The 57,671-nt window shown below is 42.9% G+C and carries 51 protein-coding genes, 1 tRNA gene, 1 other RNA gene and 3 pseudogenes (1 of these 56 running past the window's edge); 47 read left to right on the forward strand and 9 right to left on the reverse strand.

Translation table 11 applies throughout. From position 1 onward, the window contains the following. Positions 1-5: 5 nt before the first annotated feature. A tRNA-Asn gene (locus tag HMPREF9380_RS08035) sits at positions 6-79 on the forward strand. Between the two features lie 351 nt (positions 80-430). On the opposite strand, the pseudogene HMPREF9380_RS11850 reads toward HMPREF9380_RS08035, so the two are convergent. The 3 genes and pseudogenes from HMPREF9380_RS11850 to HMPREF9380_RS08020 all read right to left on the reverse strand — a co-directional run. Then, a pseudogene (locus HMPREF9380_RS11850) lies at positions 431-610 on the reverse strand (ISL3 family transposase); the annotation flags it as partial. Between the two features lie 493 nt (positions 611-1,103). Continuing rightward, positions 1,104-1,391: a hypothetical protein gene (locus HMPREF9380_RS08025; RefSeq protein WP_002932507.1), complete on the reverse strand. Its 288-nt coding sequence runs from the start codon at positions 1,389-1,391 to the stop codon at positions 1,104-1,106. Between the two features lie 9 nt (positions 1,392-1,400). Continuing rightward, the gene (locus HMPREF9380_RS08020; protein WP_002932508.1) at positions 1,401-1,811 is read right to left on the reverse strand and encodes an HIT family protein; all 411 of its coding nucleotides are present in this window, start codon (positions 1,809-1,811) and stop codon (positions 1,401-1,403) included. Positions 1,812-1,879: 68 nt separating this feature from the next. On the opposite strand from HMPREF9380_RS08020, the gene HMPREF9380_RS08015 reads away from it, so the two are divergent. The 26 genes from HMPREF9380_RS08015 to HMPREF9380_RS07895 all read left to right on the forward strand — a co-directional run bounded on the left by HMPREF9380_RS08015 (position 1,880) and on the right by HMPREF9380_RS07895 (position 33,246). Beyond that, positions 1,880-2,611 (forward strand): ABC transporter ATP-binding protein, encoded by a 732-nt coding sequence (locus tag HMPREF9380_RS08015; RefSeq protein WP_032907217.1) that lies wholly within the window; start codon positions 1,880-1,882, stop codon positions 2,609-2,611. Then, positions 2,608-3,654 (forward strand): ABC transporter permease, encoded by a 1,047-nt coding sequence (locus tag HMPREF9380_RS08010; RefSeq protein ID WP_002932512.1) that lies wholly within the window; start codon positions 2,608-2,610, stop codon positions 3,652-3,654. The genes HMPREF9380_RS08015 and HMPREF9380_RS08010 overlap by 4 nt, the downstream gene beginning before the upstream one ends. 50 nt (positions 3,655-3,704) lie before the next feature. After that, complete coding sequence (gene ccrZ, locus HMPREF9380_RS08005; protein WP_002893562.1) at positions 3,705-4,499, forward strand: cell cycle regulator CcrZ; 795 nt, start codon at positions 3,705-3,707, stop codon at positions 4,497-4,499. Beyond that, positions 4,496-5,134 carry a tRNA (guanosine(46)-N7)-methyltransferase TrmB gene (gene trmB, locus HMPREF9380_RS08000; protein WP_002932514.1) on the forward strand — a complete coding sequence of 213 codons (639 nt, stop codon included), beginning with the start codon at positions 4,496-4,498 and terminating at the stop codon, positions 5,132-5,134. Before ccrZ ends, trmB begins: the two co-directional genes overlap by 4 nt. Positions 5,135-5,333: 199 nt before the next feature. After that, positions 5,334-5,822 carry a ribosome maturation factor RimP gene (gene rimP, locus HMPREF9380_RS07995; protein ID WP_032907220.1) on the forward strand — a complete coding sequence of 163 codons (489 nt, stop codon included), beginning with the start codon at positions 5,334-5,336 and terminating at the stop codon, positions 5,820-5,822. A 59-nt stretch (positions 5,823-5,881) separates the two neighbouring features. Next, positions 5,882-7,138 carry a transcription termination factor NusA gene (nusA, locus tag HMPREF9380_RS07990; protein WP_235787800.1) on the forward strand — a complete coding sequence of 419 codons (1,257 nt, stop codon included), beginning with the start codon at positions 5,882-5,884 and terminating at the stop codon, positions 7,136-7,138. Between the two features lie 10 nt (positions 7,139-7,148). Next, positions 7,149-7,445, forward strand: coding sequence for an RNase P modulator RnpM (gene rnpM / locus HMPREF9380_RS07985; RefSeq protein ID WP_002893558.1), 297 nt, complete (start codon positions 7,149-7,151; stop codon positions 7,443-7,445). Next, positions 7,438-7,734, forward strand: coding sequence for a YlxQ-related RNA-binding protein (locus HMPREF9380_RS07980; RefSeq protein WP_002932519.1), 297 nt, complete (start codon positions 7,438-7,440; stop codon positions 7,732-7,734). Before rnpM ends, HMPREF9380_RS07980 begins: the two co-directional genes overlap by 8 nt. 19 nt (positions 7,735-7,753) lie before the next feature. Continuing rightward, on the forward strand, positions 7,754-10,549 hold the full coding sequence (infB, locus tag HMPREF9380_RS07975) for a translation initiation factor IF-2 (protein WP_002932520.1): 2,796 nt from the start codon (positions 7,754-7,756) through the stop codon (positions 10,547-10,549). Between the two features lie 177 nt (positions 10,550-10,726). Next, on the forward strand, positions 10,727-11,077 hold the full coding sequence (gene rbfA, locus HMPREF9380_RS07970; protein ID WP_002893555.1) for a 30S ribosome-binding factor RbfA: 351 nt from the start codon (positions 10,727-10,729) through the stop codon (positions 11,075-11,077). A 240-nt stretch (positions 11,078-11,317) separates the two neighbouring features. Next, a complete protein-coding gene (gene nagA / locus HMPREF9380_RS07965) occupies positions 11,318-12,469 on the forward strand; it encodes an N-acetylglucosamine-6-phosphate deacetylase (protein ID WP_032907488.1) in 1,152 nt (383 codons plus the stop codon). A gap of 158 nt (positions 12,470-12,627) precedes the next feature. Continuing rightward, a complete protein-coding gene (locus HMPREF9380_RS0110970) occupies positions 12,628-12,885 on the forward strand; it encodes a hypothetical protein (protein ID WP_002932522.1) in 258 nt (85 codons plus the stop codon). A 12-nt stretch (positions 12,886-12,897) separates the two neighbouring features. Then, positions 12,898-13,743, forward strand: a complete 846-nt coding sequence (locus HMPREF9380_RS07960) for an aldo/keto reductase (protein WP_002932524.1) — start codon at positions 12,898-12,900, stop codon at positions 13,741-13,743. A gap of 204 nt (positions 13,744-13,947) precedes the next feature. Next, positions 13,948-17,019 carry a type I restriction endonuclease gene (locus HMPREF9380_RS07955; RefSeq protein ID WP_002932526.1) on the forward strand — a complete coding sequence of 1,024 codons (3,072 nt, stop codon included), beginning with the start codon at positions 13,948-13,950 and terminating at the stop codon, positions 17,017-17,019. Next, positions 17,019-18,623 (forward strand): HsdM family class I SAM-dependent methyltransferase, encoded by a 1,605-nt coding sequence (locus HMPREF9380_RS07950; RefSeq protein WP_002932527.1) that lies wholly within the window; start codon positions 17,019-17,021, stop codon positions 18,621-18,623. Before HMPREF9380_RS07955 ends, HMPREF9380_RS07950 begins: the two co-directional genes overlap by 1 nt. Then, the gene (locus HMPREF9380_RS07945) at positions 18,616-19,851 is read left to right on the forward strand and encodes a restriction endonuclease subunit S (RefSeq protein WP_002932529.1); all 1,236 of its coding nucleotides are present in this window, start codon (positions 18,616-18,618) and stop codon (positions 19,849-19,851) included. Before HMPREF9380_RS07950 ends, HMPREF9380_RS07945 begins: the two co-directional genes overlap by 8 nt. Positions 19,852-19,914: 63 nt before the next feature. Next, positions 19,915-20,412, forward strand: coding sequence for a DUF262 domain-containing protein (locus HMPREF9380_RS12105; protein WP_002932532.1), 498 nt, complete (start codon positions 19,915-19,917; stop codon positions 20,410-20,412). Positions 20,413-20,453: 41 nt separating this feature from the next. After that, positions 20,454-21,335, forward strand: coding sequence for a hypothetical protein (locus HMPREF9380_RS07935; protein WP_268869222.1), 882 nt, complete (start codon positions 20,454-20,456; stop codon positions 21,333-21,335). Next, positions 21,328-22,194, forward strand: coding sequence for a hypothetical protein (locus HMPREF9380_RS07930; RefSeq protein ID WP_002932536.1), 867 nt, complete (start codon positions 21,328-21,330; stop codon positions 22,192-22,194). Before HMPREF9380_RS07935 ends, HMPREF9380_RS07930 begins: the two co-directional genes overlap by 8 nt. 272 nt (positions 22,195-22,466) lie before the next feature. After that, positions 22,467-22,805 (forward strand): type II toxin-antitoxin system RelE/ParE family toxin, encoded by a 339-nt coding sequence (locus HMPREF9380_RS07925; RefSeq protein WP_002932538.1) that lies wholly within the window; start codon positions 22,467-22,469, stop codon positions 22,803-22,805. Further along, the gene (locus HMPREF9380_RS07920) at positions 22,798-23,883 is read left to right on the forward strand and encodes a HigA family addiction module antitoxin (protein WP_002932540.1); all 1,086 of its coding nucleotides are present in this window, start codon (positions 22,798-22,800) and stop codon (positions 23,881-23,883) included. Before HMPREF9380_RS07925 ends, HMPREF9380_RS07920 begins: the two co-directional genes overlap by 8 nt. A gap of 326 nt (positions 23,884-24,209) precedes the next feature. Then, a complete protein-coding gene (locus HMPREF9380_RS07915; protein ID WP_002932541.1) occupies positions 24,210-28,730 on the forward strand; it encodes a S8 family serine peptidase in 4,521 nt (1,506 codons plus the stop codon). A 314-nt stretch (positions 28,731-29,044) separates the two neighbouring features. After that, entirely contained in the window at positions 29,045-29,806 is a 762-nt protein-coding gene (locus tag HMPREF9380_RS07910; RefSeq protein WP_002932542.1) for a hypothetical protein, read from the forward strand. A 200-nt stretch (positions 29,807-30,006) separates the two neighbouring features. Next, positions 30,007-30,924 carry a glycine--tRNA ligase subunit alpha gene (gene glyQ / locus HMPREF9380_RS07905; RefSeq protein WP_002893545.1) on the forward strand — a complete coding sequence of 306 codons (918 nt, stop codon included), beginning with the start codon at positions 30,007-30,009 and terminating at the stop codon, positions 30,922-30,924. Positions 30,925-30,926: 2 nt separating this feature from the next. Then, positions 30,927-32,966 (forward strand): glycine--tRNA ligase subunit beta, encoded by a 2,040-nt coding sequence (gene glyS / locus HMPREF9380_RS07900; RefSeq protein WP_002932543.1) that lies wholly within the window; start codon positions 30,927-30,929, stop codon positions 32,964-32,966. Positions 32,967-32,988: 22 nt separating this feature from the next. Then, positions 32,989-33,246 carry a DUF896 family protein gene (locus tag HMPREF9380_RS07895; RefSeq protein ID WP_002914290.1) on the forward strand — a complete coding sequence of 86 codons (258 nt, stop codon included), beginning with the start codon at positions 32,989-32,991 and terminating at the stop codon, positions 33,244-33,246. 67 nt (positions 33,247-33,313) lie between these two features. Here HMPREF9380_RS07895 and HMPREF9380_RS11895 read toward each other — a convergent pair whose 3' ends face one another. The 3 genes from HMPREF9380_RS11895 to HMPREF9380_RS07880 are packed head-to-tail and all read right to left on the reverse strand — an operon-like array spanning position 33,314 to position 34,292. After that, positions 33,314-33,490 (reverse strand): hypothetical protein, encoded by a 177-nt coding sequence (locus tag HMPREF9380_RS11895; protein ID WP_002932544.1) that lies wholly within the window; start codon positions 33,488-33,490, stop codon positions 33,314-33,316. After that, a complete protein-coding gene (locus tag HMPREF9380_RS07885) occupies positions 33,487-34,029 on the reverse strand; it encodes a DUF3278 domain-containing protein (RefSeq protein ID WP_002932545.1) in 543 nt (180 codons plus the stop codon). Before HMPREF9380_RS07885 ends, HMPREF9380_RS11895 begins: the two co-directional genes overlap by 4 nt. Before the next feature lie 47 nt (positions 34,030-34,076). Next, complete coding sequence (locus tag HMPREF9380_RS07880; RefSeq protein WP_002896937.1) at positions 34,077-34,292, reverse strand: helix-turn-helix transcriptional regulator; 216 nt, start codon at positions 34,290-34,292, stop codon at positions 34,077-34,079. A 199-nt stretch (positions 34,293-34,491) separates the two neighbouring features. On the opposite strand from HMPREF9380_RS07880, the gene rsmH reads away from it, so the two are divergent. The 13 genes from rsmH to pepC all read left to right on the forward strand — a co-directional run bounded on the left by rsmH (position 34,492) and on the right by pepC (position 48,087). After that, positions 34,492-35,442, forward strand: coding sequence for a 16S rRNA (cytosine(1402)-N(4))-methyltransferase RsmH (gene rsmH / locus HMPREF9380_RS07875; RefSeq protein ID WP_002932546.1), 951 nt, complete (start codon positions 34,492-34,494; stop codon positions 35,440-35,442). 7 nt (positions 35,443-35,449) lie between these two features. Next, on the forward strand, positions 35,450-35,773 hold the full coding sequence (gene ftsL / locus HMPREF9380_RS07870) for a cell division protein FtsL (RefSeq protein WP_002893529.1): 324 nt from the start codon (positions 35,450-35,452) through the stop codon (positions 35,771-35,773). After that, positions 35,763-38,051 carry a penicillin-binding protein PBP2X gene (gene pbp2x / locus HMPREF9380_RS07865; RefSeq protein WP_002932547.1) on the forward strand — a complete coding sequence of 763 codons (2,289 nt, stop codon included), beginning with the start codon at positions 35,763-35,765 and terminating at the stop codon, positions 38,049-38,051. Before ftsL ends, pbp2x begins: the two co-directional genes overlap by 11 nt. Before the next feature lies 1 nt (position 38,052). Further along, entirely contained in the window at positions 38,053-39,036 is a 984-nt protein-coding gene (gene mraY / locus HMPREF9380_RS07860) for a phospho-N-acetylmuramoyl-pentapeptide-transferase (RefSeq protein ID WP_002908147.1), read from the forward strand. A 104-nt stretch (positions 39,037-39,140) separates the two neighbouring features. Continuing rightward, entirely contained in the window at positions 39,141-40,484 is a 1,344-nt protein-coding gene (locus HMPREF9380_RS07855) for a DEAD/DEAH box helicase (protein WP_002932549.1), read from the forward strand. 246 nt (positions 40,485-40,730) lie between these two features. Continuing rightward, complete coding sequence (locus tag HMPREF9380_RS07850) at positions 40,731-41,540, forward strand: amino acid ABC transporter permease (RefSeq protein WP_002893524.1); 810 nt, start codon at positions 40,731-40,733, stop codon at positions 41,538-41,540. Beyond that, positions 41,540-42,283, forward strand: coding sequence for an amino acid ABC transporter ATP-binding protein (locus HMPREF9380_RS07845; protein ID WP_002896944.1), 744 nt, complete (start codon positions 41,540-41,542; stop codon positions 42,281-42,283). The genes HMPREF9380_RS07850 and HMPREF9380_RS07845 overlap by 1 nt, the downstream gene beginning before the upstream one ends. Positions 42,284-42,454: 171 nt before the next feature. Next, positions 42,455-42,679 (forward strand): DUF4059 family protein, encoded by a 225-nt coding sequence (locus tag HMPREF9380_RS07840; protein WP_002893522.1) that lies wholly within the window; start codon positions 42,455-42,457, stop codon positions 42,677-42,679. 65 nt (positions 42,680-42,744) lie between these two features. Further along, complete coding sequence (trxB, locus tag HMPREF9380_RS07835; RefSeq protein WP_002932551.1) at positions 42,745-43,659, forward strand: thioredoxin-disulfide reductase; 915 nt, start codon at positions 42,745-42,747, stop codon at positions 43,657-43,659. Between the two features lie 107 nt (positions 43,660-43,766). After that, positions 43,767-45,227 carry a nicotinate phosphoribosyltransferase gene (locus HMPREF9380_RS07830; protein WP_002932554.1) on the forward strand — a complete coding sequence of 487 codons (1,461 nt, stop codon included), beginning with the start codon at positions 43,767-43,769 and terminating at the stop codon, positions 45,225-45,227. Next, positions 45,224-46,048 carry an ammonia-dependent NAD(+) synthetase gene (gene nadE / locus HMPREF9380_RS07825; protein WP_002932556.1) on the forward strand — a complete coding sequence of 275 codons (825 nt, stop codon included), beginning with the start codon at positions 45,224-45,226 and terminating at the stop codon, positions 46,046-46,048. The genes HMPREF9380_RS07830 and nadE overlap by 4 nt, the downstream gene beginning before the upstream one ends. 125 nt (positions 46,049-46,173) lie before the next feature. Beyond that, complete coding sequence (locus tag HMPREF9380_RS07820) at positions 46,174-46,656, forward strand: GNAT family N-acetyltransferase (protein ID WP_002932558.1); 483 nt, start codon at positions 46,174-46,176, stop codon at positions 46,654-46,656. A 78-nt stretch (positions 46,657-46,734) separates the two neighbouring features. Beyond that, the gene (pepC, locus tag HMPREF9380_RS07815) at positions 46,735-48,087 is read left to right on the forward strand and encodes an aminopeptidase C (protein ID WP_032907229.1); all 1,353 of its coding nucleotides are present in this window, start codon (positions 46,735-46,737) and stop codon (positions 48,085-48,087) included. 50 nt (positions 48,088-48,137) lie between these two features. On the opposite strand, the gene pbp1a is transcribed toward pepC, so the two are convergent. Beyond that, the gene (gene pbp1a / locus HMPREF9380_RS07810) at positions 48,138-50,282 is read right to left on the reverse strand and encodes a penicillin-binding protein PBP1A (RefSeq protein ID WP_002932562.1); all 2,145 of its coding nucleotides are present in this window, start codon (positions 50,280-50,282) and stop codon (positions 48,138-48,140) included. Then, complete coding sequence (gene recU / locus HMPREF9380_RS07805) at positions 50,275-50,877, reverse strand: Holliday junction resolvase RecU (RefSeq protein WP_002932569.1); 603 nt, start codon at positions 50,875-50,877, stop codon at positions 50,275-50,277. The genes pbp1a and recU overlap by 8 nt, the downstream gene beginning before the upstream one ends. Before the next feature lie 67 nt (positions 50,878-50,944). Here recU and HMPREF9380_RS07800 point away from each other — a divergent pair, with 67 nt between their 5' ends. The 6 genes and pseudogenes from HMPREF9380_RS07800 (at position 50,945) to HMPREF9380_RS07785 (ending at position 55,205) form a co-directional block, all read left to right on the forward strand. Further along, positions 50,945-51,472 carry an SLOG family protein gene (locus HMPREF9380_RS07800; protein ID WP_002932571.1) on the forward strand — a complete coding sequence of 176 codons (528 nt, stop codon included), beginning with the start codon at positions 50,945-50,947 and terminating at the stop codon, positions 51,470-51,472. A 71-nt stretch (positions 51,473-51,543) separates the two neighbouring features. Continuing rightward, positions 51,544-51,837, forward strand: a pseudogene (locus HMPREF9380_RS07795) (DivIVA domain-containing protein); the annotation flags it as partial. Further along, positions 51,829-51,906, forward strand: a pseudogene (locus HMPREF9380_RS12180) (cell division regulator GpsB); the annotation flags it as partial. The pseudogenes HMPREF9380_RS07795 and HMPREF9380_RS12180, both read left to right, overlap by 9 nt. A 21-nt stretch (positions 51,907-51,927) precedes the next feature. Then, an RNA gene (gene rnpB, locus HMPREF9380_RS11355) (RNase P RNA component class B) lies at positions 51,928-52,295 on the forward strand. Positions 52,296-52,580: 285 nt separating this feature from the next. Next, positions 52,581-53,735: a THUMP domain-containing class I SAM-dependent RNA methyltransferase gene (locus tag HMPREF9380_RS07790; protein ID WP_002932575.1), complete on the forward strand. Its 1,155-nt coding sequence runs from the start codon at positions 52,581-52,583 to the stop codon at positions 53,733-53,735. Between the two features lie 12 nt (positions 53,736-53,747). Continuing rightward, positions 53,748-55,205 carry a cell division site-positioning protein MapZ family protein gene (locus HMPREF9380_RS07785; protein ID WP_002932576.1) on the forward strand — a complete coding sequence of 486 codons (1,458 nt, stop codon included), beginning with the start codon at positions 53,748-53,750 and terminating at the stop codon, positions 55,203-55,205. A gap of 65 nt (positions 55,206-55,270) precedes the next feature. On the opposite strand, the gene HMPREF9380_RS07780 is transcribed toward HMPREF9380_RS07785, so the two are convergent. Next, positions 55,271-55,753, reverse strand: coding sequence for an S-ribosylhomocysteine lyase (locus HMPREF9380_RS07780; protein ID WP_002932577.1), 483 nt, complete (start codon positions 55,751-55,753; stop codon positions 55,271-55,273). Positions 55,754-56,117: 364 nt separating this feature from the next. Here HMPREF9380_RS07780 and HMPREF9380_RS07775 point away from each other — a divergent pair, with 364 nt between their 5' ends. Beyond that, positions 56,118-57,671 carry the 5' portion of a ribonuclease Y gene (locus HMPREF9380_RS07775; protein ID WP_002893506.1) on the forward strand. The gene runs 60 nt beyond the window's last position, so 1,554 of the gene's 1,614 nt are visible here — the first part of the coding sequence; its start codon is at positions 56,118-56,120; the stop codon falls past the right edge of the window.

Raw genomic sequence — 57,671 nt, forward strand, 5'->3', positions numbered from 1 at the left:
TTTTATCCGCCATAGCTCAGTTGGTAGTAGCGCATGACTGTTAATCATGATGTCGTAGGTTCGAGTCCTACTGGCGGAGTTTTATTTTTGCTAGTTATTTATCCGGCTTGTTTATTTCTTTTTTGCCTTTTTGTCAACTGTAGTGGGTTACTATATAATCACATTCTGGAGAGGATTTATTAATTCTCTCCTTTTTGATATTAAATGTGGCGATAATTCTACTTTTAAACTTTTCTAAGTTTGGAAGCAGAATGCATTTAGCTTAATGACTTTGATGAGTGTGAAAGCGATCAAGGTTAATTTTCGCAGAAGGAGAGGGTTTTTTATTGATGTCATAGTAGGGGATAAACATATCTATGGCAATGCCTTTCTCTTGGTTTTAGGGACTTTGTTAATTAGTTTTTGTTTGAGAATTGTTTCGATTTGACGTTTTTTCTTGACTAAGGAAGTCATATTTAGCCATTTGTCCTTGACAGTGAGGACAGTTAGGAGCAGGATAATCTAGATTAGCGATAATTTCTTTATGTGTTTTAGAATTTAAAACATCCAATATTATAATGCTCTTGTCTTTAATTCCGAGTAAGTTTGTTATAAAATTTAATTGTTCCATAAGAGCCTTTTTAATGATGGTTTTGTCGCTTTTCATTATAGGTCGTAGGGGATATTTTTCTACAACAGAATAGGCTTCATAATTCCTACAGTGTCTTTACCTACTTCAGAAATTATAGAGCCTTTCTTTTATCTTTTTTTGATTTTTTATTAAAAATTATGGTTTAGACTTTTTACCTGCTTTAAAGTTTTTATTTTCATAAAAATAGAAGGAAGCAGTATTTTGAAAAATCTATTTTTCATTTATAATTGTAGTGCCTCTTACAAAGAAAACTGTTTTTTAAAATTATTGATGATTTCTTACATTACCTATTTTCTTTTCTGGCTAATTTTCTCTCGAAGAATAAGACTAGATAAACATAAACTATTTTATAATAGTAGTCTTAGTTTCTATTGTTTTGAATTTTTTGTTATATTTATTTTAATATATGATAATTTAGTTGAATGAGTGCGTCTGATTTCAGAAATAATCCTTATTTAAAGTTTTTTCTCTATCACGACTCGTACTTTTCCCAGATGTCTTTGACTTGCTGGATCTGCACTTGAGCTTGGTTTTCAAGGGCTTTATATTTATAAGTAAGATCTTGAGCGATGTCTTTGACTTGCTCTTTTTGCTCTTGAATGATGGCAATATTTCGTTGAATATTTGCTAGGCTGTCCTTTACTTTGTCTAGACTATCTGTTGTTTCAATGATTTCTTCTTGAATTTTTTGACGGTTTTCAACCAGTTTGTAGCTGGCTGCTGCGGCACCGATAAATAGGAAAATATTTGAAAGTTTCATATTCCCTCCTTAAGCTTGTGCAATCTTCTCAGCTAATTCGGCTAGAGCTGGGAAGTCTGGTTCGTGGGCTGCGAAAGTAATCTTGAGGTCATCTGCATCACTGTAGCGCGGTGCCAAATGCACATGGGTATGAAAGACAGTTTGTCCAGCAATTTCTTCGTTGTTGTTGATGATATTCATACCAGCTGCACCTGTGGCTTTCATGACCTTTCGAGCAATGTCAGGTACGCGAGCGAAGAGCTGACTGGTGCTGTCGGCATCCATATCCAGCATATTTCGGAAATGCTCTTTAGGGACAACCAAGGTATGACCTGGTGTTACCTGGGAAATATCCAGAAAAGCAAGGACTTTCTCGTCTTCATAGACTTTAGAAGAAGGGATTTCTCCGGCAATAATTTTACAAAAAATACAATCAGCCATAAATGGTACCTCTATTCGCTAGATTTTGTTATAATATAAGAACCATTATACCAGAATTCGGAGAAAATATGTTAGAAATCAAAGAGCTTACGGGCGGCTATGTTAATATCCCGGTTTTAAAGGATGTTAGCTTTGAAGTGGGCAATGGCCAGCTGGTTGGTCTGATTGGTCTCAACGGTGCAGGCAAGTCCACGACTATCAGTGAGATTATCGGTCTTTTGACGCCTTATAAGGGGCAGATTCAGATTGATGGGTTGGAGCTGCGGACCAATCCCAGTGATTACCGTAAGAAAATCGGTTTTATTCCGGAAACGCCTAGTCTCTATGAAGAATTAACCCTGCGCGAGCACATTGAGACGGTAGCTATGGCTTACGACATTGAGCAGGAGACAGCTTTTGAGCGTGTGGATAAGTTGCTGGAAATGTTCCGACTCAAGGAAAAACTGGATTGGTTTCCTGTTCACTTTTCAAAAGGAATGAAGCAAAAAGTGATGATTATCTGTGCTTTTGTAGTTGATCCTAGCCTTTTTATTGTGGATGAGCCTTTTCTGGGTCTGGATCCGGTAGCTATTGCAGACCTTATCCAGCTCTTGGATGAGGAAAAGAAGAAGGGCAAGTCGATTCTGATGAGCACCCATGTTCTGGACTCTGCCGAGAAGATGTGCGATAGTTTTGTAATCTTGCACAAGGGTCAAGTACGGGCCAAGGGCAGCTTGACTGAGTTGCGGACCCAATTTCAAATGCCGGATGCTAGTCTGAATGACATCTATCTAGCCCTGACAGAAGAGGCGGCGCTATGAAAGAATTATTTACCAAACGAAAGCAGGATTTTCGTCAGCAGTGTCTGAAATACCTGCGCTATGTTTTTAATGATCATTTCGTGCTCTTTCTGCTGATTTTTATGGGATTTTTAGGTGTTCAGTACAGTCAGCTTTTGCGACATTTTTCGACCAATCACCTACCTATTATTGCTAGTCTGGTTATTCTATCGGTCTTTATCCTGCCTTTTGGACGGATTGCGACCTATCTGGAAAAGCCGGATGCACTCTTTCTCTTGGTCAGAGAAGCAGAAGTCAGGGCTTTTATCAAGGCTCAGATTCTGCGCTCCTATCTCTTGTACGCAGTCTTACAGATTGGAATCTTACTGTTACTGGCTCCGCTTTTTCTGGCTCTGGGCTTGCCTGTTTGGGGCTTCGGGCTTTACTGCCTCCTTATGCTAGTCTTGAAATGGTTTTTGTTTCAGAATAAGGCCAAGAAGTTCTTTACTGAAAATGGCCTAGATTGGCAGGTTCTGGTGGCTTATGAAGCTGCTCGAAAGCAGACGATTCTCCGTTTCTTTGCTCTCTTTACAAATGTTAAAGGCATTTCAAATAGTGTGAAGCGCCGGGCCTATCTGGATGGTTTGACGAGGCTTGTGGGCAAGCAGCATAGCAAGACCTGGCAGAATCTCTTTTTGCGCTCTTACTTGCGAAATGGAGACTTCTTTGCGTTAACCCTAAGACTGCTCTTTTTGGCTCTTTTGGCTTTGGTTTTTGTCAGTCAAGCTTGGATTGCTGCAGCTTTTGTGGTCTTGTTCAATTACCTCTTGCTCTTCCAGCTGACAGCCTTGTACGAAGCTTTTGATTATCAGTTTTTGACCCAGCTTTTTCCGATAGAAAGAGGGGAAAAGCTGAAGGGAGCAAGACAAATTATCACATCTATTGGCAGCAGTGTCCTTTTGGCTGAAGTGATGACTGCTCTGCTCTTTTTTCAAGACAAGACAGCAGTGCTGGCCATGCTGGGAGCGACTGTCCTACTCTATCTGTTCTATCTGCCGTTTAAATTACGGAGATTGGTTGACTAAAAGAGGTAAAATTAGTAAAATGATAAAGAAACTTTTTACGGAGGGGAAACATGGACTTGGTTGATAACGAGCTGACCCTGACACCGATAGCTGGTAAGAGCGGAAAGGCCTATATGGGGACTTATCCGGACGGGGGGCGCGTTTTCGTCAAGATGAATACAACCCCTATCTTAGCAGGCTTAGCTCGAGAACAAATCGCACCGCAGCTTTTGTGGAGCCGTCGGATGCCGGACGGCAACGTAATGAGCGGGCAGGAGTGGCTTTCAGGCACTATTCTGACCCCAAATGATATGTCCAAAAAGCAGGTAATCAATATTTTGACTCGGCTGCATCGCTCGCGCCCATTGATGACGCAGCTGACCAAGCTGGGCTATACTTTGGAAACGCCGACTGATTTGCTGAATGCTTGGCTCAATCAAGTGCCGCTTGCTTTGAGGAATAATCAATATCTGCAATCAGTTATCCGAGACTTGCGCCAGACTGTGCCGGCCTTTCGTGAGGATTATGCGACCATTGTTCACGGAGATGTGCGCCACAGCAACTGGGTAGAGACCGACAGTGGGCTTATTTACTTGGTGGATTGGGATTCTGTGCGCCTGACAGACAGGATGATGGATGTAGCTCATATTTTAAGCCATTATGTGCCTGATTCAGGCTGGCAAGAGTGGCTGAGTGCTTATGGCTATAAATATAATCAAACTGTTTTCAATAAGCTATACTGGTTTGGTCAGTATTCTTATCTGATGCAGATTGCCAAATACTATGAAAACAATGATTTAGAAAATGTGAACCGGGAGATTTACGCATTACGAAACTTCCGTTCCAAATACGGAAGAGGACAATGAGAGTAAGGAATCGTAAGGGAGCGACGGAACTGCTAGAGGCGCATCCCCAGTATGTGATTTTGAATCCGGCAGATGCCAAGGGCAGATGGCAGGAGATTTTTGGCAATGGTCACCCCATTCATGTAGAGGTTGGCAGTGGCAAAGGAGCTTTTGTGTCCGGTATGGCCAAGGCCAATCCGGATATCAACTACATTGGGATTGATATTCAAAAATCGGTCCTCAGCTATGCCTTAGACAAGGTGCTAGCAACGGATGTGCCCAATATCAAGCTTCTCTGGGTGGACGGTTCGGATCTGACTGATTATTTTGAAGATGGCGAGATTGACCGCCTCTATCTGAACTTCTCGGATCCTTGGCCCAAGAAACGTCATGAAAAGCGCCGTCTGACCTATCAGTCCTTTCTGGCGACCTATCAGCAGATTCTGCCAGAAAATGGAGAAATCCACTTCAAAACGGACAACCGCGGTCTTTTTGAGTATAGCCTAGTAAGCTTTTCTCAGTATGGTATGAAGTTAAAGGGCGTGTGGTTAGATTTGCATGCCAGCGACTTCGAGGACAATGTCTTGACTGAGTATGAGCAGAAATTTGCTAACAAAGGACAAGTCATCTACCGGGTGGAAGCAGCATTTGAATAAGAAAGAGTCTTCAAGGAAATGCTCCTTGAAGACTTTATTATTAAGAAAGAATTTTACTTTAAAATAATAGTATTTTAAGTGGAATTCGGTCTTTAAAAGCTTGTACAGCATATTTCCCTTGCATTCTGGGATTTGTCGTGCTATAATACTAGTAATAAATAAGGAAAGAGAGGCGAGGAAGTATCTTCGCCTCTTATCTGTGAGGAGGTGTCGTCATATCGCAACGATTGTTGAATTGGTGAGGGAGGTTATTGAACCAGCCATTTTGGCCCCCTATGAATTAGTCGATATTGAGTACGGAAAGATGGGCGGAGACTACGTTCTCAGTGTCTTTGTAGATAAGCCTGAGGGCATTACGGTCAATGATACAGCAGATTTGACGGATATTATCAGTCCGCTCTTGGATCAAATCAAACCAGATCCCTTCCCAGAACAGTATTTTCTGGAAGTGACCAGTCCTGGCTTGGAGCGTCCGCTCAAGACCAAGGAACAGCTATCCAATGCAGTCGGCAGTTATATCCATGTCAGTCTCTATAAGGCTGTTGACAAGCAGAAAGTCTTTGAAGGCACCTTGCTGAGCTTTGAAGAGGACGTTCTGCACATGGAATATCTGGACAAGACTCGCAGAAAAGAAGTCGAAATTCCCTACAGTCTGGTTTCCAAAGCCAGATTAGCCGTTAAGTTTTAGCCGCAGAAGCAATATAGAAAAGAAAGGAACACTTTTGTTTCGGCAAAAGTCACATGAAAATGAGTAAAGAAATGCTAGAGGCCTTCCGCATTCTGGAAGAAGACAAAGGAATCAAGAAAGAAGATATCATTGACGCGGTGACCGAGTCACTCCGCTCTGCCTATCGTCGTCGCTATGGTCAGGCAGATAGCGCAGCCATTGAGTTTGACGAAAAGTCAGGAGATTTCCGTGTCTATACTGTTCGCGAAGTCGTGGACGAGGTCTTTGACAGCCGTTTGGAAATCAGTCTCAAAGATGCCTTGGCTATCAGTTCAGCCTATGAATTGGGAGATAAGATTAAGTTTGAAGAAGCGCCAACTGAATTTGGCCGAGTCGCTGCTCAGTCTGCTAAGCAAACCATCATGGAAAAGATGCGCAAGCAGACCCGAGCAATCACCTACAATACCTATAAAGAGCATGAAAATGAAATCATGTCAGGAACGGTGGAGCGTTTTGATAATCGCTTTATCTATGTCAATCTTGGTAGCATTGAAGCGCAGCTATCGAAGCAAGATCAGATTCCTGGCGAGGTATTTGCCTCTCATGACCGTATCGAAGTCTTTGTTTACAAGGTAGAAGACAATCCTCGTGGCGTCAATGTCTTTGTCAGCCGCAGTCATCCAGAAATGATCAAGCGCTTGATGGAGCAGGAAATCCCAGAAGTTTATGACGGAACTGTGGAAATCATGAGCGTATCGCGGGAAGCAGGCGATCGGACCAAGGTAGCGGTTCGCAGCCACAACCCTAATGTGGATGCCATCGGAACAATCGTGGGACGCGGTGGAGCCAATATCAAGAAAATTACTAGCAAGTTCCATCCTGCCAAATACGATCCAAAGAGCGGCCGTATGGTGCCGACTGAAGAAAATATCGACGTCATCGAGTGGGTAGCAGATCCAGCTGAATTTATCTACAATGCTATTGCTCCTGCAGAGGTTGACCAAGTTATCTTTAACCAAGAAGATAACAAGCGGGCCTTGGTTGTCGTACCAGACAACAAGCTTTCTCTGGCTATCGGCCGTCGCGGACAGAACGTACGCTTGGCAGCTCATTTGACAGGCTTTAGAATCGATATCAAGTCTGCCACAGAGTTTGAAGAAATGGAAGCAGCCAATGAACTGGGCGGATTTGCTCAGGAAGCAGAAGAAATTCTTGCGGATGCAGATGTACTAGAGACAGAAGTTTCAGCAGCAGAAGCAACAGACTTTGACGCAGCTGCAGAGGAAACTGTACTAGAAACAGCTGGTTTAGAAAGCGAAGCTGAAGAACTAGACTAAGGGGGCTGGAATGGCAAAAACAAGAAAAATCCCTTTAAGAAAATCAGTGGTGTCCAACGAAGTGATTGACAAGCGTGATTTACTGCGGATTGTCAAGAACAAGGAAGGTCAAGTCTTTATCGATCCGACAGGCAAGGCCAACGGCCGTGGAGCCTATATCAAGCTGGACAATCAAGAAGCTCTTCAAGCCAAGAAGAAGCGGGTCTTTAACCGCAGCTTTAGTATGGAAGTGGATGAGGCTTTCTATGATGAGTTAATCGCTTATGTCGATCATAAGGTCAAAAGAAGAGAGTTAGGTCTTGAATAAAGAGAAACTTGCAAATTTGCTGGGTCTGGCTCAGCGGGCTGGCCGCATCATTTCTGGTGAGGAGCTGACCATCAAAGCTATCCAAGAGGGAAAAGCACATCTGGTCTTTTTGGCTCAGGATGCAGCTCCTAATCTCAGCAAGAAAATCACTGATAAAAGTCGTTACTACCAAGTAGAAGTATCAACCGTGTTTTCAACACTGGAATTAAGCTCTGCCATTGGCAAGGCCAGAAAAGTGCTCGCCGTGACAGATGCTGGTTTTACAAAGAAAATGAGGTCTCTTATGTAATAGAAGAGGAGGACAAGATTTGTCTAAAGTAAGATTGTATGAAATCGCCAAAGAACTGGGAAAAGAAAGCAAGGAGGTAGTGGCTCGTGCGAAGGAGCTGGGACTGGATGTCAAAAGTCATTCATCCAGCGTAGAAGCTGACGCTGGTGAGCGAATCAAGTCCAGCTTTACGAAAAAAGCAGCCGCACCTCAAGCTACTGTAGAAAAGCCTGCAGCAGCTCAGCCATCACCGCAAAAAACTCCTGCCAAAGAGGCAGCGCCAGTCAAGGCAGAACAGACAGAAGCAAAAGTAACTGCTAAGCCAGAAGCGAAAGTAGAAACAGCTGCGCCTGTAAAGCGCCCGCAAAGCCGGAACTTTAAGGCAGAACGTGAAGCGAGAGCCAAGGAAGAGGCAGAGCGTCGGAAGCAGCAAGGCAACCGCAAACCACAAAACAAAGAGCAAGGCAAACGTGAGGACCGTGATAATCGAAATAAGAATCGCGGAAACCGCAAAGACCGAGATAGGGGCAATCGTCCAAATGACCGTCGCGATAATCGTGGTCAAGATGGCCGCCGAAATGATCAGAATCATCAAGGATTTAACGGTCAAAACCGCCAACAGCCTCAAGGACCGAAGATTGACTTTAAGGCCCGGGCAGCAGCTTTGAAAGCAGAGCAGAATGCTGAATACGCTCGCTCAAGCGAGGAACGCTTTAAGCAAGCTCAGGAAGCAAAAGAAGTTATGGAACGGCAAAACCGCCGCAAGGAGCAGCCTAAGGCAGAAGCAAGTGCACCAGTTCAGCCTGCACCAGCTCCATCTGCTCCAGCAGCTAATCCAAGCCCAGCGCCAGCAGCTGTGGATACGCGTCGTAAGAAGCAAGCTCGACCAGATAAGAAGCGCGATGATTTTGATCGCGAAGAAGAAGGTCCAAGAAAACAACAAAAGAATCGAAGCAGTCAAAATCAAGTGAGAAATCAAAGAAATAGTAATTGGAATAAAAACAAGAAAAATAAAAAAGGAAAGGGCAACAATAATCAGGCACCAAAACCTGTTACAGAACGTAAGTTCCATGAGTTGCCAACTGAATTTGAATATACAGACGGAATGACCGTTGCAGAAATTGCAAAACGGATCAAGCGCGAGCCAGCTGAAATTGTTAAGAAGCTCTTTATGATGGGCGTGATGGCAACGCAAAACCAATCTCTTGACGGCGATACTATTGAGCTCCTTATGGTGGACTATGGTATCGAAGCTAAGAAGAAGGTGGAAGTTGACACAGCCGACATTGAGCGCTTCTTCGTAGAAGAAGGTTATATCAACCAAGATGCCTTGGTAGAGCGTCCGCCAGTTGTTACCATCATGGGACACGTTGACCATGGTAAAACAACCCTCTTGGATACCCTGCGTAACTCTCGCGTAGCTACAGGTGAAGCAGGTGGTATTACTCAGCACATCGGTGCTTACCAGATTGAGGAAAGCGGCAAGAAGATTACTTTCTTGGATACGCCTGGACACGCGGCCTTTACTTCTATGCGGGCCCGCGGTGCCTCTGTTACGGATATCACTATCCTGGTGGTAGCGGCTGATGACGGTGTTATGCCGCAAACGATCGAAGCTATCAACCACTCCAAGGCGGCTGATGTCCCAATCATCGTAGCTATCAACAAGATCGATAAGCCAGGAGCGAATCCTGAGCGCGTGATTGGTGAATTGGCTGAGCATGGTGTCATGTCAACAGCTTGGGGCGGAGATTCTGAATTTGTTGAAATCTCAGCGAAATTCAATCAAAATATCGACAGCTTGCTGGAAACAGTCCTCTTGGTGGCTGAAATTCAAGAGCTCAAGGCAGATCCGACTGTTCGAGCAATTGGTACAGTTATTGAAGCCCGTCTGGATAAAGGAAAAGGTGCTGTCGCAACCCTTCTGGTTCAGCAGGGAACTCTGAATGTACAGGATCCAATCGTTGTTGGTAATACCTTCGGTCGGGTTCGTGCTATGACCAATGATCTGGGCCGTCGTGTTAAGGTGGCAGGACCATCTACACCGGTTTCTATCACTGGTCTCAATGAAACTCCGATGGCTGGTGACCACTTTGCGGTCTATGAAGATGAAAAAGCTGCGCGTGCAGCCGGTGAAGAACGTGCCAAACGTGCTCTTCTCAAACAGCGTCAAGCTACTCACCGCGTCAGTCTGGAAAATCTCTTTGATACCCTCAAAGCTGGTGAAGTTAAGTCTGTCAATGTTATCATCAAGGCTGATGTGCAGGGTTCTGTAGAAGCCCTATCTGCTTCCCTGCAAAAGATTGAAGTGGAAGGCGTTAAGATTACCATCGTCCATTCAGCAGTTGGTGCTATCAATGAGTCAGACGTGACACTGGCAGAAGCCTCAAATGCCTTCATCATCGGATTTAACGTGCGTCCTACATCTCAAGCTCGCCAGCAGGCAGAAGCTGATGATGTCGAAATCCGCCTTCACAGCATTATCTACAAGGTTATCGAAGAAATGGAAGATGCCATGAAGGGAATGCTGGATCCAGAATACGAAGAAAAAATCATCGGGGAAGCTCTTATCCGCGAGACCTTTAAGGTTTCCAAGGTTGGTACTATCGGTGGATTTATGGTTATCAACGGTAAAGTTACCCGTGATTCCAAGGTTCGTGTTATCCGTGACGGCGTCGTGATTTACGATGGGGAGCTTGCCAGCCTCAAGCACTTCAAGGATGATGTTAAGGAAGTTACTAACGGCCGCGAAGGTGGACTCATGATTGATGGCTACAATGACATCCAAGTAGATGACACGATCGAAGCCTACATCATGGAAGAAATTAAGAAATAAGATACGAAGTAGTTTAAAAACTCGCAGTGAAAATAATTGTTGGTGGAAGTCTATACTTCTAGTTCCACAACTTTTTTCACAAAGAGTTTAGAAGAAATTTCATTCATTAAAACTAAAATATAAGCTAGGCCTAGCCTAGCTTATATTGCAGAAGAGAAAAATTAGAAAGGAAATCTCATGGCAAATAATTTTCGTACAGACCGTGTGGGCATGGAAATCAAGCGCGAAGTCAATGAAATCTTGCAGAAGAAAGTTCGTGACCCGAGGGTGCAGGGAGTGACCATCACTGATGTCCAAATGCTGGGCGACCTATCCATGGCCAAGGTCTACTACACGATTATGAGCAATCTGGCTTCTGATAATCAAAAAGCTCAGACCGGTCTGGAAAAAGCGACCGGTACCATCAAGCGAGAGCTGGGCCACAATCTGAAGATGTACAAGATTCCAGATTTGACCTTTGTCAAGGACGAATCAATCGAGTATGGCAATAAAATCGACCAGATGCTACGCGATTTAGAGAAAAAATAAAGTAGAAACTCAGCTGTCATGGTTGGGTTTTCTGTTTTTTTAATTTAATATAACAATTTTTTGCAAAAATAGGTATATACCATTTACAAATAAAAAAGAAAGAGTTATAATATAGTCAAGAAAACTCAGAGATTCAAAAGCGGGAGTTAGAAAGCAGCTATAGAAAGATGCTAGATCTATCACAGAATTACGCTTTGAATGGCAGAGAATACAGAAGTCAAGAACAAGGGAGGCAGTCTTATGCCTACATATATCAAAGCAGATCAATTTTTTTATCCTCAAGGAATCCGTCAGGGCGGTTATTTAGAGCTGATTGACGGCAAGTTTGGCAAGTTGGTGCAGTCTGTTCCGCAGGATGCAGAAGTCATAGATTACAGTGGCTACTCGATTGCACCAGGTCTGGTGGACACTCACATTCATGGCTTCGGCGGTGTTGATGTGATGGACAATAACATTGAAGGAACTATTCATACCATGAGTGAGGGTCTCTTGACTACCGGTGTGACCAGCTTTTTACCCACAACCCTGACCTCATCCTATGAGCGACTCTTAGCAGTCACTGAAAATATCGGTGCTCGCTATCAAGAAGCCAGCGGGGCCAAGATTCGCGGTCTCTATTTTGAAGGGCCTTATTTCACCGAGAAGTATAAGGGTGCCCAAAATCCTGCCTATATGAAAGATCCTAGCATGGATGAGTTTCGTGCTTGGCAGAAGGCCGCAAATGGCTTGCTCAATAAAATTGCTCTCGCGCCAGAACGTGATGGCGTGGAGGATTTTGTCCGCACGCTGACTGATGAAGGCGTGACTGTTGCACTGGGGCATTCTAACGCAACCTATGATGAAGCCAAAACTGCGGTCGAAGCAGGTGCCAGTGTCTGGGTGCATGCTTACAATGGTATGCGGGGCTTGACTCATCGGGAGCTAGGCATGGTTGGTGCCATGTATGAGTTGCCCCACACCTATGCGGAACTGATTTGTGACGGCCACCATGTGGACCCTAAGGCCTGTGACATCTTGCTCAAGCAGAAGGGACATGAAAATATTGCCCTCATTACTGACTGTATGACCGCAGGAGGTCTTGAAGATGGTGACTACATGCTGGGAGAATTTCCAGTGGTTGTGGCGGAAGGAACAGCTCGGCTCAAGTCAACGGGCAATCTAGCTGGCTCTATCCTCAAGCTCAAGGACGGATTGAAAAATGTGGTCAAATGGGGCATTGCCAATCCTCATCAGGCGGTTATGATGGCTAGCTTGATTCCGGCAAAATCAGTCCATATTGATGATGTCTGCGGACAGATCAAGGAAGGCTACGATGCTGACTTTATCGTCTTAGATAAAGATTTAGAGCTAGTAGCTACTTATCTTGATGGTCAAGAACGATTCCATGTATGAGAACCGCAGGTATTTTAAATTAGTCTCCTTATATTTTTCAGAAAGAGCAGGGCAACCTGTTCTTTTTGTTTGGCAGACGCCTTGATAGTCTTCGCCTAGATTTGAATTGCTTTCTTAGGCGTGATATAATGAGACTATAATGTGAACAGGAGTAGGCTATGAAACGAATTGATGCGAAATTTTTGATAATGGGACTTGTTTTGCTGCTGGCGGGACTGATCTTTGGACGAATCTTGATCCTTGTCGCAGGAGTAGCTTTCATTATCTATAGCTTTTTCAGTAAAGGCATGGAGCCAACCAAGGAAAATATCTTTAAACCTAAGCCAATACTGAAGAAAAGGAAAAAAAGTGAGCAGTTCTGCTCTTGTGAACACTATAGCAGCTGCCTTGCTGAAGGCAGTAGATGGAACTTGTAAAGGAGACATGAGATGAGAGAATATCTTTTGAACAATGGTGTAGGCATTCCGGTGCTGGGCTTCGGTACTTGGAAGGCTCAGGATGGCGAAGAAGCCTATCAGGCAACATTAGCCGCTCTCAAGGCAGGCTATCGGCATATTGATACGGCAGCCATCTATAAGAACGAAGAGAGTGTCGGACGGGCAATCAAGGACAGCGGCATTCCGCGGGAGGAGCTCTTCATCACGACCAAGCTTTGGAATGACATTCATACTTACGAGGAAGCTCAAGAGGCCTTTGCTGCCTCAATGGAGCGGTTGGGACTGGACTATCTGGACCTCTACCTCATCCACTGGCCGAATCCCAAACCCCTGAGGGAAAACGATGCTTGGAAAAAGCGCAATGCCGAAGTCTGGCGGGCTATGGAAGATCTTTATAATCTCGGAAAGATTCGAGCGATTGGCGTCAGCAATTTCCTGCCTCATCACTTAGAAGCCTTGTTTGAAACAGCGCGCATGACTCCTGCTGTCAATCAAATCCGACTGGCTCCAGGTGTCTATCAGACAGAGGCGGTGAACTTCTGCCGTGAGCATGAGATTTTACTGGAAGCTTGGGGACCATTTGGCCAAGGAGAGCTCTTCCAAAATCCAGCTGTGCAGGCTGTGGCAGACAAGTATGGCAAGACCATTGCTCAAGTCGCGCTAGCTTGGAGCTTGCAGGAAGGCTTCCTGCCCCTGCCTAAGTCGGTCACTCCGAGCCGGATTGCCAGCAATCTGGACTGCTTTGGCATCGAGCTAGATGCTGCCGACTTGGAAGTGCTCAAAAATGTCAGCGGTTTGGCCGGTGGCGCACCAAATCCGGATGGGATGGATTTTTAGATGAAAACATAAATAGTAAATTGCTAGAAGTCAATGTCTAATTTATTTCATTTTATACACGAAAATGGTGTAGATAAAATTAATCTCTCAATTTATAGATTGAGAGATTTTTAAATTTACTGAGTTATCTTATGTAATGAATAAGAAACGAGTGAAAAAATGGTATAATAAGAAATAATAGATTTTATAGTAAGGGTTGATTATATGAGAACAAGAGCAGACCAAATTAGATTTTCTGAATTAACTCGCGTACAGATTCCTGCAGTACTACACCTAATTAGGATAGGATATACCTATTTGTCTCGTAAAAGCCAAGAAATTATTGAAAGGGATTCCGAAACGAATATTTTGGTATCTATTTTTAGAGAACAGTATCGTAAGTTGAATAATTATGCAACTGATATGGACTTTGAACGAGATTTAAATAATATCAAGCTAGAGCTGAATCAAAACGATTTGGGTCGAGCTTTCTATAATCGTATTCAAGGGGATGGCGGTGCGACCTATATTGATTGGAACAATCCGGAAGCGAATACTTTTCATGTAGCTATGGAAGTATCTTGTCAAAATGGTAATGATGAGTTCAGACCAGATGTGATGATTTTTATTAATGGCTTGCCGCTATCTTATATTGAAGTGAAACAGCCCAATGCAATTAGAGATGGAAAAACTGGCATTCAATCCGAGCAGGATAGAACGAGATATCGCTTTGAAAATAAGAAATTTCGCCGTTTCAATAATATAACACAATTTATTTCGTTTTCAGATAATTCATCTTACGTGAGTGGGCAAGGAGGACAAAAACAGGGGTCTTATTATTGTTCAAACGCCTTTTCTAAGACTAAATTCAATGCTTTTAAAGAAGAAAGAGAGGTTGATTTTCTTCATAGTTTTCAGACTCTGACTCAGGATGATATTGAATATGTTTTGGAAGATATGAATCAGCTACCACTTCAAACTCTTCCAGAGTTTGCAACAAATATGCAACCTGATACACCATGCAATTCGTTTTTGACTTCTCTATATCAAAAAGAACGCCTATTTTTTATGCTACGTTTTGGGCTTGCTTATGTTGAGGAAGAAGGTAAGGACGGGCAACGCCAACTCCAAAAGCATGTAATGCGCTATCCGCAATATTTTGCTACCCGAGCTATCAAAGATATGATTTCAAAGGGTATTAAAAAGGGTGTTATTTGGCATACTCAAGGTTCGGGTAAGACAGCCTTGGCTTATTTTAATATTCGTTATTTAAAGAATTATTTTTCAAAACAAAGCATTATTCCAAAATTCTATTTTGTTGTTGATCGCTTAGATTTGGCTGACCAAGCTTATAGAGAGTTTGCTAAGCGCGGTTTACAGGTTAAACGTATCAATAAACCGAAAGAATTAAACCAAAAACATGATGGCTATGATGTAGCTGTTGTAAATATACAAAAATTTAAAGACAGCTCCGATTTGACGGATAGTTCTGGCTATGACCTTAACTGTCAAAATGTTTATTTTATCGATGAAGCTCATCGTTCTTATAATGAACGTGGATCCTACCTACCAAATCTTTATAATTCGGACAAGCGTGCCATTAAAATTGCTCTAACGGGAACACCTTTGATTACCTACAAGAAAGATGGACGGACCAAAGAGAGTCATGCAACGACGAGAGATATTTTCGGAAATTACATCCATAAATATTACTATAACCAATCTATTGAAGATGGCTTTACTCTACGACTGATGCGAGAAGATATTGAAACCTCGTATAAGGAGAATCTTCGGTCGATAAATGAAGAAATTCAACGTGGCGGACTCTCTAAAGAGGATATCTTTGCTCATCGTAAGTATGTCTCCCCTATGTTAGATTTTATCTTAGAAGATTTCACTAGAGCAAGAAAGTTTATTTTTGATGATGATTCTATCGGAGGCATGATTGTTTGTGATTCATCCAAGCAGGCTCGTGAGCTAGAACGGCAGCTTGAGGAACGACGTCAAAATGGACAAACGAACCTAAGTTCAGCTCTCATTTTGCATGATGAAGGAGATAAGGACTATAAGAAAGAAAGGGTGGAAGCATTTAAGGAAGGCAAGATTGATTTGATTATTGTCTACTCTATGCTTCTAACTGGCTTTGATGCTCCCAGACTGAAACGTCTTTATTTAGGCCGTAAAATAAAAGCTCATAATCTCTTACAAACTCTGACTCGTGTTAATAGACCCTATAAAGATTATTTGTTCGGTTATGTAGTTGACTTTGCGGATATTTCCCAAGAATTTGATAAGACTAATCGAGCCTATCTTGAGGAACTTAATCATGAGTATGATATTACGGTCACTGGTGAAAATGAAGAAGATGTCTTTGGGTCTCTTTTTGTACCAGCTGATGAGATTAGTCGAGAATTGGAAAAATCAAATCTTATTTTGATGGATTACCCAACTGGAAATCGAGCGGCTTTTGCAATAGCTGTTGATGAAGTGAAGGACAGAAGAGAGTTGATTGAACTCAAAAAAGCGATAGAATCTGTCAAGCAGTACTATAACATTGCAAGTCTCCTAGGCTATAAGGAGTTAATGGATCAAATTGATATCAAATTAATTTCGACTTTTTTGAACATCATCTCCAGAAGATTGATCAACCTTTCTGCTATGGAAAGACCAGATGACTTTTCTAGCCAGGCATTACTGAACCTCGCGATGTCAGAAACTAGTTTTTCTTTTGTAAAGATTGCAGAAGAGGAATTGCGATTAGCAGCTAATGATCTGGATGATTTACGTCGGCGGATCGCCAATGGACTTAATAATCAGAAAGATAAAAAAGATCCTGAATGGGTTCAACTTTTTGAAGAGTTCAAGCGAATTATGAAAAAACATATGATCCATGAGGAAGAAGGCTACACCATGGATGTTATTCTGCATACCAAAGAGGCTTATCATAAACTTTTTGGAGCAGTTGATGATTATCGAAGTCGTATGAGACGTTTGACCATGAATTTTGATGGAGATGAGATGGCTGCTAGAAGCTATAAGCATGCAACTAATTCGTCCAAAGTTAGTGCTTTTCCAGCAGTTTATCATGTCATCAAGGGAGCTAAGATTCAGGTTGATAGACTAGTCGGTCAAAATCAAGGTGTACTGGACAATGAGGCCTTTCTAAAAAGAATGATTAGTCAGGCAGCTCGCGAGGAAATGAAAAAAACAAAATTAAACAGTAGTTTGACCAGAGAAAATTTTGAAAAGCTTGTTGAATCACTGTTTGAACAATATGAAGAGGAATACCAACATTAATGAATGAGAATTACAAAAATCTTGTCCAAGATTTAGTTGATGATTTAAAAGCTGTTTTTACACATGCTGGTTTAGGAGGAGAGGCTGGTGAATACAAGCTTCTTACCCAGTCTTTCTTATATAAGTTTTTAAATGATAAGTTTCTCTATGAAGCAAAGGCAGTAGATACAAAGAATATCTATGAGGAACTTGTTAAGATGAGCCTTGATGATTATAGGTGGCTTTTGGAAGATATAGGTACTGCGACTGCTCAGCTTAAACCTGAGCAGTTCATTGAGACTTTGCATCGTAAGCAAAATGAAGACAATTTCTATGAAATATTTGAAACGACTCTCAACCAAATAGCTATTGACAATAATGATATCTTCTCTGTTCATACGGATGGAGACACAGCTATTCGTCTTTTTGATGAGCGTTTAATTACAGATAATATTTCAGATTCAAGCAAACGTAATCAAGTCGCAAGAGCTATCATCAATCTACTTGCTCGTATCAAGTTTGATGAGACTATTTTTTCACAAGGTTTCGACTTTTTCTCTACCCTCTTTGAGTATATGATCAAGGACTATAACAAAGACGGTGGAGGCAAGTATGCCGAGTACTACACGCCTCACTCTGTCGCTAAGATTATCGCTGATATCTTGGTGGGAAATGATCAACCATCAAACGTGCGGATCTATGACCCGTCAGCTGGTTCTGGAACCTTGCTTATGAATTTGGCTAGTCGTATCGGTGTGGATAAGACCACTGTCTATAGTCAGGATATCTCGCAAAAATCGTCTAATCTCCTCCGTCTTAATCTAATTTTGAATGGACTGCAGCATTCCATCCATAATATCGTACAGGGAAATACTATCATCGCCAATCGTCATCCTGAAAAGATGGACTATATCGTCTCTAACCCTCCTTTTAAACTGGACTTTTCAGAGTGGCGTGACCGAGTGGAAAGTTTGCCAGAAGCCAGTGAGCGTTTCTTTGCAGGAGTACCAAAGGTTCCAGCCAAGTCTAAGGACAAGATGGCGATTTACGAGCTCTTTGTTCAGCATATTATCTACTCCTTGAAGCCAGATGGTCAAGCAGCCGTTGTCCTACCGACAGGATTTATCACGGCTCAGTCTGGAATTGATAAGACCATCCGCCAACACTTGGTGGACAATCAAATGCTGGCAGGTGTCGTTTCTATGCCGTCCAATATCTTTGCGACGACAGGTACCAACGTCTCTATCCTCTTTATCGATAAGAAAAATAAGGGCGATGTTGTCCTCATCGATGCTTCAAACCTCGGAACCAAGGTCAAGGAAGGCAAGAACCAAAAGACCGTGCTGTCTCCTGAGGAAGAGCAGAAGATTGTCGAGACCTTTATCAAGAAAGAAGCCGTCGAGGACTTTTCTGTCACCGTCTCTTATGATGACATCAAGGAGAAAAACTACTCTCTTAGCGCTGGCCAATACTTTGACATCAAGATAGACTATGTGGATATCACAGCAGAAGAGTTTGAAGCCAAGATGACCGCCTTTCAAGATAAACTTTCAGATCTCTTTCAGCAATCGCACGCATTGGAGCAGGAAATTGAAGAGCAGATGAAGGGATTGAAGTATGAGTAGAGTAATTTTAGGGGATATTGCTATTTCTCAAACAGGTCCTTTTGGTAGCCAATTACATGAGGAAGATTATGTTAGCGAAGGAACTCCTATAGTAACGGTAGAACATTTGGGAGATACAAATTTTACACATCAAAATCTTCCTTTCGTATCTGAAGCTGATACGAAGAGATTAAGTAAATACATCTTAATTGAAGGAGATATTGTTTTTAGCAGGGTAGGCTCTATTGATAGAAATGTTTACGTTGATAAAAATCATGAAGGTTGGATGTTTTCAGGTAGATGTATAAGAGTACGAGCTGATAAAAACAAAGTTAACCCTAGATATTTATCTTATTATTTTAAACAAAATAGTTTCAAAAAGATGATGATGAATCTGGCAGTTGGAGCAACAATGCCATCGTTGAACACAAAAATTATGAATTCAATAGAATTGGATTTATTGCCCAGAGAGAATCAAGATAAAATTGCAAACATACTTTCAGCAATTGATGATAAAATCCAAATCAATAACCAAATCAACCAAGAGTTGGAAGCCATGGCTAAGACCCTCTATGACTACTGGTTTGTGCAGTTTGATTTCCCAGACCAAAATGGCAAACCCTACAAATCATCAAGCGGAAAGATGGTCTATAACCCAGAACTCAAACGCGAAATTCCAGAGGGGTGGGGAGTGACAAAGCTCAATGAAGTCGTAGATTTGATTTCAGGTTATCCTTTCTCAAGTAATGATTACGTAACTAGTGGAAAGTATAAATTATATACTATTAAGAATGTTCAAGATGGGTATACTGTTGATAAGGTGGATAATTATCTTGATTTTCTCCCGAGCAATATGTCAGATGAATGTCAACTTCGTCGAGGGGATTTGATTATGTCGTTAACTGGCAATGTAGGAAGAGTAGGGATGGTTTGTGAAGACGATGTTCTTTTAAATCAACGAGTTTTAAAGTTGAATCCAATTAATAAAACTCATAAGTCATTTATTTACAGTTTCTTTAGAAGTGATGTCACAAAAGCTCATTTAGAAAACATGTCGACAGGAACTTCTCAAAAGAACTTGAGTCCGATTGATATTGGTAATATGATGATTCCGTTTCCTTCTGAAAGCTTGCTTAGCAAATTTTTGGATAATTTGAATATGTTAGAGAATAATCTTGTCGAAAATCAACAACTCACTCAACTTCGCGATTGGCTCTTGCCAATGCTGATGAATGGACAGGTGAAGTAGGGATTGTGAATTCTATAAAAGGCATGTAACCTATACATGGTATAAATTTAAAGGAGTAATCAGATGGAAGATAATGTAATTAAAGAAGAAATCTTAAATATTTTAAATGGAGACGAATGGCAAATGAAGCTTAAGGAATTGATGAATGTCTCTAGTGAATCGGAAATAGAGATAGATATAAAATCTATTACACAGGCTGACAGCAATGATTTTATTTTAGTCAAACTTCTTGTAAATGGCCAGGGAAGTTTATTTGCTTTTGACTTAAATTATAGCCAAATTAATAATATTGTTGAAGTTATAGCAACGGAAGATATAACAGAAGCTGAAATCCGCAACAATAAAACTAGTTTCGATATTTCTTACTGGTCATATAATATAACATATAGCCAATTATCAAATATGTATGAAAAAAAGATAATAAAAGTTCCTGATATGCAAAGAGGTTTCGTTTGGAGTAAGCTTCAAGCGTCTCGCCTTATTGAGTCAATTCTTATGGGACTTCCGCTTCCTAGTATTTTTTTAGTTCAAATTGAAGAAGACGGTAGAAAAAATACTTAGTAATTGATGGGCTACAACGTATTACTGCAATTAATTATTTTATTAAAAATAGGCGTTTACCTAACTCTAAATTAAAAAATAGTGCAGGTTTTGCATTGAGCGGTGTAAATCAGAAATTTGATGGAAAAACTTTTGATGAATTAGATTCTGAAGGTTTAGCAGATAATTTAGAGCTTAATACAATTAATGTTATAGAATTTAAACAGTCAAGCCCTTATACAGAGTCGGCAATTTATCAAGTTTTTGAAAGGCTTAATAGTGGTGGGACTTCTCTAACTAGTCAACAAATTCGAAACTCTATTTATTATGGCTATTTTAACAAAAAAATAAATGAGTTTTCAGAAAAATATATCTCTCAATATTTTTCACAGAGTGCAAATCTTAATCTTATGAATTCTGAACTTGTTCTGAGGACAATCTCTATCTTTGACTTAATAAGAAATGATGGTGGGATTGATGCGTTTTCTACTGTGGGAAGCATAGTTTATAAAAATTTGCTAAATGATACTGCTGAGAAATATCACATAGAGTATAAAAAAAGTGAAAGAAAAGAAGCTTTGAGAGAGTATGAGGAAAAAATAGACAACATATTTAATGATTTATTAATTTCTTTGACTCATGCCAAAAAAATATTAGAGGATGATGCCTTTAAAAGATATATTGTAAAAACAGACACTTTTACAACTAGAATTTCTCCAATCCTATTTGAAACAATAATTGTTACACTGATGCTAAATGATTACAGTGAAGAAGAACTACTTTATAAAAAGGAAAGAATTAAAACAAAATATAAGGAGCTCTTCATTAACAAATCAGAGAATCAAAACAGTGACTTTGAGTTGTTTTTTACACAAGGTACTGGAAAACGAGATAATATTTGGAATCGAATAACTACTATGCAAAAGGTATTCTTTAATGATTAATAAATTTAAAAATGATCTTATAAATTTCAAAAAGTCACTAAAAAGTATAGAACCTCTAAATCATAGTGATGATTCGTATAGTCTCTTATTAAACGATCTATTAATAAAAATATATTCATCGTTTGAACAATATAATAAATCATTACTTAGAGAACTTAAGCAAGAGATCGAAAGCAATCATAGATTTTTACCAATTAGTAAAGTACATAAAGAAATAAATGATAGGTTTGTTGCCCCTACAAAAAGTGAAAATTTAATTGAAAAATTTACTATACTTAAAGATGACTATTTTTTTGAAGAATATAAAAATCTAATAGATTCTGTGGTTAATGAGAGAAATAGATATGCCCATCAAGGTAATCATGGATTATCGATAGAAATTCTTTTAGGGGGATTAGTTGGAATTCAGTATACCGTGAGAAGGATGTATGATATTTATATCGTTTGGAGAGAAGTTGATACATCAACAATAGATAATTTAATAGAGAAAGAAAAGACTTTTATAAATAAGGCTACAAATTTAAAAAATATTCTTACTCAACAGTCGGGCAGTAAAGAAGTGATTTCTATCTCTACAGTAGAACTATTTAATAAATTTTTAGCTACAAGGAGTGATTTTTTGACTCTACTGGATGAAGTTGATTCTAATAATTGTTATAGCATTCGAAAAACTAGTATAGAAGGTTTAGATGAAGAGGTAACTAAATATAGTGCAAGTGATTATAGTAAGATTTTCAACAGTTACTATTCTACGATTGTTAAAAGTTATCTCGGTTTAGATACACTTTCAAAGAATATTACTGTAAGAACTATGCAAGAAACATTAGATTTTTATGTGAATTCGTTGTTTGAATTTTAATTAATACTAGACTTATTAAGTCCTTAATATAATCAAACTTTTTACTCACAAAAAATTATTTTATCGTTCTTAATTAGCCTCTTTTAGAAAATGTTGAATAATTCCTGCAATCTCAATATTTCTAGAAACTTATATGCTTTTAAAGATGTATAGTCACTGACAGAAATCGTCAGGAAGACTACCCAGCCAAATTACTTTTGGCTGGTTTTTATTGTCTAAAGATGATATAATTAAATTACCTAAAAGGTAATTTAATTTAACGAAAGGGGCATATGAAGCTTATCTATACAAACAAAACTGTTAAAAAGCAGTGCACAGAGCTGAGGCAGGCGAAAAAGGATTTTTCGGATAAGATTGCAGTAAAGTTGCATCAGTTGATTAACTTTTTAGAAGCGGCGGATTCCTTGGCTAGTGTGATAGCTTTTCCTAAATATCATTTTCACCAACTCAAGGGAAAGAGACAAGGACAGTTTGCTTTAGATATAGATGGTCGAAAGGGTTCCTATCGGTTGATTGTGGAATTTCGTGACGAGGATCTAGAAAAGGTATTTCCTAGTCCCATTGAAATCGAAATCCTAAAAATAGAGGAGGTCAGCAATCACTATGAGTAATAAAATTGTTGAATACAAAGACCTGATTGCTTTTCATCCAGGTCAGTATGTTGGAGAGTTGATTGAAGATTATAACGTAACGCAGAAAGAATTTGCGGAGCGTTTGGGGGTTTCAGCAAAGACTGTCAGCAAGCTGGTCAATGCTGAGGAGTCCATTAGTAAGGAAACGGCTCATAAGTTAGCCAAGCTAAGCGGAGTTTCCATGCAAACCTGGCTCAATCTTCAAAATGCTTATGATGTAAAAGTGGCAGAGATTGTAGAACAAAAAGAGCTAGAAGAAGGTAGCGAGAAAGAAATTTGTGAGATGATTGATTTCAAGTATTTTAAGGAAGAAGGCTATGTTACAGAAAAGCGCTATACTTTGAAAGAAAAGATTGTCGAACTTCGCAAGATTCTAGGTGTTGCAAGTTTAGAAAACCTCTTAACTTTCAATCATCTAGTGAGTTATCGGAATACACGTGAGTTTACGCCTAAAAGTATAGTGAATTCCAACGTCATGCTGGAGTTGGCATCTAAAAAAGCACGTGATAAAACAACTACTAAGCTCAATCGTAGAAAGCTAGGAAGAAGCTTGCCTGCCTTGAGAAAGTTGACCAGACAAGACCCAGAAGTCTTTCCTCAACGCTTGTCTGATATCTTGCTAGACTGTGGTGTTGTCTTAGTTGGTCTACCAGCTTTGCCAAATGCAAATCTGAATGGTGCTACGAAAAAATTTGGAAATGGCAGTGCGCTGCTTTTACTCACGGATCGAAACAAAGCGTCCGATATTTTCTGGTTCTCACTTTTTCATGAGATTGGGCATATTCTGGAGAATGATTTTTCATCTGATGCTGGAAATAGTGAGTCATACCTTCGTTCCGAGGAGCAGGCAGACCAGTTTGCAAAAGATCTCTTGATTAGACCTGAAGACTATCAAGCTTTTGTTGAAAAAGGGAACTTTGATAAGTCAGATATCCTTTGCTTTGCTGAGGAAATAGATATTCACCCTAGTATTGTCTTAGGACGCTTGCAGAAGGAGCAGTACCTTGGATATGAGCAGTTTAGAGAATTAAAAGAGAACTATTCCTTTGTTTCTTGAGAATTTTTGATCTTATGAGAATTTTATTCCAAGAAGTAGTCCGTTTGCTTATTTATCAATGAGAAATAGTATTTCATTAACATCCCATAACAAACCAATCAAACTGGTGCATTCTGAGCTAGTTCTGATTGGTTTTTCTTATTTCCGGATTTTAAACTGTATTTATTCTTTATTTCAAATAAATAGAGACTTGAAACTTTATCATATAGCAGCTTTTGGCTAGAACATTCGCCATTATTACGTTTTGGTTACATTTGTTAGGAGTGTATGAATTGTCAGAAAATTTTTATTATAATATGGTTTATAAATAAAGTAAGGAGACTTCTATGCAAAGACAACGTTTTTCACTCCGTAAATACAAGTTCGGTTTGGCTTCTGTTCTGCTGGGGACTGCTCTGGTTTTTGGTGCTGGACAGGCTCAGGCGGATGAGCAGACGACAGCTAGTTCGTCAGGGCAAGGTCAGGCAACTGCCGCTGTGGTATCAGCGACTGAGCCTGCTTCTCAAGCAGCTACACCTGAGACTCAGCCGATAAGTCCAGCCCCTGTGGAGAAAGCAGCACCAGCTTCTTCTGAATCGGTAGCTTCAAGTACAGAGCAGGCTAGCCAGCCTTCTACGGCAGAGGCTAAGGAAGCAGCTGCAGCTCCTGTAGAAAAAGGAGCGACTTCTTCATCAGAAGAGGCTTCTTCAAGTGCTGAGAAAGTAACTCAGCCATCTGCCACAGAGACCAAGCCAACAGCTCCGGCTAGTCCGACTGTAGAGTCTCCGGCAGCCGCAAACTCAGACAAGCCAGCATCTAAACCTGATGCAGTAGCAGAGTCACCAACTTCTCGGGACGCTAAACCAAGCAGCATCAGTACCAATGAGATCATCAAGGTTCCTCAGACCTGGTCTCAAGGCTATAAAGGTCAAGGCCGTGTGGTAGCCATTATCGACTCAGGTCTGGATGTCCATCATGAGGTTCTGAAGATCTCTGACCCGTCAAAGGCCAAGTATCAGACAGAGGCGGCTTTGGAAGAGGCTAAGAAAAAGGCCGGTATTGACTACGGGAAATGGTACAACAACAAGGTTGTCTATGCCTATAACTATATCGACGGTGATGACAATGTCAAGGAAAAGAACAGTTACTCACATGGTATGCACGTCACAGGGATTACAGCGGGAAATCCCAACAAGAAAGCTCCTAATGATGAGTATGTCTATGGTGTTGCGCCAGAAGCACAAGTTATGTTTATGCGGGTCTTCTCAGACCGTCAACGCACAACTAGCGACGCTATCTATATCAAAGCCATTGATGATGCAGTAGCTCTGGGAGCTGATACCATCAATATGAGTCTAGGCTCAGCAACAGGTTCGACGGTTGATGTCAGCCCTAGTCTGCAGGCGGCTATTGAGCGCGCTCGAGCTAAGGGAGTGAGTGTGATCATTGCGGCAGGTAATGACAACACCTTCGGAAGTGAATACTCTAAACCGCTGGTTGAAAATCCAGACTATGGTCTAGTTGGTAGTCCTTCAACAGCAGAAAGCTCTATCTCAGTCGCTTCTGTCAATAACACTGTTCTGACAGAGGAAGTCATGGAAGTTCGTGGTCTGGAAAAGAACGATAAGCTTTTGAACGGTCATTTCAGCTACTCCATGGGTGAAACAAATGCAACCTTTGAAAAGGGCAAGGAATATGAGTATGTCCATGTTGGTCTTGGTCGTGAAGAGGACTTTGCTGGTAAGGATCTGACAGGGAAGCTGGCTCTTATCCAGCGTGGTTCCTTTACCTTCGCTGAAAAGGTTAGAAATGCCATCAGCCATGGTGCTGTTGGTGCTCTAATCTACAATAATGTCGACGGAGCTAACCTAACGATGAGCCTGGACAGTGAATCTAAAAAGGTTCCGTCAGCCTTTATCAGCAAGGAATATGGAGAGGCTTTGGCAGCTGGTAATTACAAGGTGGTCTTTAATGGTCTTAAGGTCAATCGGCCGCATCCAGGAGCAGGTAGTCTGTCTGATTTCTCCAGTTGGGGTGTCACGACAGATGGCTTGCTCAAGCCAGATGTGACAGCACCAGGTGGCGATATTTACTCTTCGCTTAATGACAATACCTATGGCTCTATGAAGGGAACCAGTATGGCTACGCCTCATGTGGCTGGTGTGGCGGCTCTGGTCAAGGAATATCTCCTTCAGCACTATCCAGACTTAACACCTGCCCAGAATGCCGATTTGGTTAAAGCCCTCATCATGTCAACAGCTAAGCTGCACGTCAACAAGGAAACTGGTGTCTACACCTCTCCGCGTCAGCAGGGTGCTGGTATTGTGGATACGGCAGCGGCTATTTCTACCGGCCTCTATGTGACAGGGGATAATCAATATCCTAGCGTTTCCTTGGGCAATGTTCAAGACAGCTTCACTTTTGATGTTACGGTTCATAATATCACTGATAAGGACCGGACGCTGAAGATGATTGTCAATACCAACACAGATGCGGTCAAGGATGGCTACTTTACTCTGACACCTCGCAAACTAACCGAAACAGTCTGGCCAGAAGTTACTGTCAAGGCTCATAGCAGCCAGAAAGTGACGGTCAAGGTAAATACAGCTAAGTTTGCGGAAGAGTTGATCAAGCAGATGCCGAATGGTTATTTCTTAGAAGGCTTTGTCCGCTTTGTCGATCCAGCAGATGATGGCGATGTGGTTAGTCTGCCATTCATGGGCTTCCGTGGGCAATTCCAAGATCTGCCAGCTGTAGAAAGACCAATCTATAATCTAGTCCAAGAAGGCAAGTCAGGCTTCTATTACCCAGTGCCAGAGGACAAGAGTATCCTATCTGATGACAATGTCTCTTCCCTTGTGACAGAGTCAAGTGATACACTCTACTCTACCGGTCGAACAGCTGCTCGCAGCTCAATTGTACTGGGAACTGCAGAAAATGCTGATGGTAAGCATGTGCTGCAGCTGGGAGCGGATGGTAAGATTCGTCTGGCCTTCTCACCTAATGGTGATGGTAATCAGGACAGCATCCAGTATCGGACAGTTCTCTATCGCAATATCAATAATCTGACAGCTAGTGTCTATACGGCAGATGATAAGGACTATCGCTTCCCAATCTGGCAGAGCAGCACGATTAGAGAAGGCCGCAAGAACTATTATAGTGGACAGTCAGACAATCCTAAGTCCTACCTACTAGAAGATACATACTGGGATGGTCGTGACAGCAAGGGTGATAAGCTGGAAGATGGCCTCTATACCTATGTGGTTCGCTATACGCCAGATGTACCAGGTGCTAAAGAGCAGCAGATTAGCTTTAAGCTGCAGATCGATACGCAGAAACCTTTGATTAGTTCAGGCTATATCAGTACCAAGGATGGTGCGGAAACCTTTACGGCTCGCAAGCCAAAAGATGTTGGAAACGGCGGTATTTTGAGAGAACAGGTCTTCTATCTGCAGGCAGATGAAAAAGGGAAAGAGACCTATAAAGCCGTGGATGATTTTGGCGTTGAGCGTGATTACGAGCGTCGAGTTTACATCTCAGCCAATGCGGATGGCAGCTACACCTTGCCAAAAGGAGTGGACAAGTCTAAGATTTTCTATGTGGTAGAGGACTATGCAGGCAACCGTGATGCCATAGCTCTGTCAGACCTAGTCAGTGCTGAAAATGATGGTCGTATCCGTGTCGCTCTGGTAGATGCTAATACGCATCAAGATGTATCGTCGACCTTTGTCTATCGGATCAAGGATAGCAAGGGCAAGTATGTCGAACTGGACAAGGGCAAGCAAATCAACGCTCTGCCATTTGGCCGCTATACAGCAGAGATCTTTACTTATGATAAGGATGGGCTTCGTTTCTACAGCGATCTGACTCAGGAGTTTGAGCTGACAGCCCAAGATAGCTTTAAGACGATTGAGTTTCTAGTCAAGAAGCTGGTCTTTGCACCGGTCAGCGTTGCCTTTGATCAAGCTGTTCCGAAGAATACCCAAGTGGTTCTCAAGAATAATAATGGCGATGCCTATACGCTTCCAGCAGAACTGTTTGGTAAGCATGCCTTCGGAAGATCTGTAGCAGCTGGATTCTACTCTGTCTTTGTCAACCTGCCGACTGGCTATGAGCTCTGGGAAAATGAGCCGACTGTCGAGGTCAAAGAAGGCAAGAATAACCTGCTGAAGCTGGGGGTTATCGTCAAGTCAGGCTTGCTGGCAGCTGTCAATCAGCAGTCTAGTCTGGTCGGCGCTGCTCAGTATTACAATGCTTCTGCAGCGAAGCGCACAGCCTACGACCAAGCATATCAAGCAGCCAAGGAAGCTTTGACAAGCAAACTGACCCAAGCGCAAGTTGATGACGTAAGAGCGAAACTAGAAACAGCATCTGCTAATCTAGATGGCAAGGACTCTGATATTGCTGCGGTTAAAGCGGCAGTAGAGGCTTATGCGGCTACCACTAAGACAGGTGCTTATGCCAATGCTAAGGATAGGAATCGCCGTGCTTATGACAAGGCATTCCAAGCAGTTGCTCTGCTCTTGGTGCAGGACAAGGTGACCCAGGAGCAAATCGATACAGCCCTAACTCAGCTGACTACAGCAGAGAAGAAGCTGGATGGTAAGGAGACTAACTTTACTAATCTCAAGAAGCTAGTCAATGATGAGGTACATTACCAAGCCATCAGCAATAAGTTTATCTATGCGACTGATACGGTGAAGGCGGCTTATCTAGAGGCTTATGCACAGGCTAAGGAAGTTTTAGCTAATCCAGGTGCTAGCCAGGAAGATGTCAAAGAAGCCATTGCCAACCTCAGAGCAGCCAAGAGAAAACTTGATGGCAGAAAGCCAAGAGTAGTAAAACCGAAAAAACCTAAACAAGTCTAATTGGTTTTCAAGTCGGTTAAAAATCCCTTAAGTTGAAACTTGAGGGATTTTTCGATAAGTATTTTACATTGACCCTATTTTCTGCTATAATCTTTTTTAGAAAGAATTCTCATTGTCTACTTTTTAGCGAGTTCGGGATAGTGTGAGCCGGATAGGGAAGCAGTGCAGATGGCGCTTTCGGTTATAATTTTTAAAGTAATGAAGTAATAAATTAGGGTGGAACCGCGTCTTGACGCCCCTAGGTGAAATAGCCTAGGAGTGTCGGATGTGGTTCTTTTGCGTACTGAGTCTATTGTTCGAAAGAAAGGAGATTCGTGGAGAACCTTTATCTTGTAAAAGACGAGAACCAATTAGCAGCTTTTCGAGATTTCGTCGCAAAGAATGCCGCAAAGTTGCAGGATTATCTGGCTTTTTTAAGAGACGAGTTTGCGGTTTATGATTTGCCGCAAGCCATCATTTGGTCCGATTTTGATTCTGCTACGCAGATCATTCGGGAAATTCCTGTACCAGCCTATACAAATGATAGGCGGATGGTTATGACTCCCGAATTGACGATTTGGAAAGATTTGTATCTCCTTCAGTTAGAGAATTACGAGTCCTCTCACCAAACTCAAGCAATAGCAAACCACTATCAGTCTTTGTCTGAAAATTCTCTCTTGCAGATTGTGGGCCATGAGTTAGCTCATTGGTCGGAGCATTTTTTAGATGACTTTGATGGATACGGTGCCTATATCTGGTTTGAAGAAGGGATGGTTGAGTATATTAGCCGCAAGTATTTCTTTACAGATGAGGAATTTCGAGTGGAAAAAGCTTGTAATCAGTCTCTTGTTGAGCTCTTTCAGAAAAAGTACGGTTGGCACTCATTGAATGATTTCGGCACTTCAACTTATCAAGGGAATTATGCTAGTATTTTTTACGAATACTGGCGCAGTTTTTTGACCGTCGACAAGCTAGTAGAAAATCTAGGCAGTGTGCAAGCGGTCTTTGATTCTTATCATCGGTGGGCAAACACGGATAAAACACTTCCCTTGTTGGATTGGTTCATACAGCAGAAAATAATAGACAAAGAGATATAAACAAACTAAAGGAGTAACTAATGTCCAAGAAACTTACCTTTCACCTCGCCAAAGTCAATTGCGAACCTAAAGGTTCGATTGACTAACGACAACCGCTATGAGGCGGTTTGTCTAGGCGATGTACTAGCTTTTCAAAAGGGAAATAATCGTTCCCTTTTGAACGCTTCGCAAGAAATCTAAACAAACTAAAGGAGTAAATAATGTCTAAGAAATTAACCTTTCAGGAAATTATCCTGACTCTACAACAGTTCTGGAATGACCAGGGCTGTATGCTCATGCAGGCTTATGATAATGAGAAGGGGGCGGGAACGATGAGTCCCTATACCTTCCTGCGGGCTATTGGACCAGAGCCTTGGAATGCGGCCTATGTAGAGCCGTCTCGCCGGCCGGCAGATGGACGCTATGGGGAAAATCCCAACCGTCTTTACCAGCACCATCAATTTCAGGTGGTCATGAAGCCATCTCCAAGCAATATCCAAGAACTTTATTTGCAGTCTTTGGAACTCTTGGGCATCAATCCGCTGGAGCACGACATCCGCTTTGTTGAGGATAACTGGGAAAATCCTTCAACTGGCTCGGCTGGTCTGGGCTGGGAAGTTTGGCTGGATGGTATGGAAATTACTCAGTTCACCTACTTCCAGCAGGTCGGAGGTCTGCCAACTCAGCCGGTGACTGCTGAGGTGACTTATGGTCTGGAGCGTCTGGCTTCTTATATCCAAGAAGTGGACTCAGTTTACGACATTGAGTGGGCTGATGGTGTTAAGTACGGTGAAATTTTCACTCATCCTGAGTATGAGCATTCTAAGTACAGTTTTGAGGTCAGCGACCAAGACTTGCTCTTGGGGAATTTTGAGAAGTTTGAAGCGGAAGCTAAGCGCTGTCTGGACGAGCATCTAGTGCACCCAGCCTATGACTATGTTCTCAAATGCTCGCATACTTTTAACCTCTTGGATGCGCGTGGAGCCGTATCTGTGACAGAGCGGGCTGGTTACATTGCCCGTATTCGTAATCTGGCGCGTGTTGTGGCCAAGACCTTTGTGGCTGAGCGCAAGCGTCTGGGCTATCCACTTTTGGATGCAGAGACTCGCGAGAAACTCTTGGCAGAGGAGGGAGAATAATCATGGTAAAAAATTTATTAGTTGAATTAGGCTTGGAGGAAATGCCAGCCTATGTCGTGACACCGAGCATGAAGCAGCTGCGCGACAAGATGGGAGCCTTTCTGACAGACCATCGTCTGACCTTTGAGAAAATTGAAATGTTCTCTACACCTCGTCGTCTGGCGGTGCGCGTGGTTGGCTTGGCGGACAAGCAGTCTGATTTGACCGAAGATTTCAAAGGCCCTTCTAAGAAAATCGCGCTTGATGCTGATGGCAACTTTACCAAGGCTGCAGAAGGCTTTGTTCGTGGCAAGGGCTTGACGGTTGAGGACATTACTTTCCGCGAAATTAAGGGCGAAGAATACGTCTATGTGACCAAGGAAGAAATCGGCCGTCCGGTAGAAGAAATCATCCCAGCAGTAACGGAAGTTCTGCAAGCTTTGACCTTCCCTGTCAGCATGCACTGGGCCAACAACACCTTTGAATACATCCGCCCGGTCCACACCTTGACTGTGCTCTTAGATGAGCAGGCCTTTGACTTGGATTTCTTGGACATCAAGAGCGGCCGTACTAGCCGTGGACACCGTTTCTTGGGGAAAGAAACAGAGATTGCTTCAGCAGATTCCTATGAAGACGATCTACGGGCTCAGTTTGTCATTGCCAGTCCTCTTGAGCGGGGAGATATGATTGTCGAGCAGATTCGAGCACTGGAAGAGGAGCACGGGGTTTCTATCGAAATTGACGAAGACTTGCTCAATGAAGTGTTGAATCTGGTAGAATATCCAACTGCTTTCTTAGGTAATTTTGACGCCAAATACTTAGAGGTGCCTGAGGAAGTCTTGGTAACTTCCATGAAAGAGCACCAGCGTTACTTTGTTGTGCGCGATGCTGAAGGCAAACTTTTACCACACTTTATCTCTGTTCGCAATGGAAATGCAGAGCATTTAGAAAATGTCATCAAGGGAAATGAGAAAGTCTTGGTGGCTCGTCTGGAAGATGGGGAATTCTTCTGGCGGGAAGACCAAAAACTAGCTATTGCCGACTTGGTTGAAAAGCTGAGCAATGTGACCTTCCACGAAAAGATTGGCTCTCTGGCAGAGCACATGGAGCGGACTGGCAAGATTGCTGCTCTCTTGGCGCAAGAAGCAGGATTGGATGCTGATGAGACAGCTGACTTGGCTCGTGCAGCGGCTATTTATAAGTTTGACTTGCTGACTGGTATGGTTGGGGAATTTGATGAGTTGCAAGGTATCATGGGTGAGAAGTATGCTCTTCTGGCTGGTGAGAATGCTGCAGTTGCAGCTGCCATTCGGGAGCACTATATGCCGACTTCAGCCGATGGAGAATTGCCTGATACTAAGGTCGGTGCTGTCTTGTCTCTGGCTGATAAGCTGGATACCATTTTGTCTTTCTTCTCAGTTGGACTGATTCCGAGCGGTTCCAATGACCCTTATGCTCTGCGCCGTGCCACTCAGGGTGTCGTGCGTATCTTGGACAAGTTTGGCTGGAACATTGACTTGGCTCAGCTTCTTGGTCGACTTTACGAACTCAAGTTTGATAGCTTAAGCTATGACAATCAAGCGGCTGTGCTAGACTTCTTCCGTGCCCGCGTTGAGAAGATGATGGATCGCAGCATTCCAAAAGACATCGTGACGGCTGTTCTTCAAAGCACTCACTTTGTCGTACGTGATTTGGTAGAAACAGCTGCGCTTCTAGCAGAAAAAGCTCAGGAAGATAACTTCAAGTCAGCAGTCGAAAGCCTGTCTCGGGTCTTTAATCTAGCTGAGAAAGCCCAAGGGAAGACAGCTGTTAATCCGGCTCTCTTTGAAAATCAAGAGGAAAAAGACTTGGCTGCGGCCATTGAAGAAGTGGAACTGACATCTGACTTAGCTGCCGATTTGGACCAACTCTTTGCTCTCAGTCCAGTTATTGATGCTTTCTTTGACCATACCATGGTCATGGCAGAAGATGAGACTGTGCGTAACAACCGCCTAGCACTCCTTGCGTCTTTGACGGCCAAGGCTGGACAGCTGGCTCAGTTTAATCAGATTAATACCAAATAAAAGGTAAGAGAGAGGTAGAGTCATGGATCCTAAAAAAATTGCCCGTATTAATGAACTGGCTAAAAAGAAAAAAACGGAAGGCTTAACTGCTGAGGAAAAAGTGGAACAAGCCAAGCTTCGTGAAGAGTATATCGAGGGCTACCGTCGCTCTGTTCGCCACCACATTGAAGGCATCAAGATTGTTGATGAAGCTGGCAATGATATCACTCCTGAAAAATTGCGTCAAGTTCAGCGCGAGAAAGGCCTTCACGGCCGTAGTCTGGATGACCCAGAGTCTTAAGTAGATATAAATATAAATAAAAGAATCCCTCGCTAGGAAGCTAGAAAGTTCCTGTCGAGGGATTCTTTTATTCTTGTTTACGTTTTTTCAAAATACGGAGAGCTACATAGATGCAGCTAGCGATGATTGCTACATCCAGCCAGAAAATCCAAGGCTCTGTGATACGGAAAAAGAAATAAGCAGCGATGGCAATAATGAGGCATAGAATCCCTAAATCCATTTTTTCTTTGAGATTGAGTCTCATAGGTCTTCTTCCTCCTTTTTTTGTGCTTGACGAATCTTTCCTTTGGCAATGAAATGCATAATCAGTCCAAATCCAAGGCCTGCGGCTAATCCAGTTATAATGAGTTTAGGCTGAAGCAAAACTTGCAGGATATCTTTCTTTTCCATGACAGCTATCATGATGCCGAAGAGAGGATAAAAGAGCAACCAATAAGAGAAGCCTGCTTTGAGACCAGCATGTTTCATAGCTTTTTCTTCTTTTTCATCCTGAAGTCCTAGCTCTAGCTCATCAATTCCTTTGCGCCGTGCTTGAATGACTATATAGACACAGAAGCCGAGGATAAGGATTTCCAGCAGGATAGGATAGGCAACAGCGATAATTTTGGGCCAGCGAAAGGCTAGGGGAAAGGCGATGGCATTGCCAAAAATCAGAATAAAGAAAAGCCAGATAAAGCCTATATTTCCTAGATGCTCAGCCTGTTGGCGCTTTTGCTCGTCCAAAGGTCCAGTAATGCCGTAAAATCGTTTAATCATCTTGTCTGAGAATGTTTCTTTTTTCATGTTTGTGTCCTTTCTTTAGGTATGAAATTTGCTGCAGGGAAAAATTCTTAGTCCTCAGAATCTTCATCTGTCAGCTGGGGCTCCCAAAAGAGGGCGTTGAGGTCAGTATCCAGCGCTCTAGCCAGATTGATACAGAGCTCGAGGGTGGGGTTGTATTTGTTATTTTCAATCATATTGATAGTTTGCCGCGATACCCCGATAGACTTAGCCAACTCTAGCTGAGACATCTTTTTTTCTTTTCGAAATTCTTTGACACGATTCATTACACCCTTCCTTTCTAATTCTATAACTGATAACTTTCAGTAAGTTTGTCAGTTATATTTGACTTTTATTTTATGCTAGTATAATACTTTTCGGAAAAAGTGTCAAGTATATCTGACAAAAAATTTAAAAAAGTATTTCATCCGCTTACTTTTTCTTTTAAATTTTTTTTGCTTTTGAATGTGATATAATAAGTAAGATATGACAAACGAATTTCATCACATTACTGTTCTTCTTCATGAAACGGTTGACCAGCTGGCGGTTAAGCCTGACGGCATCTATGTCGATGCGACCCTTGGCGGTGCTGGTCACAGCGAATATCTTTTGAGCCAGCTCGGAGACGAAGGGCATCTTTATGCCTTTGATCAGGACCAGACGGCTATTGACAATGCTAAAAAGCGCTTGGCTCCTTATATAGAGCGGGGGATGGTGACCTTTATCAAGGATAATTTCCGCCACCTCAAGAGCCGTTTGCAAGAAGCCGGTGTAGAAGAAATTGATGGGATTTGTTATGATTTAGGCGTTTCCAGCCCTCAGCTGGATCAGCGTGAGCGTGGTTTTTCCTATAAACAGGATGCGCCTTTGGATATGCGCATGAACTGCGATGCAGCCTTGACAGCTTTTGAGGTTGTCAATCATTATAGCTATCAGGATTTAGTACGAATCTTTTTTAAATACGGCGAAGATAAGTTTTCTAAGCAGATTGCTCGCAAGATTGAGCAGGCTAGAAGTGTCAAGCCTATTGAAACAACGACAGAACTGGCTGAGATTATCAAGTCAGCCAAGCCAGCTAAGGAGCTGAAGAAGAAAGGCCATCCAGCCAAGCAGATTTTTCAGGCCATTCGGATTGAGGTCAATGATGAGCTGGGCGCTGCGGATGAGTCTATTCAGCAGGCTATTGATTTGCTGGCAGTGGACGGCCGGATTGCGGTCATTACTTTTCATTCGCTGGAAGATCGTCTGACCAAGCAGCTTTTTAAGGAGGCGTCGACAGTGGATGTTCCAAAGGGCTTGCCCTTTATCCCAGATGAACTGCAGCCTAAGCTGGAGCTGGTCAGCCGCAAACCAATTTTACCAAGTAAAGAAGAATTAGAAAGCAATAACCGGGCTCATTCTGCCAAGCTGCGCGTGGCCCGTAAGATACACAAGTGAGGAAGAAATGTCAGAAAAAAGACCAAACCCGCTTCAAGATCAGATGCGAAAATTTTCCCGAGTTGAGAAGGCCTTTTACGGCTCTATCGTTTTAACTGCCATTATTTTAGCGGTCAGCATCGTCTTTATGCAGACCAAGCTATTGCAAGTGGATCGGGATTTGACGGAAGTCAATACACAGATCGAAGCAGAGCAGACAGAGTTGGCCGACATCAAGCAGGAAGTCAATGAACTAACCCGCTATGAAAGGCTGTCCCAACTAGCCAGCTCTCAGGATATGAAACTCCAGAAGGGAAATCGTAAAACAGTGAGTTCAACGGATGAAGAATAGAATTTTTGAAAGAATTAAAAAATACGCCCTGAAAAATAGGCAAACCCCTGAATACAATCGGCGGCAAGTGGGAAAGAGCATGAGTATCTTAGCTATCTTTCTCTTTTTCGTTTTCTTGATTAATTTTGCCATTATTATTGGGACAGACCAGAAGTTCGGTGTTAATCTATCAAAGGGTGCAGAGGTAGTCCATCAAAAGACGGTCACAGTCGCTGCCCGACGGGGAACAATCTATGACCGAAATGGAGTTCCCATTGCAGAGGATGCCACGACTTATAATGTTTATGCCATTATTGACAAGAGTTACAAGTCAGCTACCGGCAAGATTCTTTATGTGGAAGAATCCCAGTACGATAAGGTGGCAGAGATTTTCAATCAATACCTAGAACTGGATAAGGACTACGTCAAAACCCAGCTGTCTCAGAAAAATCTCAAGCAGGTTTCCTTCGGGGCACAGGGCAATGGCATTACCTACAGTAATATGAATGCCATGCGGGAAGCCTTTGAAGCTGCTGGTATTGAAGGGATTGACTTTACTACCAGTCCTAACCGCAGTTATAGCAACGGTGTCTTTGCCTCCCAGTTTATCGGTCTGGCCCAGCTGCAGGAGGATAAGGAAGGCAATAAGACGCTGAAAGGGACTTCTGGCATGGAGCAGGCACTGGATAGGATTCTTGCTGGTCAGAATGGGGTTGTGACCTATGAAAAAGACCGAAATGGTAATGTTGTACCTGGGTCAGAAAAGGTCTCTGTACAAGCAGAGGACGGCAAGGATGTCTATACAACGCTGTCGGCTGATTTGCAAACCTACCTAGAAACGCGGATGAACGCCTTTCAGGAAAAAGTCAAAGGCAAGTTTGTCAATGCGACCTTGGTCAGTGCTAAGACTGGTGAAATCCTAGCTACCTCTCAAAGGCCGACCTATAATGCCGATACCAAGGAAGGTTTGAATGAGAAAAATCTGGGCAACTGGAACACCATGCTCTATCAAGGTCAGTACGAGCCAGGATCTACTATGAAAGTTATGACTCTAGCTTCAGCTATTGATAATGGCAGCTTTAATCCTAATGATACCTATGACAGTAGAGAATACAAGGTCATGGATGCGACCATTCGGGACTGGAACGTCAACATGGGGATTTCAGAAGGGGAAACCCTGACCTTTGCCCAAGGATTTACCTATTCCAGTAACGTCGGTATGACCATTCTGGAGCAGAAGATGGGCAATGACAAGTGGCTGGACTACTTGAGTAAGTTTAAGTTTGGTCTGCCGACCCGCTTTGGGATGGGCAATGAAACCTATGGCTCCTTGCCAGGTGATAACTATGTTACGATTGCCATGAGTTCCTTCGGTCAAGGGATTGGTGTGACCCAGGTGCAGATGTTGCGTGCCTTCTCGTCCGTTGCCAATGACGGCGTCATGGTAGAGCCTAAGTTTATCAATGCTATCCATGATCCTAAAACCAATACAGCTCGTAAGACTGCGACGGAAATTATCGGAAATCCTGTCTCAGAAAAAGCAGCTCAAACCACTCGGGATTATATGGTTCAGGTCGGAACAGACCCCTACAAAGGAACCCTGAATGTCGGTGGAGAACCCGTCATTCAAGTGGCCGGTCAGAATGTCGCTGTCAAGTCAGGGACCGCTCAGATCGCTTCTGAAAATGGTTATCTAGAGGGCGAGAACGACTATATCTACTCGGTTGTTGCCATGACGCCGGCAGAAAATCCTGAATTTATCATGTATGTGACAGTTCAGCAGCCTGAGGAAAAATTCCAGCCTATATTCTGGCAGGAAGTGGTCAATCCGGTCTTGGAAGAAGCTGTCGCTCTCAAAGACAGTCTTAATCTGACGACAGAGACAACTCCAGCTCTTGAAACAGTCACTGAAGAAACCAGTTATAAAATGCCATCACTGGAAGATTTGACCAAGCAACTAGGTCTGAAACATCAAGTCAGTCCTGGCGGCTTGGCAGATGAATTGCGCCGCAACCTCGTCCAGCCAATTGTGCTGGGAACAGGTGGCAAGATTAAAAAAGTATCTGTTAAAGAGGGCAAAAATCTCAAGGCCAACCAGCAGGTTTTGATCTTGTCAGATGATTTAGAAAGTCTGCCTGATATGTATGGCTGGACCAAGGCCAATGTTGAACGTTTTGCGAAGTGGCAGGGCATTGAAGTCACTTTCAAAGGAGAGGGCTCCAAGGTCGTCAAGCAGAGCGAAAAGACCAATACTTCGCTGAAAAATCTCAAGAAAATAACAATTACAATGGGAGACTAATATGCTTATTGCTCTTATTGCAGGAATCGTAACTTTTATCCTAACTATCATCGGCATTCCTGCCTTTATTCGTTTTTACCATAAGGCTCGTATCACAGGCCAACAGATGCACGAAGATGTTAAGCAGCATCAGGCCAAGGCCGGAACGCCAACTATGGGTGGTACTGTCTTTCTTTTGACATCTGTTTTGGCCAGCTTTGTTATCGGTCTGTTTTCGCATCAGCTGTCAAACGGCCTCATCATGATTCTTTTTATCTTGGTCCTGTATGGCGTTGTCGGCTTTTTGGACGACTTTCTCAAGGTGTTTCGTAAGATTAACGAGGGCCTAAATCCCAAGCAGAAACTGTTTCTGCAGCTGGTCGGCGGAGTTGTCTTTTACTTCTTTTACAATCAGCACGGTGCAGGTGATCAACTGAATATCTTCACCATTCCTGTCCAGATAGGCTTCCTCTATGTCTTTTTCGTCCTTTTTTGGCTGATTGGCTTCTCCAATGCTGTCAATCTGACGGATGGAATTGATGGTTTGGCCAGCATTTCGGTGGTCATTAGCTTGGTGGCCTATGCTGTGATTGCTGTCGAGCAGAAGCGTTTTGATATTTTGATTGTCATCATTAGTATGATTGGCGGTTTGCTAGGCTTCTTTGTCTTCAACCACAAGCCCGCTAAAATCTTCATGGGCGATGTAGGAAGTCTGGCTTTGGGCGGTATGCTGGCTGCTATCTCCATTTCCCTTCACCAAGAGTGGACCCTGCTCTTGATTGGTATCGTCTATGTGTTTGAAACGACCTCTGTCATGATGCAGGTGACTTACTTCAAGCTGACCGGCGGCAAGCGGATTTTCCGGATGACTCCGGTTCATCACCACTTTGAGCTGGGAGGCCTAACTGGCCACGGCAAGGAGTGGAGCGAGTGGAAGGTCGATTTCTTCTTCTGGGGAATCGGTATCGTGGGCAGTCTTTTGACCCTAGCTATCCTATATCTATAGCAAGAAGCGAGTCTCTGGCTCGCTTTTCTGCTTCTTAGATTTGAGGGTAAGCAGGATGGTCAATTTTTTGGTATAATAGTTAGGATAATAGAATAGAGGACAAGATGAAATTTACAGAATTTAAGTTTAAAGATTATATTCAGGAAGCGCTCAGGGATCTGAACTTCGTTGAAGCGACTCCAGTCCAAGAGAAGCTGATTCCGGTGGTATTGTCTGGTCGGGATTTGGTCGGGGAGTCCAAGACAGGCTCTGGTAAGACCCACACGTTTTTGCTGCCAATCTTTCAAATGCTGGATGAGGAGGCAGACAGTGTGCAGGCTGTCATTACAGCCCCAAGTCGGGAGCTGGCAGCACAGATTTATCAGGCTGCTCGTCAGTTGGCTAGCTTTTCTGAAAAAGAGATTCGGGTGGCTAACTATGTTGGTGGGACGGACAAAGCTCGTCAGATTGGGAAGTTAGAGTCCAGTCAGCCTCATATCGTCATCGGAACGCCTGGGCGGATTTATGACCTGGTAGAGTCTGGCGATTTGGCTATTCACAAGGCCAAGACCTTTGTCGTTGACGAGGCAGATATGACACTGGACATGGGCTTTTTGGCGACGGTTGATAAGATTGCTGGCCGGCTGCCAAAAGACCTGCAGTTTCTCGTTTTTTCAGCGACCATTCCGCAGAAGCTCCAGCCTTTTTTGAAAAAATACCTGTCTAATCCAGTCATTGAGCAGATTAAGACCAAGACGGTCATTGCGGACACCATTGAAAACTGGCTTCTGTCAACCAAGGGACGAGACAAGAATGCCCAGATTTATCAAATCAGTCAGCTCCTGCAGCCTTATCTGGCTATGATTTTCGTTAATACCAAGACGAGGGCAGATGAACTGCACAGCTATCTGACAGCTCAAGGGCTCAAAGTTGCTAAAATTCATGGCGATATTGCTCCGCGGGAGCGCAAGCGTATCATGAATCAGGTCAAGAATCTGGATTTTGAGTATATTGTTGCTACTGACTTGGCAGCGCGGGGGATTGATATCGAAGGTGTCAGTCATGTTATTAACGATGCCATTCCTCAGGACTTGTCTTTCTTTGTCCATCGGGTAGGCCGAACCGGCCGTAATGGTCTTCGCGGTACAGCCATTACTCTCTACCAGCCGAGTGATGACTCAGATATTCGGGAGTTAGAAAAGATGGGGATTAAGTTCATTCCCAAGATGATAAAAGATGACGAGTTCCAGGATACCTACGACCGAGACCGTCGGGCCAATCGGGAAAAGAGTCGGGAGAAGCTGGACACGGAAATGCTGGGGCTGGTCAAGAAGAAAAAGAAAAAAATCAAACCAGGCTACAAGAAAAAAATCCAGTGGGCAGTGAACGAAAAGCGCCGCAAAACTAAGCGAGCAGAGAATCGTGCACGTGGTCGGGCAGAGCGTAAGGCTAAGCGCCAAAGCTTTTAGTGATATACTTTTCTTATCGCTGTGATAAGAAAAATATATTAGTCTTTATGAGATAGATATGATAGACTAGTGAAACTAGTCTATTTTTATATTGGGCTTAGTGTGGCTTATTTGATATTTAGGAACACGAGATTTGCACTAGCTACTCACGTTTTGACTGCTAAAAGACAGTAAAAGCGAAGCAAATTCTTTGTTTTGTTCCAGAATTATGTTAAAATATTTCATTATCAAGAAAAGGAAGTAATAATGGTGGTTACAACTTATCTTCTGACAACTGGTTGGTATGAGGAGTTCCTCAAGTTCATTCCAGATGGTAAATTATTTAGTTTAAGGGCTGTTTTTGAGGCTATTCCCGGCATTTTGCAAAATCTGCCAATCACCCTTCTCTTGACAGCGGGTGGTGCAGTCTTTGGTATTCTGCTTGCCATGGTTTTTGCTATCGTCAAGATTAATCGGGTTAAAGTCCTGTATCCGATTCAGGCTTTCTTTGTCAGCTTTCTGAGAGGAACACCTCTTCTAGTCCAGCTCATGCTGACCTATTTTGGGATTCCTTTGTTGCTGAAGGCCATCAATCAGAAGTATGGCACAAGCTTTAATATCAACGAGATTCCAGCGTCTGTATTTGCGATTGTTGCCTTTGCTTTCAACGAAGCGGCTTATGCTAGTGAGACCATCCGGGCAGCAATCTTGTCCGTAGATCCGGGAGAAATCGAGGCTGCTCGCAGCTTAGGGATGACCAACAAGCAGGTTTATATGCGTGTCATTATCCCCAATGCAGCAGTAGTGGCGACACCTAGTCTGATTAATTCCCTGATTGGCTTAACCAAGGGAACTTCTCTGGCCTTTAGTGCCGGTGTAGTGGAAATTTTTGCCAAGGCACAGGCTATCGCGGGGGCGGACTACCGTTACTTTGAGCGTTTTATTTCGGTTTCGCTGATTTATTGGGCAGTCAATATTCTCATTGAGCAGCTTGGCCGCTGGATCGAAAAGATGATGGATATCAAACAGCCGGATAAATTTGAATCGCTTCAGCAAGCAGAAGGAGAAGGAATCTGATGATTAATATTTCACATTTAAGTAAGACTTTTTCAGGTCAAAAGGTTCTGGATGATCTCAGTTTGGACATTCAAAAAGGTGAAGTAGTAGCTTTGATTGGCTCTTCAGGTGCTGGGAAGTCAACCTTCCTCCGCAGCCTCAACTATCTGGAACAGCCAGATAGCGGAAAGATTGCTATCGACGGTTTCAAAGTGGATTTTTCAAGCATTTCTAAAGATGAGATTTTGCTGCTGCGCCGCAAGCTAGCCATGGTTTTTCAGCAGTTTAACCTCTTTTCCCGTCGGACAGCTCTGGAAAATGTCAAGGAAGGTCTGCTGGTAGTTAAGAAACTGTCAGACCAAGAAGCGACTAAGATAGCCAAGGAAGAGTTAGCAAAAGTTGGCTTGTCAGACCGAGAAAATCACTATCCTAGACATCTGTCAGGCGGTCAGAAGCAGCGGGTAGCCTTAGCAAGGGCTTTGGCTATGAATCCAGATGTTCTTTTGCTAGACGAGCCGACCTCGGCCTTGGATCCCGAGTTGGTCGGAGAAGTAGAGAAATCGATCGCTGATGCGGCTAAGTCTGGCCAGACCATGATTCTGGTCAGTCATGATATGTCCTTTGTCGCTCAGGTGGCCGATAGAGTACTCTTTTTGGACAAGGGGAAAATCATAGAGTCTGGTACACCAGATGAAATTATCCATCATCCAAAGGAAGAAAGAACCAAGGAATTTTTTGCTAGTTACAAACGGACCTATATTTGATATAATAGAGACAGTGAAGGCTCAGTTGGCTATACCAGCTGAGTTTGTTTTCAGTCTCAGCGTGCTGTGGAGCAGGCTTTCTTGTCTAGTGGGTGTTTTATGCTGACGGCTAAATTTGGAGTTGTTCCCTTTCTTTACACTATGAGGCTGATTGACCTTTGAGGAGTTGACATGTTAGATCAAATATTTGCACTTTATATCGAGAGTCTGCTTTACACAGCAGTCGGTGTAGGGATCATTGCGGGTTTATGGATTGGACTGCGGATGATTCGCCGCAAGGACAAGACAGCCAAGGAGCGCCAGAGTCATCTGTATGATGTCCTTTTGATTGTCATTATGACGATTCCAGTCCTGTCTTTTGCGACGTTGGGCCTGCTCATTGTCCTAAAAGCTTAAATGCTTGTAAAACTGTAGAAAAGTTGTTAGAATAATTCTAGTTACAACAAGGAGAAAGAAGAGTTATGTACGATACAATTATTATTGGAGCTGGACCTGCCGGCATGACCGCTGCCCTCTATGCAGCCCGCAGCAATCTAAAAGTTGCCCTGCTGGAGCGTGGTATTCCTGGTGGTCAGATGAACAATACTGCTGACATTGAAAACTATCCAGGATATGCCAATATCAGTGGTCCTGAGCTAGCAGAGAAAATGTTTGAGCCTCTTGAGAATCTGGGGGTTGAACATTTATTTGGCCTAGTAGAAAAAATTGAAGACCGAGGTGATTTCAAGGAAATCATTACTGAAGATGAGCGTTTTGAAACTAAAACAGTCATCATTGCTTCCGGTGCCAATCATCGTCATCTGGGGGTTCCTGGTGAGGAAGACTACAACAGCCGCGGGGTTTCCTACTGTGCGGTCTGTGACGGCGCCTTCTTCCGTGATGAAGATCTGCTGGTTGTCGGTGGTGGTGACTCGGCTGTAGAGGAGGCTATTTTCCTGACGCGCTTTGCAAAAAGTGTGACCATTGTTCACCGTCGCGATGAGCTGCGAGCACAAAAAGTGCTGCAGGATCGTGCTTTTGCCAACGAAAAGATTCGCTTTGTCTGGGATTCTGTAGTGGAAAGTATCCATGGTGATGAGCGTAAGGTGACTGGTGTAACATTCAAGAATGTCAATACAGGTGAGCTTAGTCAGGCAGAGTTTGGCGGTATCTTTATCTATGTTGGCCTAGATCCAGTTAGCGAATTTGCTGCGGACTTGGGTATCACTGATGAGGCTGGCTGGATTCTGACGGACCATCAGATGAAAACGTCAGTAGCAGGCATTTACGCTGTTGGTGATGTTCGCCAGAAAGACCTGCGCCAGATTACGACAGCTGTTGGCGATGGTGCCACTGCCAGTCAGGAAGCCTACAAATATCTTACAGAGCAAGCATAAAAATATAAGCTAAGCAAGTGTGTCTATTCAAGTGAGTTGACAGGATTTGCTTAGCTTTTTTGGAATTATGATATAATATAAGGTATCTAGCATAAAGGAGCAAGAAGATGTACCCAGATGATAGTTTAACTCTGCACACTGATTTGTACCAAATCAACATGATGCAGGTTTATTTCAAGCAAAATATTCACAACAAGCGTGCAGTTTTTGAAGTTTTTTTCCGTAAGAATCCTTTTAATAACGGCTACGCTGTCTTTGCGGGCTTAGAAAGAATTATTTCCTATCTCAATAATCTGACGTTCAGCCAGAGCGATTTAGATTATTTGCAATCCTTGGGCTATCATGGAGAGTTTTTGGATTATTTGCGAAATCTCAAGATGAGCCTGACAGTAAGGTCTGTTCAGGAAGGTGATTTGGTTTTTGCCAATGAGCCAATCGTGCAGGTGGAAGGTCCTCTAGCTCAGTGTCAGCTGGTTGAGACTGCCCTGCTCAATATCGTTAATTTTCAGACCCTGATTGCCACTAAGGCAGCCCGTATCCGCTCTGTTATCGAAGATGAGCCACTGATGGAGTTTGGTACGCGCCGAGCCCAGGAAATGGATGCTGCTATTTGGGGGACTAGGGCTGCGGTGATTGGCGGAGCGAACGGTACCAGCAATGTTCGGGCTGGCAAGCTCTTTGATATTCCAGTCTTGGGAACGCATGCCCATGCTCTCGTTCAAGTCTATGGAAATGATTATGAAGCCTTTAAAGCTTACGCTGAGACTCATCATAACTGTGTTTTCCTAGTAGATACTTACGATACATTGCGTCTAGGTGTTCCGGCAGCCATTCGGGTGGCGCGTGAGCTAGGAGACAAGATTAAGTTTCTGGGAGTCCGCATTGATTCGGGAGACCTTGCCTATATTTCTAAGAAGGTTCGGCAGCAATTAGATGAAGCTGGCTTCCCTGATGCTAAGATTTATGCGTCCAATGATCTGGATGAAAATACCATTCTCAACTTGAAAATGCAAAAAGCTAAGATTGATGTCTGGGGTGTGGGAACCAAGCTCATTACGGCCTATGACCAGCCGGCTTTAGGAGCAGTTTATAAGATTGTTGCTATTGAAGATGAGAATGGAGAATTGCGCAATACCATCAAGCTGTCCAATAATGCTGAAAAAGTTTCTACACCAGGTAAGAAGCAGGTTTGGCGCATTACCAGCCGCGAAAAAGGGAAGTCTGAGGGAGACTACATTACCTATGATGGCCTTGATGTCAATGGCTTGGAAGAGCTGGAAATGTTCCATCCGACCTATACCTATATCAATAAAACAGTCAAAAATTTTGATGCTGTACCGCTTTTAGTGAACATTTTCCAAGAAGGAAATTTGGTCTATGAACAGCCGACTCTGACTGAGATTCAAGCCTATGCCCGTAAGGAATTTGATAAACTCTGGGACGAGTACAAGCGGGTTCTCAATCCACAGGATTATCCAGTTGACCTGGCTAGAGATATCTGGCAGGATAAGATGGACTTGATTGACCAGATGCGCAAGAAAGCCTACCAGACAGGAGCAGAAAAATGAGTCTACAAGAAGAAATTATCGCTCAACTGGGCGTCAAACCAGTGATTGACCCGGAGGAAGAAATCCGCAAGTCGGTGGACTTTCTCAAGGCCTATCTGAGAAAGCACCCTTTTTTGAAAACTTATGTTTTAGGAATTTCTGGAGGTCAGGATTCAACCTTGGCTGGCCGCTTAGCTCAGCTGGCTGTAGAGGAAATGCGGGCTGAAACTAGAGATGATAGCTATCGCTTTATCGCAGTTCGTTTGCCTTACGGTGTTCAAGCAGATGAAGATGATGCCCAAAAGGCTCTGGCCTTTATCAAGCCTGATGTCAGTCTGACAGTCAATATCAAGGAATCTGCTGATGCTATGACAAAGGCTGTGGAGGCAACGGGGGCCAAAGTCTCTGATTTTAACAAGGGCAATATCAAGGCCCGCAGCCGTATGATTGCCCAGTATGCTTTGGCTGGTTCATACAGCGGAGCTGTCATTGGGACTGATCACGCAGCAGAAAATGTCACAGCCTTTTTCACCAAGTTTGGAGATGGTGGAGCAGATATCTTACCACTTTACCGTCTCAATAAGCGTCAAGGTAAGCAGCTTTTGGCCGCCTTAGGAGCGGATCCGGCTCTCTATGAAAAGGTGCCGACGGCTGATTTGGAAGAAGAAAAGCCTGGGATTGCGGATGAAGTCGCTCTGGGCGTGACTTACAATGAAATTGACGACTACCTCGAAGGCAAGTCCGTTTCAGCCCAAGCCCAAGAAACTATCGAATCATGGTGGCATAAAGGCCAGCACAAACGGCATTTGCCGATTACAGTTTTTGATGAATTTTGGAAGTGAAAATCTCTATTGAAACTTTTTAGTTTGCGCTAAGAAACGAGGAAGTTATGAAAAAGATTGGTACACGGTCCATTGAAACCAAACGTCTTTTGCTAAGACCTTTTCTGGAATCGGATGCTTAAGCTATGTATGACAGCTGGGCTTCTCGTCCAGATAATTTACTGCATGTGACCTGGGATGCTCACGAGAGTCCTGAAGTCACCCAACAGTCTATTGCTCGCTGGGTTGAGAATTATCAAAACATGGATTTTTACAAGTGGGCCATCTGCCTGCAGGAAAATCCTGAACAAGTGCTTGGTGATATCAGTGTGGTTGATAGAGATGATACGGTCAATGATTGCGAGGTCGGTTACATTTTAAGTAAAGACTATTGGGGGCAGGGGCTGATGACAGAAGCTTTGAAAGCTGTTTTGAACTATCTCTTGCAAGACGCAGGATTCAATCGTGTCACAGCAAGATTTGTAACAGCTAATCCAGCTTCGGGACGTGTCATGGCCAAAGCTGGCATGAGCTACGAAGGAACTTTCCGTCAGGCTGTATTTCATAAAGGACAAGTCAAAGATTTTTCCGTCTATGGAATCCTAAAATCCGATTTAGAAAAAGGCTAGGACTCTTTTGTCTAGCCTTTTTACTTGCGCTCCTCTTTTAAAGTTCTATAATAGATGTATAATGACAAGGAGGATTCTATGAAGTCGTTAGAACAAGATTTTACAGATAAGTTGTATGCTGCTTATGAGGCCAATTCCAAGTATGCAGCGTTGGAAAATGCCATCAGCCACAATGGCCTTTTGGCTTCCTTAGAGAAGCGAAGCGCTGCCGTGGAAAACACACCTGTCTTTTCACTGGATCTCACTAAGGACAAGGTCAGTGACCAGAAAGCTTCAGGACGCTGTTGGATGTTTGCAGCTCTTAATACCTTCCGCCACAAGATGATTGCTGGTTTCCAATTGGAAGATTTTGAGCTATCTCAGGCCCATACCTTCTTTTGGGATAAATATGAAAAATCCAACTGGTTTTTAGAGCAGGTGATTGCGACGGCTGACCAAGAATTGACCAGCCGTAAGGTTAAGTTTCTCTTAGATACTCCCCAGCAGGATGGCGGTCAATGGGATATGGTTGTTTCCCTCTTTGAGAAATACGGCGTCGTGCCTAAGTCAGTTTTTCCAGAGTCAATTTCTTCTAGCAACAGCCGTGAGCTCAATCAAATTCTCAATAAACTCTTGCGTCAGGATGCGCAGATTTTGCGAGAATTAGTGGCAGAGGGTGCAAACTCTGCTGAACTTCAGGCCAAGAAAGAAGAACTTCTTCAGGAAGTCTTTAACTTCCTAGCTATGAATTTAGGCTTGCCGCCTCGCCAGTTTGACTTTTCTTATCGAGATAAGGACAATCATTTCCACAGTGAGAGCGGATTGACACCTCTGACTTTCTATCAAAAATATGTCGATCTTAAGCTAGATGACTATGTCTCTATCATCAATGCACCGACTGCTGACAAGCCTTATGGTCGGTCCTATACAGTTGAGATGTTGGGCAATGTCGTTGGCAGTAAGCCAGTCCGTTATTTGAATGTTGAAATGGATCGACTAAAAGAGCTGGCAATTACGCAAATGAAGGCTGGCGAGACCGTTTGGTTTGGCTCGGATGTTGGTCAGTCTAGCAATCGTAAGGCAGGTGTTATGGCTGAAGGGATGCACGATTTCACTGCCAGCATGGATATCCGACTGACTCAAAATAAGGCTGGCCGCTTGGACTATAGCGAAAGCCTCATGACCCACGCCATGGTCTTGACAGGAGTTGACTTGGATGAAAATGGCAAGGCTAAGAAATGGAAGGTCGAAAACTCTTGGGGTGAAAAGGTTGGTAACAATGGCTATTTCGTAGCCTCTGACGCTTGGATGGACGAGTATACCTATCAGATCGTCGTCCGAAAGGAGTTTCTGACAGCAGCAGAATTAGCTGCTTATGAAGCAGAGCCTCTTGTCCTATCTCCCTGGGATCCTATGGGTGCTTTGGCAAAGCAATCTTTAATGAGAGAATAACAAAAGAGTAAGAATTTTTCATTCTTACTCTTTTTCATAGTTAGATCTCTTTAGTTCTGATTATTTCCACTATTACTAGAGGATGATTCACTTTGGCTGGAAGAGGTATCCGTTTGTTCGTTTGAATGTTCATTGGAAGTTGATGTCTCTGAACTTTCTTCTGTACTATAATTGTTATAGTTAGAAGAGTAATATTGTTGATTGTTATAATAACGATTATAACCAGTACCACTATTGAGATAAACATAAGAGCCACTACGATATAGACCGCTAGGCATTTCCCAATCTTCTGAAGCAGAGCCGTCTTGAGCTAGATAAAGCATCATTTCTCGGTAGACATCTGTAGCCACTTTAACCCCATCATCAAGGATTGGTGTTAAACGATTGGAGTAGCCAGTCCAAACGGCCATTGAATACTTAGGCGTATAACCAACGAAGAGCTCGTCTGGTGTGACAATGCTAGAGTAGTAGTAAGGCTTGGTCAGCTTGGCTAATTCATCATCAGCATAGTTGGAGGTTCCGGTCTTACCAGCCTGATAAACCCCAGAAATAGCAGCATTTGTACCTGTACCAGACTGCAAGACTGTTTTCATCATATCAGTCATCATGTAGGCGGTCGTTTCCTTCATGGCCTTTGTACCGTTGTTGGAGAAAGTCTTCTCAGTTCCGTCGCTGAAGACAATGCGATTGACATACTGAGGCTTGTAGTAAGTACCTCCATTAGCAAAAGCTGCATAGGCAGCAGCCATTTTTTCACTGCTAGCTCCGTACTCATTACCAGATTTACTAGTATTACTTGAAAAGGCATTGACATAGAACATTTCAGGATAGTTAATCCCAATACCATTCAAGAACTTAAGCGATTCATCTAGGCCAACCGCTTCTAGTGTTTTAACTGCGGGCACATTTCGAGATTCCTGAATAGCATATTGAATTGTCATGGGTCCATAGTATTTCTTATCCCAGTTATAGACTGGTGTACTGGAATATGGGAAGTTATATGGAGCATCCGTGATAGGAGCAGCTGTTGATGTATAAACGTCATTTTCAAGTGCTGGAGCATAATCGGTGATTGGCTTCATTGTTGAACCGAAGTCACGATTGGTTTCAACAGCTTGGTTGGTACCGAAGGAGACATTGGTTGATTGGTGACGAGAACCGAGTTGAGCAATAACTTTACCAGTTTGTACATCCATAACAGTGGATGCAACCTGCATTTCATCATCTGGATAAGCTACATAGTCTTCCGTGTTGTATATGTCCCATAGCTTCTTTTGAGCTTCAGTATTGACATTTGTATAAACATCCATACCAGTTGTCAGGACATTGTAGCCAGTCTCTTCTTCTACTTGTTCAATTACTTCCTTAAGATAATTGTCCATGTAAGCAGGATAGCTAGTGGAAGCTTTCAGACTTTGAAGTCCATCGGTTACAGGTGTATTTTTGGCTTGCTCATACTGTTCATCTGTGATGTACTTGAGGTCGTGCATCTCACTAAGTACCAGATTACGGCGATTTGTTGCAGCTTCTGGATGGGTGTATGGGTCGTATTGGTTAGGGGCTTGAGGCATTCCTGCCAGCAGAGCTGTTTGATGTAGGCTCAAATCTTTTAAGTCTTTACCATAGTAACTTCGGGCTGCTGTTTGCATACCGTAATTACTGTTAGACATATAGACTTTATTGACATAATAGGTCAATATTTGCTGCTTGGTCGCTTTACGCTCAAGTTGTGCGGCCAGCCAAGCTTCTTGGATTTTACGTGAAAGAGTCGCATCCGAAGAAGAAGTTGAGAAATAGGACAGCTTAATCAACTGCTGAGTCAAAGTTGACCCGCCTTGTCTGCCTCCGCCTCGAAGGTTACTAACGAGAGCACCTGCAATCCGAATAAAATCCACCCCACGGTGATTGAAGAAGCGGTGATCTTCAATGGCGACAATGGCGTTGACCAAGTCTGTAGGGATTTCGCCTGTCTCAGCATTAACCCGTTTTTCAGCACCTAGATCCGCAATTAAATTATTATCGCTGTCATATATTTTACTGGATGTGGTTGCGATAAGGTCTTTTTCAGAAAGTTTAGGAGCTTTGACCGCATAGTAGGTAAATACCAAACAGCCAATCACAAATCCAATCATAAGTAGGGTTATAAGTGCACTTGCAAGATATTTCAAAGCCTGCATAAGAGTTTGTTTATTCATTTATAATACCACCTAGTAGTTTTTGTTCGATAATTTCAAGATAAGGGATGCTGGGAAGCTGCTGCATTTCAATCGGATAACCATGCTCTTGAATATAGGTTAAGGGCATGGACTTCCCTCCCTTGTCGATCTTGTAAAACTCAATTAAATAAGAAGCAGGAAGCAGGTAAGTCTCCCTTAAGCTGGAAAAATGCAGTAAGACAAAGCAGATGCCCTTTTGCTCAAGAACAGCCTCCATATGCTTAATCTGATGTGAATGAAAATTTTTCATGGGCATCGATTTTTTCTGCCGGGTTTCCTTGGCTTCAAAGTCAATATAATGGCCCTTGTAGACGCCAGAATAGTCTGTTGTGGAAGCTTGCCGAAAGTAAGCTTCCACAATCTTGGCCCGGCTACGGTTTGGATAATCAACCTTGACAATCTGAATGGGAGTGGGCTTTTTATGGATGACAGCGAGTCCTCTGCTTAGATAGTAGTTGTTGGATTCGTTGATCATCTTTTCAAAAGACATCCCACGATTGGCAAAGTTAACAGTGCCGGGAATTGGTTTGTTGATACTGCTTTTTGCCTTTAGCTTATGCGGATAGTTGACCATAAAACTCCTTATTGGTACAATAGCATCACTCTATTATACCACAAAAAGCTATTTAAAGGGAGAATAAATGACTAGTCTACTAATAACGGGCTACAAAGCCTTTGAAATCGGCATTTCGACGGAAAAAGATATGAGGATAGAAATCATAAAAGAAGCCGCTAAGAGGGATTTAATTCGTTTTTTGGAAGACGGAGTAGATTGGCTGGTTTTTATGGGCAATCTGGGCTTTGAGTCTTGGGTTTTGGATCTAGCTAATGAATTGAAAAAAGACTATGAATTTCAGACGGCAACCATCTTTCTCTTTGAGAATCAAGGTGAGAATTGGAACGAAGCCAATCAGGCAAAATTAGCTGCTTTTAAGCAAACCGATTTCGTCAAGTATGCTTATCCAACCTATCAAAATCCTAGTCAGTTTCTTGATTACAATCAATTCATCATCCAGAATACAGATGGTGCCTACCTCTTTTACGATGAAGAACAGGAGACAAAACTGAAATATCTTTACCAAGAAATGAAAAAACAGGAACAATATTTTATCAAAAAATTAACATTTGATGACCTGAATGAAGTGGCTGAAAATTTTTCGGGAAATTAGATGATAAATCTTGATTTTTATAGGTCATTTTGTTTATAATTGAATATGACGAACTAGATTGGAGTGAGAAAATGGCAAGTATTATTTTTACAGCAAAAGATATTTTTGATCAGGATTTTAAACGCGAAGTACGTGGTTATAGTAAGTCCGAAGTAGATGAGTTTTTAGACGATGTTATTAAGGATTATGAGACTTATACAGCCTTGGTAAAGGAACTGCGTGAGGAAAATCGTCGTCTTAAGGAAGAGTTGGCTGCGAAGCCGGTTGAAAAACCCCTGCTTCAATCAGCTCAACCTGTTCAGTCGGGTCAAATGGCTCACTCGACTGTCGATAGCTTCCCTCAGATGACTTCTGCTACTAACTTTGACATCTTGAAGCGCTTGAACCGTCTTGAAAAGGAAGTATTCGGGAAACAAATTCTGGATCGTGAATAATGGTTCTTTTAGAACAGTGCAATTTTTGGATAATCGCGTGGAAATTTTAGATTTTCATGAGGAAAGTCCATGCTAGCACTGGCTGTGATGCCGGTAGTGTTTGTGCTAGGCGAAGAAATAAGCCTAGGGACGGATTTTTCCGTTACGGCGACTGAAAGGGCTAAGTCCTTGGATATGTCTGATTAGGTCTGAAAGTGCCACAGTGACGTAGTTCTTCTGGAAACAGAAGAAGTGGAACGCGGTAAACCCCTCAAGCTAGCAACCCAAACTTTGGTCGGGGCATGGAGTGCGTGGAAGCGAACATAGCACTCTGACTGGAAACAGTAGACAGATGATTATCGAAGGAAATGGTACCTAGTCATTTCCGGAACAAAACATGGCTTACAGAAAATTGCATATAGGCTGAGGCTGGGACGTCAAGTCCTGTCCTCTTTAAATTTTATAATAGAATAGCAAGAGAGTGGCTGAGCGCTCTATTCTCTGCCAAGTTCAACTAGCTGTTGCTTCATTTGTCTTATGGATATTTCAAGTGCTGAGCTAGCTGATAAATGGCAGTGAAACCTTCTCAGCCCAAAATTTAAAAAGGGAGAGTGAGGAAAATCGGTGTGACGAAATCACGATTTTTGTCTCACCCCCTTTGTTTGTATAGATTGGAATCCATTTAAAAAGCCAAGATGAAAGAAAAATTTAATTTAATTGCGACCGCAGCGGCAGGGCTAGAAGCTGTCGTCGGCCGCGAAATCAGAGAGCTAGGACTTGATTGTCAGGTCGAAAATGGCCGGGTTCGCTTCGAGGGTGATGTCAGTACGATTATTCAAACCAATCTCTGGCTGCGCGCGGCCGATCGGATTAAGATTGTAGTTGGCAGTTTTCCAGCCAAGACTTTTGAAGAGCTCTTTCAGGGAGTTTTTGCTCTGGATTGGGAGAATTATCTACTGCTGGGAGCTAAATTTCCTATTTCCAAGGCCAAATGTGTCAAGTCAAAACTTCACAATGAGCCTAGTGTTCAGGCTATTTCTAAAAAGGCAGTTGTCAAGAAGCTGCAGAAGCATTATGCACGTCCGGAAGGGGTGCCCCTGCAGGAAAATGGAGCTGAGTTTAGGATAGAGGTTTCTATTCTGAAAGATGTAGCGACGGTCATGATTGATACAACAGGGTCTAGCCTCTTCAAACGTGGCTATCGTGTCGATAAAGGCGGTGCACCGATTAAGGAAAATATGGCAGCGGCCATTTTACTCCTGTCCAATTGGTATCCAGATAAGCCTTTGATTGATCCGACTTGCGGCTCTGGTACTTTTTGTATCGAGGCTGCTATGATAGGGATGAAGATGGCACCAGGACTTCATCGTTCCTTTGCCTTTGAAGACTGGAATTGGGTAGATAAAGACTTGGTAGCACAGGCTCGCTCGACTGCACTCAGTCAGATTGATCAGACCATTCAGCTGGATATTTCTGGCTCGGATATCGATGGCCGTATGGTAGAACTAGCTCGAAAAAACTCTGAGCAAGCAGGAGTTGCAGAGCAGATTCACTTCAAGCAGATGCGTCTGCAGGATTTGCATACAGATAAGATTAATGGTGTGATTATCTCTAATCCGCCATACGGGGAGCGCCTCCTAGATGATGAGGCTGTGACTCGTCTTTATCAGGAGATGGGAGAAACCTTTGCTCCGCTCAAAACTTGGAGCAAGTTTATCCTGACTAGCGATGAAGCTTTTGAAAGCAAATATGGCAGTCAGGCCGATAAAAAACGCAAACTTTATAATGGAACTTTAAAAGTTGATTTATATCAGTATTTTGGCCAGCGGGTCAAACGTCAGTTAGATTAGAAAGGATTTGCCGTGACGAAAGAAGAAAACTACTCACCGGAAGAAGAAAAGAAAGAGTCGGTCCTTGATTTTGAAGAGGCCAAGGAAATGACAGTCGGACAAGCCACTCGTAAAAAAGAGGAGCTGGAAGCCGGTGTGAATGAAAGTGACAATGTGCTGGATAAGTATATCAAGCAGCACCGTCAGGAAATCGAAGCAGGAAAATTTGAAACCCAGAAAATCAGAAAGCTGCAGGAGCAGGAAGCGGCTCAGGCTGAGCAAGCCTCTTCTGATTTGACCGACTTCATCAAAGAAAGACGGCAAGAGGTTGAAAGTGAACAGGAGATTCCAACAGCTCAGTTGACAAGCACTGAGACAGCGAGTGAGCCAGAAGCAGCTCCAAATCCCTTAGGTTCTCGCAGTCAACGCTCAGAGCAGGAAGATGCAGTTCCTGCCACTCCCGTTCAAAAGACATCTTACGGTCCTATTCCGGAGCCGCTTGATGAGAAGGAATTACAGGTTCCTAAGACACCTTTCTACAAGAAAAAAGCTTTCCTTTATCCAGTTTTAGGACTTTTCGGGATTGCTGTAGCGGGCACAGGGCTTTACTTTGCTCTGGGGCATAATTGGGGCCACAAGACCGTTACAAGCTCTAGTTCTTCGACATCGCAGTCCAGCAAAAAGAGTTCGTCTTCCTCTAGCTCTGATAATACTGCCAAGGATTTGAAGTCCTTTAATGATGAGTATGCTGCATTTTTCACAGATAGCAATCAGACAGCTGTCAAAAACAGTAAATTTGGTGACTTGGAAAAATTAAAAACCTTACTTGAAAAGCTAAAAGGCAGCAAAGACTATGATGCAGCCAAGAGTAAGTATGATTCCTTGGTCAAGCAGATTTCGGCTATCCAAAGTGTCAATTCACAGTTTGATGGTGGAGCGATCACTGACGGTGTCTTGAATAAGGAAGCCAAGGCCAATACAAATGCGACTTTCTCAGATGTATCAAGTGGCAATGCTAAGCTAGATGAAGTTCTAAAGGCAGCGATTGCCCAAGGACGTAGCCAACAGGTGCCAACACCAGCTCCTGCTACTGATCAGGGAGGCTCTAGTGCGGGTACAAGCGGCGGTTCAAGCTCGTCTGCTTCTGGTTCAGGGGCTTCCAGCTCATACTCTGGCTATGGTCTTCCAAGCAATGGAGTAAATCTGCAGAGAGACCTCAGTCGTGTCCCTTATAACCAAGCAGCTATTGATGACGTTAACAATCCAGCTTGGACTTTCAATCCTGGCGTTCTAGAGAAGATTTTGCAAACTTCCCGTGAACGTGGCTATATTTCTGGTGATAACTATATCCTGGAACGCGTCAATATTATTAAAGGAAACGGCTACTATAACCTCTTCAAGCCAGACGGTACCTACCTCTTCAGTATCAACTGTAAGACTGGCTACTTCGTCGGAAATGGACCAGGTCATGCTGACTCACTTGATTTCTAGTTTGTTGATGAATTTCATTATATATGCACAAAAAAAGTTCTCGATTTCGAGAACTTTTTATTGTTTTAAATCACATGGCGTTCAAAGGCATCATCTGAGATTCCTTGGCTGAGAATAAGTTTAGCCCATTCTTTGGCTGAGAAGAGGCTGTGATCCTTGTAGTTTCCGCAGGATTCAATGGCTGTTCCAGGGACATCTTCCCAGCTAGTTGACTCAGCGATTTCTTCCAGACAGGATTTGATGACCTGAGCAATCTGGCTGGAGCTGTGTTGGCCCCACATAATCATATGAAAACCAGTACGGCAGCCAAAAGGCGAGCAGTCAATCATACCATCAATGCGCTTGCGGATCAACATAGCCAGCAAATGCTCAATGGTATGCAGACCAGCAGTCGGAATGGAATCTTCATTAGGCTGAACCAGACGGATATCAAAATTGGAAATGATGTCTCCTTTGGGACCAGTTTCCTCTCCGATGAGGCGGACATAAGGCGCTTTGACAATGGTATGATCCAGCTCAAAGCTTTCAACGACAACTTCTTTAGACATGGTTTCTCCTTTACAATGTAGCGAGTGCGAGAAGGTTTTTCTAGTGATATCAAGCCATAGGTTTGTCTTGTTAGCGAAGAAAAAGCCTGTCTCATATGCATCTTTTCTTCTCTGATTATAGCATAAAAATTTTTTATTTGGGAATAAAGTTTAGGTCTTAGGGGAATGAAAAGTTTGAATAATCTTGTTTATGGTTTGAAAAAGTTTTGGTGCTCAGCCTTCTACAAACTTTGAAGATTTAGTCGGTAAAAATTGGACAAAAGCTTTCTTGAATTTCAAAAAATAGGTTTGTGAATTTTTTAGATTTGTGATAGAATAGTATGGAATTTTGAATTCAACAATTAAATAGATTTGGAGTAAAAACATGGACCTATTTCCTATAATTATGTCTGTTTTTGCTGCCATCATTGGTTTAGTGATTGGATATGTAAGTGTCTCAGCTAAGATGAAATCATCAAAAGAAGCTGCAGAGCTTACTCTTTTAAATGCTGAACAAGAAGCAACCAATTTACGCGGACAAGCTGAACGCGAAGCTGATTTGATTGTCAAAGAAGCCAAGCGGGAAACAAGTTCGCTTAAAAAAGAAGCACTTTTGGAGGCAAAAGAAGAAGCCAGAAAATATCGTGAACAAGTTGATGCAGAATTTAAGTCTGAACGTCAAGAGTTGAAACAAATCGAAAGCCGCTTGACAGAGCGCGCTTCTACCCTTGACCGCAAAGACGATAATTTAAGCAACAAAGAAAAGGCTTTGGAGCAAAAAGAACAAAGTCTCTCAGATAAATCTAAACACATTGATGCGCGTGAAGAACAAGTAGCGGAACTTGAAAAGCAGAAAGCGGCAGAGCTGGAGCGAGTTGCTTCGCTATCGCAGACAGAAGCGCGTGATATTATTTTGACGCAGACCGAGGACAAGCTTTCTAAAGAGATTGCGACTAGGATTCGGGATGCGGAGCAAGATATCAAAGAGCGGTCTGACAAGGTTGCGAAGAATATCTTGGTCCAAGCCATGCAGCGTATTGCCGGTGATTATGTCGCTGAGCAAACCAATTCAACGGTGCATCTGCCAGATGACAGTATGAAGGGCCGGATTATTGGCCGTGAAGGTCGCAATATCCGAACTTTTGAAAGTCTGACTGGTATTGATGTCATCATTGATGATACGCCTGAAGTGGTTACTCTCTCAGGTTTTGATCCGATTCGACGTGAGATTGCTCGTATGACCATGGAAGCACTCTTGAAAGATGGCCGTATTCACCCAGCTCGCATCGAGGAGTTGGTTGAGAAGAATCGTCTGGAAATTGACAATCGCATCCGTGAGTACGGAGAAGCCGCAGCTTATGAAATTGGAGCACCTAACCTGCATCCTGATTTGATGAAGATTATGGGTCGCTTGCAGTTCCGTACTTCTTATGGCCAGAACGTCCTACGTCACTCTATTGAAGTTGCCAAGCTTTCCGGCATCATTGCTGCTGAGTTGGGTGAAAATGCCAATTTAGCCCGCCGTGCTGGATTTCTCCATGATATTGGTAAGTCTATTGACCGTGAGGTTGAAGGCAGCCACGTGGAAATCGGAACAGAACTGGCTCGTAAGTACAAGGAGCATCCAGTTGTTGTTAATACCATTGCCAGCCACCACGGAGATGTGGAAGCAGAAAGTGTCATTGCTGTTATCGTAGCTGCAGCAGACGCTCTCAGTGCTGCTCGTCCAGGTGCCCGCAGTGAATCTCTGGAAAGCTATATCAAGCGTCTCCAAGATTTGGAAGAAATCGCTAATAGCTTCAAGGGTGTCAAGAACAGCTTTGCTTTACAAGCCGGCCGGGAAATCCGGATTATGGTTCAGCCGGACAAGATTAAGGATGACAAGATTACGATTTTGGCTCACGATGTTCGTGAAAAGATCGAAAACAACTTAGAATAT

This window comes from Streptococcus sanguinis SK49, from assembly GCF_000212815.1.
Classification (GTDB): domain Bacteria; phylum Bacillota; class Bacilli; order Lactobacillales; family Streptococcaceae; genus Streptococcus; species Streptococcus sanguinis_C.

What these genes read in the sequence shown, in the direction of transcription:
- HMPREF9380_RS08025 (WP_002932507.1), bottom strand. Translation starts at nt 1,391, where the DNA reads ATGAAACTTTCAAATATTTTCCTATTTATCGGTGCCGCAGCAGCCAGC.
- HMPREF9380_RS08020 (WP_002932508.1), bottom strand. Translation starts at nt 1,811, where the DNA reads ATGGCTGATTGTATTTTTTGTAAAATTATTGCCGGAGAAATCCCTTCT.
- HMPREF9380_RS08015 (WP_032907217.1), top strand. Translation starts at nt 1,880, where the DNA reads ATGTTAGAAATCAAAGAGCTTACGGGCGGCTATGTTAATATCCCGGTT.
- HMPREF9380_RS08010 (WP_002932512.1), top strand. Translation starts at nt 2,608, where the DNA reads ATGAAAGAATTATTTACCAAACGAAAGCAGGATTTTCGTCAGCAGTGT.
- ccrZ (WP_002893562.1), top strand. Translation starts at nt 3,705, where the DNA reads ATGGACTTGGTTGATAACGAGCTGACCCTGACACCGATAGCTGGTAAG.
- trmB (WP_002932514.1), top strand. Translation starts at nt 4,496, where the DNA reads ATGAGAGTAAGGAATCGTAAGGGAGCGACGGAACTGCTAGAGGCGCAT.
- nusA (WP_235787800.1), top strand. Translation starts at nt 5,882, where the DNA reads ATGAGTAAAGAAATGCTAGAGGCCTTCCGCATTCTGGAAGAAGACAAA.
- rnpM (WP_002893558.1), top strand. Translation starts at nt 7,149, where the DNA reads ATGGCAAAAACAAGAAAAATCCCTTTAAGAAAATCAGTGGTGTCCAAC.
- rbfA (WP_002893555.1), top strand. Translation starts at nt 10,727, where the DNA reads ATGGCAAATAATTTTCGTACAGACCGTGTGGGCATGGAAATCAAGCGC.
- nagA (WP_032907488.1), top strand. Translation starts at nt 11,318, where the DNA reads ATGCCTACATATATCAAAGCAGATCAATTTTTTTATCCTCAAGGAATC.
- HMPREF9380_RS0110970 (WP_002932522.1), top strand. Translation starts at nt 12,628, where the DNA reads ATGAAACGAATTGATGCGAAATTTTTGATAATGGGACTTGTTTTGCTG.
- HMPREF9380_RS07960 (WP_002932524.1), top strand. Translation starts at nt 12,898, where the DNA reads ATGAGAGAATATCTTTTGAACAATGGTGTAGGCATTCCGGTGCTGGGC.
- HMPREF9380_RS07955 (WP_002932526.1), top strand. Translation starts at nt 13,948, where the DNA reads ATGAGAACAAGAGCAGACCAAATTAGATTTTCTGAATTAACTCGCGTA.
- HMPREF9380_RS07950 (WP_002932527.1), top strand. Translation starts at nt 17,019, where the DNA reads ATGAATGAGAATTACAAAAATCTTGTCCAAGATTTAGTTGATGATTTA.
- HMPREF9380_RS07945 (WP_002932529.1), top strand. Translation starts at nt 18,616, where the DNA reads ATGAGTAGAGTAATTTTAGGGGATATTGCTATTTCTCAAACAGGTCCT.
- HMPREF9380_RS12105 (WP_002932532.1), top strand. Translation starts at nt 19,915, where the DNA reads ATGGAAGATAATGTAATTAAAGAAGAAATCTTAAATATTTTAAATGGA.
- HMPREF9380_RS07930 (WP_002932536.1), top strand. Translation starts at nt 21,328, where the DNA reads ATGATTAATAAATTTAAAAATGATCTTATAAATTTCAAAAAGTCACTA.
- HMPREF9380_RS07925 (WP_002932538.1), top strand. Translation starts at nt 22,467, where the DNA reads ATGAAGCTTATCTATACAAACAAAACTGTTAAAAAGCAGTGCACAGAG.
- HMPREF9380_RS07920 (WP_002932540.1), top strand. Translation starts at nt 22,798, where the DNA reads ATGAGTAATAAAATTGTTGAATACAAAGACCTGATTGCTTTTCATCCA.
- HMPREF9380_RS07915 (WP_002932541.1), top strand. Translation starts at nt 24,210, where the DNA reads ATGCAAAGACAACGTTTTTCACTCCGTAAATACAAGTTCGGTTTGGCT.
- glyQ (WP_002893545.1), top strand. Translation starts at nt 30,007, where the DNA reads ATGTCTAAGAAATTAACCTTTCAGGAAATTATCCTGACTCTACAACAG.
- glyS (WP_002932543.1), top strand. Translation starts at nt 30,927, where the DNA reads ATGGTAAAAAATTTATTAGTTGAATTAGGCTTGGAGGAAATGCCAGCC.
- HMPREF9380_RS07895 (WP_002914290.1), top strand. Translation starts at nt 32,989, where the DNA reads ATGGATCCTAAAAAAATTGCCCGTATTAATGAACTGGCTAAAAAGAAA.
- HMPREF9380_RS11895 (WP_002932544.1), bottom strand. Translation starts at nt 33,490, where the DNA reads ATGAGACTCAATCTCAAAGAAAAAATGGATTTAGGGATTCTATGCCTC.
- HMPREF9380_RS07885 (WP_002932545.1), bottom strand. Translation starts at nt 34,029, where the DNA reads ATGAAAAAAGAAACATTCTCAGACAAGATGATTAAACGATTTTACGGC.
- HMPREF9380_RS07880 (WP_002896937.1), bottom strand. Translation starts at nt 34,292, where the DNA reads ATGAATCGTGTCAAAGAATTTCGAAAAGAAAAAAAGATGTCTCAGCTA.
- rsmH (WP_002932546.1), top strand. Translation starts at nt 34,492, where the DNA reads ATGACAAACGAATTTCATCACATTACTGTTCTTCTTCATGAAACGGTT.
- ftsL (WP_002893529.1), top strand. Translation starts at nt 35,450, where the DNA reads ATGTCAGAAAAAAGACCAAACCCGCTTCAAGATCAGATGCGAAAATTT.
- pbp2x (WP_002932547.1), top strand. Translation starts at nt 35,763, where the DNA reads ATGAAGAATAGAATTTTTGAAAGAATTAAAAAATACGCCCTGAAAAAT.
- mraY (WP_002908147.1), top strand. Translation starts at nt 38,053, where the DNA reads ATGCTTATTGCTCTTATTGCAGGAATCGTAACTTTTATCCTAACTATC.
- HMPREF9380_RS07855 (WP_002932549.1), top strand. Translation starts at nt 39,141, where the DNA reads ATGAAATTTACAGAATTTAAGTTTAAAGATTATATTCAGGAAGCGCTC.
- HMPREF9380_RS07850 (WP_002893524.1), top strand. Translation starts at nt 40,731, where the DNA reads ATGGTGGTTACAACTTATCTTCTGACAACTGGTTGGTATGAGGAGTTC.
- HMPREF9380_RS07845 (WP_002896944.1), top strand. Translation starts at nt 41,540, where the DNA reads ATGATTAATATTTCACATTTAAGTAAGACTTTTTCAGGTCAAAAGGTT.
- HMPREF9380_RS07840 (WP_002893522.1), top strand. Translation starts at nt 42,455, where the DNA reads ATGTTAGATCAAATATTTGCACTTTATATCGAGAGTCTGCTTTACACA.
- trxB (WP_002932551.1), top strand. Translation starts at nt 42,745, where the DNA reads ATGTACGATACAATTATTATTGGAGCTGGACCTGCCGGCATGACCGCT.
- HMPREF9380_RS07830 (WP_002932554.1), top strand. Translation starts at nt 43,767, where the DNA reads ATGTACCCAGATGATAGTTTAACTCTGCACACTGATTTGTACCAAATC.
- nadE (WP_002932556.1), top strand. Translation starts at nt 45,224, where the DNA reads ATGAGTCTACAAGAAGAAATTATCGCTCAACTGGGCGTCAAACCAGTG.
- HMPREF9380_RS07820 (WP_002932558.1), top strand. Translation starts at nt 46,174, where the DNA reads ATGTATGACAGCTGGGCTTCTCGTCCAGATAATTTACTGCATGTGACC.
- pepC (WP_032907229.1), top strand. Translation starts at nt 46,735, where the DNA reads ATGAAGTCGTTAGAACAAGATTTTACAGATAAGTTGTATGCTGCTTAT.
- pbp1a (WP_002932562.1), bottom strand. Translation starts at nt 50,282, where the DNA reads ATGAATAAACAAACTCTTATGCAGGCTTTGAAATATCTTGCAAGTGCA.
- recU (WP_002932569.1), bottom strand. Translation starts at nt 50,877, where the DNA reads ATGGTCAACTATCCGCATAAGCTAAAGGCAAAAAGCAGTATCAACAAA.
- HMPREF9380_RS07800 (WP_002932571.1), top strand. Translation starts at nt 50,945, where the DNA reads ATGACTAGTCTACTAATAACGGGCTACAAAGCCTTTGAAATCGGCATT.
- HMPREF9380_RS07790 (WP_002932575.1), top strand. Translation starts at nt 52,581, where the DNA reads ATGAAAGAAAAATTTAATTTAATTGCGACCGCAGCGGCAGGGCTAGAA.
- HMPREF9380_RS07780 (WP_002932577.1), bottom strand. Translation starts at nt 55,753, where the DNA reads ATGTCTAAAGAAGTTGTCGTTGAAAGCTTTGAGCTGGATCATACCATT.